The organism is Moraxella bovoculi 237 (genome assembly GCF_000696305.2).
Taxonomy (GTDB): domain Bacteria; phylum Pseudomonadota; class Gammaproteobacteria; order Pseudomonadales; family Moraxellaceae; genus Moraxella; species Moraxella bovoculi.
Genome location: NZ_AOMT01000005.1, coordinates 461,372 through 502,816 on the forward strand (window position 1 = coordinate 461,372; position 41,445 = coordinate 502,816).

Annotated in this window: 36 protein-coding genes, 3 tRNA genes, 1 other RNA gene and 1 pseudogene (1 of these 41 running past the window's edge); 18 read left to right on the forward strand and 23 right to left on the reverse strand. The window is 45.2% G+C overall.

Going from position 1 to position 41,445, the window contains the following annotated elements:
• Nucleotides 1-775, forward strand: partial view of a cytochrome C assembly family protein gene (locus tag MBO_RS02515; RefSeq protein ID WP_036362924.1) — the 3' portion only. The gene continues 17 nt to the left of window position 1, outside the view; 775 of the gene's 792 nt are visible here — the last part of the coding sequence; its start codon lies beyond the left edge, outside the window; it ends in the stop codon at nucleotides 773-775.
• A gap of 101 nt (nucleotides 776-876) precedes the next feature.
• Here the strand turns inward: MBO_RS02515 and folD are convergent, their stop codons facing one another.
• The 7 genes and pseudogenes from folD to argC form a co-directional block, all read right to left on the reverse strand.
• The gene (folD, locus tag MBO_RS02520) at nucleotides 877-1,728 is read right to left on the reverse strand and encodes a bifunctional methylenetetrahydrofolate dehydrogenase/methenyltetrahydrofolate cyclohydrolase FolD (RefSeq protein WP_036362927.1); all 852 of its coding nucleotides are present in this window, start codon (nucleotides 1,726-1,728) and stop codon (nucleotides 877-879) included.
• A 167-nt stretch (nucleotides 1,729-1,895) separates the two neighbouring features.
• Nucleotides 1,896-4,100 (reverse strand): annotated as a pseudogene (clpA, locus tag MBO_RS02525) (ATP-dependent Clp protease ATP-binding subunit ClpA); the annotation flags it as partial.
• A 45-nt stretch (nucleotides 4,101-4,145) separates the two neighbouring features.
• A complete protein-coding gene (locus MBO_RS02530) occupies nucleotides 4,146-4,484 on the reverse strand; it encodes an ATP-dependent Clp protease adaptor ClpS (RefSeq protein ID WP_046698237.1) in 339 nt (112 codons plus the stop codon).
• A gap of 67 nt (nucleotides 4,485-4,551) precedes the next feature.
• Nucleotides 4,552-5,319: a hypothetical protein gene (locus MBO_RS02535; protein WP_036362933.1), complete on the reverse strand. Its 768-nt coding sequence runs from the start codon at nucleotides 5,317-5,319 to the stop codon at nucleotides 4,552-4,554.
• 136 nt (nucleotides 5,320-5,455) lie between these two features.
• Nucleotides 5,456-7,681, reverse strand: coding sequence for a heavy metal translocating P-type ATPase (locus tag MBO_RS02540; protein ID WP_036362936.1), 2,226 nt, complete (start codon nucleotides 7,679-7,681; stop codon nucleotides 5,456-5,458).
• A 151-nt stretch (nucleotides 7,682-7,832) separates the two neighbouring features.
• Entirely contained in the window at nucleotides 7,833-8,045 is a 213-nt protein-coding gene (locus MBO_RS02545; RefSeq protein ID WP_036362939.1) for a heavy-metal-associated domain-containing protein, read from the reverse strand.
• 103 nt (nucleotides 8,046-8,148) lie between these two features.
• On the reverse strand, nucleotides 8,149-9,207 hold the full coding sequence (argC, locus tag MBO_RS02550; RefSeq protein WP_036362940.1) for an N-acetyl-gamma-glutamyl-phosphate reductase: 1,059 nt from the start codon (nucleotides 9,205-9,207) through the stop codon (nucleotides 8,149-8,151).
• A gap of 256 nt (nucleotides 9,208-9,463) precedes the next feature.
• Between argC and folE the strand changes: the two genes are divergently transcribed.
• The 5 genes from folE to ybeY all read left to right on the forward strand — a co-directional run bounded on the left by folE (nucleotide 9,464) and on the right by ybeY (nucleotide 12,369).
• On the forward strand, nucleotides 9,464-10,069 hold the full coding sequence (gene folE, locus MBO_RS02555) for a GTP cyclohydrolase I FolE (RefSeq protein WP_036362943.1): 606 nt from the start codon (nucleotides 9,464-9,466) through the stop codon (nucleotides 10,067-10,069).
• 160 nt (nucleotides 10,070-10,229) lie between these two features.
• Nucleotides 10,230-10,422: non-coding RNA, 6S RNA (gene ssrS, locus MBO_RS02560), on the forward strand.
• A gap of 140 nt (nucleotides 10,423-10,562) precedes the next feature.
• Nucleotides 10,563-10,638, forward strand: a tRNA-Asn gene (locus tag MBO_RS02565).
• Between the two features lie 134 nt (nucleotides 10,639-10,772).
• Entirely contained in the window at nucleotides 10,773-11,852 is a 1,080-nt protein-coding gene (locus MBO_RS02570; RefSeq protein ID WP_036362946.1) for a PhoH family protein, read from the forward strand.
• A complete protein-coding gene (gene ybeY / locus MBO_RS02575; protein ID WP_036362949.1) occupies nucleotides 11,842-12,369 on the forward strand; it encodes an rRNA maturation RNase YbeY in 528 nt (175 codons plus the stop codon). The genes MBO_RS02570 and ybeY overlap by 11 nt, the downstream gene beginning before the upstream one ends.
• Before the next feature lie 48 nt (nucleotides 12,370-12,417).
• Here the strand turns inward: ybeY and pyrF are convergent, their stop codons facing one another.
• The 11 genes from pyrF to ppsA all read right to left on the reverse strand — a co-directional run bounded on the left by pyrF (nucleotide 12,418) and on the right by ppsA (nucleotide 24,028).
• Nucleotides 12,418-13,116, reverse strand: a complete 699-nt coding sequence (gene pyrF, locus MBO_RS02580; RefSeq protein ID WP_036362952.1) for an orotidine-5'-phosphate decarboxylase — start codon at nucleotides 13,114-13,116, stop codon at nucleotides 12,418-12,420.
• Nucleotides 13,116-13,484: a LapA family protein gene (locus MBO_RS02585; protein ID WP_036362955.1), complete on the reverse strand. Its 369-nt coding sequence runs from the start codon at nucleotides 13,482-13,484 to the stop codon at nucleotides 13,116-13,118. Before MBO_RS02585 ends, pyrF begins: the two co-directional genes overlap by 1 nt.
• A 35-nt stretch (nucleotides 13,485-13,519) precedes the next feature.
• A complete protein-coding gene (locus tag MBO_RS02590; protein ID WP_080702153.1) occupies nucleotides 13,520-13,828 on the reverse strand; it encodes an HU family DNA-binding protein in 309 nt (102 codons plus the stop codon).
• Nucleotides 13,829-14,094: 266 nt separating this feature from the next.
• Nucleotides 14,095-15,768 (reverse strand): 30S ribosomal protein S1, encoded by a 1,674-nt coding sequence (gene rpsA / locus MBO_RS02595; protein ID WP_036362958.1) that lies wholly within the window; start codon nucleotides 15,766-15,768, stop codon nucleotides 14,095-14,097.
• A 332-nt stretch (nucleotides 15,769-16,100) separates the two neighbouring features.
• On the reverse strand, nucleotides 16,101-16,307 hold the full coding sequence (locus tag MBO_RS02600) for a hypothetical protein (protein ID WP_036362962.1): 207 nt from the start codon (nucleotides 16,305-16,307) through the stop codon (nucleotides 16,101-16,103).
• A gap of 80 nt (nucleotides 16,308-16,387) precedes the next feature.
• A complete protein-coding gene (cmk, locus tag MBO_RS02605) occupies nucleotides 16,388-17,092 on the reverse strand; it encodes a (d)CMP kinase (protein WP_036362965.1) in 705 nt (234 codons plus the stop codon).
• Nucleotides 17,093-17,449: 357 nt separating this feature from the next.
• The gene (gene tadA / locus MBO_RS02610; protein WP_226997744.1) at nucleotides 17,450-17,932 is read right to left on the reverse strand and encodes a tRNA adenosine(34) deaminase TadA; all 483 of its coding nucleotides are present in this window, start codon (nucleotides 17,930-17,932) and stop codon (nucleotides 17,450-17,452) included.
• A gap of 196 nt (nucleotides 17,933-18,128) precedes the next feature.
• Complete coding sequence (gene ung / locus MBO_RS02615; protein ID WP_036362968.1) at nucleotides 18,129-18,851, reverse strand: uracil-DNA glycosylase; 723 nt, start codon at nucleotides 18,849-18,851, stop codon at nucleotides 18,129-18,131.
• A 62-nt stretch (nucleotides 18,852-18,913) separates the two neighbouring features.
• Nucleotides 18,914-19,834, reverse strand: coding sequence for an RDD family protein (locus tag MBO_RS02620; RefSeq protein ID WP_036362971.1), 921 nt, complete (start codon nucleotides 19,832-19,834; stop codon nucleotides 18,914-18,916).
• A gap of 335 nt (nucleotides 19,835-20,169) precedes the next feature.
• Nucleotides 20,170-21,369: an MFS transporter gene (locus MBO_RS02625; RefSeq protein WP_036362977.1), complete on the reverse strand. Its 1,200-nt coding sequence runs from the start codon at nucleotides 21,367-21,369 to the stop codon at nucleotides 20,170-20,172.
• A gap of 295 nt (nucleotides 21,370-21,664) precedes the next feature.
• Nucleotides 21,665-24,028, reverse strand: coding sequence for a phosphoenolpyruvate synthase (gene ppsA / locus MBO_RS02630; protein WP_036362980.1), 2,364 nt, complete (start codon nucleotides 24,026-24,028; stop codon nucleotides 21,665-21,667).
• A gap of 244 nt (nucleotides 24,029-24,272) precedes the next feature.
• Between ppsA and ppsR the strand changes: the two genes are divergently transcribed.
• The 3 genes from ppsR (at nucleotide 24,273) to sthA (ending at nucleotide 27,164) form a co-directional block, all read left to right on the forward strand.
• Entirely contained in the window at nucleotides 24,273-25,145 is an 873-nt protein-coding gene (gene ppsR, locus MBO_RS02635; RefSeq protein WP_052585251.1) for a posphoenolpyruvate synthetase regulatory kinase/phosphorylase PpsR, read from the forward strand.
• 28 nt (nucleotides 25,146-25,173) lie between these two features.
• The gene (locus tag MBO_RS02640; protein ID WP_036362983.1) at nucleotides 25,174-25,398 is read left to right on the forward strand and encodes a hypothetical protein; all 225 of its coding nucleotides are present in this window, start codon (nucleotides 25,174-25,176) and stop codon (nucleotides 25,396-25,398) included.
• A 254-nt stretch (nucleotides 25,399-25,652) separates the two neighbouring features.
• Complete coding sequence (gene sthA / locus MBO_RS02645; RefSeq protein ID WP_197971982.1) at nucleotides 25,653-27,164, forward strand: Si-specific NAD(P)(+) transhydrogenase; 1,512 nt, start codon at nucleotides 25,653-25,655, stop codon at nucleotides 27,162-27,164.
• A 58-nt stretch (nucleotides 27,165-27,222) separates the two neighbouring features.
• Here sthA and MBO_RS02650 read toward each other — a convergent pair whose 3' ends face one another.
• From MBO_RS02650 to MBO_RS02665, 4 genes are all read right to left on the reverse strand, one after another.
• Nucleotides 27,223-28,242 carry a mechanosensitive ion channel family protein gene (locus MBO_RS02650; RefSeq protein ID WP_080702154.1) on the reverse strand — a complete coding sequence of 340 codons (1,020 nt, stop codon included), beginning with the start codon at nucleotides 28,240-28,242 and terminating at the stop codon, nucleotides 27,223-27,225.
• Between the two features lie 140 nt (nucleotides 28,243-28,382).
• Nucleotides 28,383-29,735 (reverse strand): siroheme synthase CysG, encoded by a 1,353-nt coding sequence (cysG, locus tag MBO_RS02655; protein WP_036362986.1) that lies wholly within the window; start codon nucleotides 29,733-29,735, stop codon nucleotides 28,383-28,385.
• Nucleotides 29,736-29,844: 109 nt separating this feature from the next.
• Nucleotides 29,845-30,363, reverse strand: a complete 519-nt coding sequence (locus tag MBO_RS02660; RefSeq protein WP_052585252.1) for a DUF934 domain-containing protein — start codon at nucleotides 30,361-30,363, stop codon at nucleotides 29,845-29,847.
• A gap of 21 nt (nucleotides 30,364-30,384) precedes the next feature.
• Nucleotides 30,385-32,061 carry a nitrite/sulfite reductase gene (locus tag MBO_RS02665; protein ID WP_036362989.1) on the reverse strand — a complete coding sequence of 559 codons (1,677 nt, stop codon included), beginning with the start codon at nucleotides 32,059-32,061 and terminating at the stop codon, nucleotides 30,385-30,387.
• Between the two features lie 540 nt (nucleotides 32,062-32,601).
• Here MBO_RS02665 and MBO_RS02670 point away from each other — a divergent pair.
• Entirely contained in the window at nucleotides 32,602-33,864 is a 1,263-nt protein-coding gene (locus tag MBO_RS02670) for an NRAMP family divalent metal transporter (RefSeq protein WP_036362993.1), read from the forward strand.
• 61 nt (nucleotides 33,865-33,925) lie between these two features.
• On the opposite strand, the gene MBO_RS02675 is transcribed toward MBO_RS02670, so the two are convergent.
• Nucleotides 33,926-35,497, reverse strand: coding sequence for an aminotransferase class I/II-fold pyridoxal phosphate-dependent enzyme (locus MBO_RS02675; protein WP_036363275.1), 1,572 nt, complete (start codon nucleotides 35,495-35,497; stop codon nucleotides 33,926-33,928).
• 227 nt (nucleotides 35,498-35,724) lie between these two features.
• On the opposite strand from MBO_RS02675, the gene msrB reads away from it, so the two are divergent.
• From msrB to trpC, 8 genes are all read left to right on the forward strand, one after another.
• Entirely contained in the window at nucleotides 35,725-36,150 is a 426-nt protein-coding gene (gene msrB, locus MBO_RS02680) for a peptide-methionine (R)-S-oxide reductase MsrB (protein WP_052585253.1), read from the forward strand.
• 34 nt (nucleotides 36,151-36,184) lie between these two features.
• Nucleotides 36,185-36,664: a glutathione peroxidase gene (locus tag MBO_RS02685; protein ID WP_036362995.1), complete on the forward strand. Its 480-nt coding sequence runs from the start codon at nucleotides 36,185-36,187 to the stop codon at nucleotides 36,662-36,664.
• A gap of 159 nt (nucleotides 36,665-36,823) precedes the next feature.
• A tRNA-Val gene (locus tag MBO_RS02690) sits at nucleotides 36,824-36,899 on the forward strand.
• Between the two features lie 5 nt (nucleotides 36,900-36,904).
• Nucleotides 36,905-36,981 (forward strand) — tRNA-Asp (locus tag MBO_RS02695).
• 248 nt (nucleotides 36,982-37,229) lie between these two features.
• Nucleotides 37,230-38,630, forward strand: a complete 1,401-nt coding sequence (gene rimO, locus MBO_RS02700; RefSeq protein WP_046700637.1) for a 30S ribosomal protein S12 methylthiotransferase RimO — start codon at nucleotides 37,230-37,232, stop codon at nucleotides 38,628-38,630.
• A gap of 174 nt (nucleotides 38,631-38,804) precedes the next feature.
• Nucleotides 38,805-39,428 (forward strand): anthranilate synthase component II, encoded by a 624-nt coding sequence (locus MBO_RS02705; RefSeq protein ID WP_036362998.1) that lies wholly within the window; start codon nucleotides 38,805-38,807, stop codon nucleotides 39,426-39,428.
• A 32-nt stretch (nucleotides 39,429-39,460) separates the two neighbouring features.
• The gene (gene trpD / locus MBO_RS02710) at nucleotides 39,461-40,543 is read left to right on the forward strand and encodes an anthranilate phosphoribosyltransferase (RefSeq protein ID WP_036363000.1); all 1,083 of its coding nucleotides are present in this window, start codon (nucleotides 39,461-39,463) and stop codon (nucleotides 40,541-40,543) included.
• 29 nt (nucleotides 40,544-40,572) lie between these two features.
• The gene (gene trpC, locus MBO_RS02715; RefSeq protein ID WP_036363002.1) at nucleotides 40,573-41,409 is read left to right on the forward strand and encodes an indole-3-glycerol phosphate synthase TrpC; all 837 of its coding nucleotides are present in this window, start codon (nucleotides 40,573-40,575) and stop codon (nucleotides 41,407-41,409) included.
• Nucleotides 41,410-41,445 lie beyond the last annotated feature (36 nt).

Consider the following 41,445-nt stretch of genomic DNA (forward strand, 5'->3'; position numbering starts at 1 on the left):
GTTGACCGCTTTGATTTATGCCGCCACCGGCCTGATCTTGTATCAAAAACTCATCAAGCAACAACCCATCAACAAACTTCCAATCATCACCGCACTCATCATCGGCGCAGTAATGCACGCATTTTTGCTATGTCCAAAAATCGTCACGCTGTATGGGCTTAATTTTAACATCTTTAACACGATTAGCCTAATCAGTTTGTTCTTTTTGGTGTTTTTTGTACTATTTAGTCTATATCGCCCTATATTAAGCCTTGGTGTCCTTGCTGCGCCAGCTGCTTTGATAGGGCTTAGCGCGGGCTACTTTGGGCGCGCCGCTTACGAGCCGCTAACCGACCTTAACCCCCTGCTTCAGGCACACATCTTACTCTCATTCGCCGCTTACTGCGCTCTGCTGATGGCTGCTGTACAAGCGATCATCTTGCGTCTACAGATTCGCGAGCTCAAACACAAGACCATCCACCGCTTTTGGGTAAGTAAACTGCCAAGCCTACAGAGCATGGAAGGCTTGTTGTTTGACATGATTTTGATGGGTTTTGTGATTTTAAGTGTGGCGCTTGGGCTTGGTGTGGTTGCCACTTATGACATCATGGCACAGCACATCGCGCACAAGCTATTCTTTAGCGTGCTGTCATGGACGGTATTTGGTGTGTTTATCGTTGGTCATTATCGCCAAGGCTGGCGCGGTAAACGTGCAGCGAACTTTACCATCTATGGCTTTATTCTACTTGCTATTGGTTTTGTTGGCTCAAAAGCGGTGTTGGATTTGATCGTCTAAAATTATCACAGCTGCCAAAAATACACACATAGGGATTTAGTAATTCCTCGCCAAAAATAAAACCACTCCGAAGAGTGGTTTTATCATTTAAGCGATACAGATTAGATGCCAGCTTCTAGCTCAGCGGCTTCTACTGTCTGGCGGATCAGTGTATTGATCGTCATCGGACCCACACCACCTGGAACTGGCGTGTACGCTGAAGCCACGTTCTCGATGCCTTTTAGCTCGATGTCACCGCATCCACCTTCTGGCGTTGGGTGGAAGCCTGCATCAACCACGATTGCACCTTGCTTGATCCAGTCTTTTTTGATCAGCTCAGGAACACCCACAGCACCCACCACGATGTCCGCTTGACGGATGTGCTCGCTTAGGTTCTGAGTGCGTGAATGGCAGATGGTCACAGTACAGTTAGCATTTAGCAGCATCGCCGCCATTGGCTTACCCAAGATGGCGCTACGACCCACCACCACAGCATGTTTGCCAGACAATTCGACATTGTAGTGATTCAGCAGGTGCATGATGCCTTGTGGCGTGCAAGAACCATAAGCACTCTCACCCATCGCCATACGACCATAACCTAGGCACGTAACGCCATCCACGTCTTTTAATAGACTAATGCGATCAAAGCAAGCACGCTCATCGATCTGAGCAGGCACAGGGTGCTGCAGTAGGATGCCGTGCACGTCAGGGTTAGCATTAAGTTCATCGATCTTTGCCAATAATTCATCGGTCGTGGTGGTCTCAGGCATCTCAACGCGAATGCTGTCCATGCCGATACGCTTACAAGCATTGCCTTTCATGCGCACATAAGTGGCAGATGCAGGGTCATCACCCACCAAAATGGTCGCAAGAATTGGCGTGCGTCCAGTTTTCTCTTTTAATGTTGCCACGCGTGCTGACAGTTCATTTTCGATAGAACTTGCCAATGCTTTACCGTCTAAAATCTGTGCCATAAAAAATCCTTCATCGGTTCAAATTATGCTCATAACAAGCCGCCACAAGGCTTAAATCATCGCATTTAAGCAGGCGAATTTTGCAATGTGGATTGTATCACATTAAAGCTTAATTTTGCTAAGTTTTGTTGATTGTTATTTGTCTGAGATTCTTTGGTATTCATGGATTTATCAACAGAAATCTGCACCACACCACCATCAACCAACTCCCCAAAGAGAATCATCTCAGCGAGGACTTTTTTGATTTCATTTTGGATCAGCCTGCCCATTGGGCGCGCACCCATGAGCTTGTCATAACCTTTTTTGGCAAGATATGCTCTGGCCTCGTCATCGATCTCAATCACGACATTCTTATCATCAAGCTGAGCCTGTAGCTCGATGATGAATTTATCAACAACCGATGTGATGACACTCTCATCAAGCGGTGCAAAATTTACAATCGCATCTAGGCGGTTACGAAATTCCGGCGTGAACGTGCGTTTAAGTGCGTCAGCGTTGTCCGCCGAATGATCTTGGTGGGTAAAGCCCATGGATGCGCGACTGATGCTCTCTGCGCCCACGTTCGTCGTCATGATTAAGATAACCTGCCTGAACGACACCGAGCGTCCGTTATTATCAGTCAGCGTGCCATGATCCATGACTTGCAATAATAGGTTAAAGACATCAGGATGCGCCTTTTCAATCTCATCTAGTAGCAGTACAGAATGTGGGTGTTTATGGATCTTTTCGGTCAAGAGCCCACCTTGGTCAAAGCCCACATAACCCGGCGGAGAACCGATCAAACGCGATGCGGTATGCGCCTCCATGTATTCACTCATGTCAAAACGCACGAACTCCACACCCAGCGCAAAGGCAAGCTGCTTACATACTTCAGTCTTACCCACCCCTGTCGGGCCTGCGAACATGAACGCACCAATGGGCTTATCGGTAGGCTTTAGACCCGCGCGAGCAAGCTTAATCGCATCAGACAATGCCTCAATGGCCTCATCCTGCCCAAAGATGACGTGTTTTAGATTGCGCTCAAGGTTTTTTAGGGTGTCTTTATCGTCTTTTGAGACTGACTTAGGCGGAATGCGTGCAATCTTCGCCACCACCTCTTCGATCGCTGGCACATCAATCACGGTCGCAGCTTCATCGTCTTTGGCGGCTTGAACTAGCCTCGTTCGTGCACCAGCCTCATCCATTACGTCGATCGCCTTATCGGGCAATAATTTGTCTTGAATGTAGCGCGCTGACAATGCTGCCGCAGCCTCTAGCGCTTCATCTGTGTACTGCACATGATGGTGTTTCTCATAACGCTCTTTTAGTCCTTTAAGAATGCCCACTGTATCAGTCACGCTCGGCTCAACCACGTCGATTTTTTGGAATCGGCGTGACAAAGCATGGTCTTTTTCAAAGATCTGACGATATTCATTAAAAGTCGTCGAGCCAATACAACGAAGCTCGCCATTAGACAGTGCTGGCTTAATCAGATTAGACATGTCCATTGAGCTGTTCATGGTAGAACCTGCGCCGATCATCGTATGAATTTCATCAATGAACAATACGGCATTTGGTTGTTCTTTTAAAGCTTCTAATAGTGCCTTCATGCGATTCTCAAAGTCGCCGCGAAACTTAGTACCGGCAACCAAAGAACCCACTTCAAGGCTATAAATCACCGTGTCAGCCAAAGGTTTTGGCGCTCTACCGTTGACAATCAACCAAGCCAAACCTTCTGCAATCGCCGTCTTACCTACGCCGGCTTCACCGACCAACAAAGGGTTATTTTTACGGCGGCGGCACAGAACTTGAGCCGTACGCTCAATCTCAGCATCACGCCCGATGAGTGGGTCGATGCGACCTTTTTTGGCTCGCTCGTTTAGATTGGTGGCGAATTCTTCAAGCGGATTTTTGGATTTGGCAGACTCTTTATTCTCACTTGGTGTCTGAGAGGATTCAACTTCGTCTTTTTTATTGTGTGATATGTAGCGAAGGACGCGCAATTTACTCACTTCACGCGCCTGCAGTAGATACAATGCCTGAGAGTCTTTTTCGCTGAATATCCCAACCAGTACATCCATGCAATCAATCGGTCGCTCAACGCCGCCAGATTGATGATGCCATATCGCACGCTGCAAGACGCGCTCGCAGCTCTTAGTGGGCTTGACACGTGCATTATCGTCGGCGGTTTTTGGTACATAATCCGACAGGTATATTTTTAGGGCATCACTTAATTCACCGACATCCACCCCAAAATCATCCAACATGTCTTTGACAGCCTGATCATTAATCAATCCTAAGAGCAGATGCTCGACCGTGATAAATTCATGGCGATTTTTTTTGGTAAAAGTTTCTATGCGTTTACGTACTATTTCAAAATCTGGACTAAACATCTCCACCCCGTTTATTTAATCATTATCTTAATAATGTTATCCATGTCATTGTTTTTCAAGCGTGGTCAAAAGCGGATATTCCATTTGCTCTGCCAATTCATTCACCTGTAGGATTTTCATCTCACCAATCTCAAATGGTAGTATCGCCACCACCGCCCGCCCTGATTCATGGATCTGATACATGAGCTCAACCGCCCGATCAATACCATGATCGAAGATCTCAACGAGCACATACACCACAAAATCCATCGTCGTGTAATTATCATTATGCATGACAACCGCATACATGGGCGCACGAACAGATTCCGACACTGTCTCAAGCGCGACGTCTGATTCTGCCTCATGTTCCTTAGTATTATAGATAGACAACTTATTCTGATTCATGATATTCATATCTTAACTGGCTCATCATAACAATAAAAAAGCCGAGCGCGCGCCCAGCTTTTGGTGATTAATTACTGCTGATGGGTCGATTATCCGCACCATCCACCTCTGACAAGGAAGCTGGTGCATCACTGATGGTCTTACCCACCTGCCAATCGTATAGCTGCTGGATTTTTTGATCGCCTGCGACCAGCTCCAGCTTCATCTGACGAGGAGAGAAGCCTTCAGGCATCACAAAGCGACCACGAATATTCGCCACGCCATTAATGTCATAGCTAGATGGCTCAAGCGGGATCTCAACCATGCTTGTCGCGTTTAATAGAGTCAATCTTGGCACCATGCGTACCGATCTGCCCGACACATCGATCATCGCCACATCAAAGCGATATTCAAAAGTGTTTTCAGGCAAAGAAACGATCTCCGAACCGATTACCTTTAGGGCAACACCGCCTTGCTCCGCCACCGATGATTTTAATAGATCATTAACTTGGGCGAGTTGTAGATTTTTTGTTTCTAATGCTTTTTGTTCTTCGGTCAGTCTTTCAAGATTGCCCATGCTGATGTCGCGCTCTTTGGTTAGTGCATCCACATCTTCTTTGAGCTTGGTATTCTCAGCCGCCAAGGTACTCACATCTGCCGAGGCCACCTGATCGGACTTTAGATCTTTGGCAGCATAGACGCCTTGGCGATGACCAACTTGATAACCAATAAACGCCACAACGAGCGACGTAAAAATAATCGCTGCAAGAAATAGCGCTAAAATCTGTGCCGTCGCGCCCGCTTGTTGATTAAGCGAACGGCGCGACGGCACGGTTTTTGAGGGTGTTATTGACATGATACTCAAAATTCATCAAACTAAATTTGTGTATTATATCAAATATCTGAGGATATTAATGATAATTTTTTTCAAAAGCTACCAAAAAATTACACTAGCAGAACATACCGATTTTTCGGCGAATTCTTATGCTTTGTTAAATTTTCAATCGCTTTAATCGCAAGGCATTCATCAGCACTGAGATTGAGCTTAGTGCCATGGCAGCTGCCGCAATGATCGGATTAAGCAACCCAAAAGCAGCAGCCACGATACCAATGCAGTTATACACGAATGCAAAAAATAAGTTTTGCTTGATGTTATTTAACGTCGCCAATGCGATATGCTGAGCATGCCGTGCGTGCGTAACAGAATCACCCACCAGCTCCGCCGATGAAGTATGCTTGGCGATGCTGGATGCGTCATGTACCGAGAAGCTGACCTGCGCCTCTGCCATGGCTGGCGCATCATTTACACCATCACCGACCATGGCGACAGTTTTACCCTCTTGTTTAAGCTTACTGATTTTTTGTGCTTTGTCACGTGGTGAGAGCTTACCATAGGCGGACGTAATGCCCAGTCGCGCCGCCACATCATCAACCACACCTTGATGGTCGCCACTCATGATGATCACGTCGATACCATCTTGTTTTAATTGATCGATGGTGTCTTTGGCGTTCTTCTTAATCTCATCCATGAGCGCATAAGCTGCCACAGGCACATCATTCACCGATACCGCAACAATACTGGCAATCTGCCAAATATTATCATCATAAGCACCGACGTATCGTACGTTCTTAGCATTGGCCGGATTGATGACAGTCTCATCAAAGTGATCAAAGCCGGCAAATTGCGGCGTCCCTACCTTAACCATGCCAACACCTGCCACCTCGCCCATCAGACCTTGACCGACAACGGTGGTGGGATTTTTAACATCGGTGAGATTAAGCCCTTGGGTTAAGGCACTTTTGACCAATGCGTTCGCCAATGGATGCGATGCGTGCTGCTCTAGGCTCGCTGTGATGCCAAGTGCATCATTCTCATCCATGCCATCAGACAGATAGGTAGCACGAATACTTGGCTGACCCATGGTGAGCGTGCCTGTCTTATCAAATACCATGGTGTCAATACGTCCCGCCATCTCAAGGCTGGGCGCATCTTTAAATCGCACACCATATCGCGCCGCCGTACCCATACCTGCCATGATGGCAGCGGGCGTCGCTAATCCAAGCGCGCACGGACAGGCAATGACAAGCACCGACACAGCTCTCATTAACGCCTCATCAAAGCTGCCCAATATCACCCAATTTCCAAAGAACACCACAAGCGCAATGCCAACCACCACAGGTACAAAGACACCGGCAACTTTATCAGCCAAGCGCGCGATGTCTGCTTTTGTGCCTTGCGCCTCATCAAGTGCACGCACCATATCGCCAAGTGCAGTCTCACCACCCGTGGCAGTCGCACGATATTCAAACCCACCATCAACCACGGCACTGCCAGCTAGAACCCCATCTCCAGCTGTCTTGGCAAGTGCAGTACTCTCTCCTGTTAGATGCGCCTCATCAGTAAAGCCCGCCCCCATGGTGACCACACCGTCCACGCCGATGCGATCGCCCACACGAGCCAGCAGAACATCACCAACTTTGATGTCTTTGACGCTAACCGCGCTCCAGCCATCGCCTGCTTTACGCTGAACCGTATCAGGTACCAGATCCATCAGCATCGATAAGCTGTTTAGGCTTTGCTGCTTTGTGCGCGCCTCAAGATATTTACCAAGACTTACGAAAGCTATTACCATCACCGACGCTTCAAAGTACACAAGCCCGTGCCCACCATGATCCGAAGTGAGCCACATATAGGTTGAGTAAGCCCAGATCGCGCTCGTGCCCAATGCCACAAGTACATCCATGTTAGCAAGACCGCCAAGAATAGATGCCCATGCACCCTTATAAAATGCCCAACCAAAACAAAACTGAACCACGCTAGCAAGCACAAACTGCATCCACACAGGTGGCATTAGCGCATGACTACCGACCATCATACCGACCATCCCCACCCAAAATGGCAATGACAACACCCATAATACAATCAATCGCCAAGGCATGCTTGGTGCTTGTCTTAGTTTTGGTGCATCATCGATCAGCTGCCCCTCGAAGCCTGTTTTTTTGATCCAGGCTTGGATGTCCTGAGCGTCAGCATCATGATATCGGATGTTTAGGGTTTCGGTTGCAAAATTCACCTGCGCAAGATCTACCGATGGGTTTTTATTTAAGACCTTCTCTAGGCGATTGGCGCACACTTGGCATGTCATGCCTGTGATGGCATAACGCGCTTCTTGGGTCTTGGATAAAGGGGTGGTATTGTTATTTTGATTGTCACTCATGGCGGTCTCGTCGTTTTAGTTATTGGTCATTTTTATTATGCGCCCTTATCATCATTTATCAATCCCAATTTACCAAAATAATTGAATAAATCCAACAAAAAACCGAACGCATTTAGCATTCGGTTTTTTTGATGATTCACCAAGCAAAGAATTAAGTCGTACTAAATCCCGCACTCTCAACAGCATCGATGATCTGAATCTTATCAAGCACCTCATCATCATAAGTGATCACGGCTTGTTCAAGTGGGCGATTCACTTCAACATCCTGCACGCCCGCCAGTTCACTCACCGCATTAATAACGCTCGTCTCACAGCCCCCGCAGGTCATGCCATATACTTTCAAAGTTAAGGTTTCAACACTCATGATTTTCTCCATTTGGTTAATTGTTAATCATATAAGCACTTTAGCACAGCCGTTCGCCTGCCACAAGCACCATTTACAAAAACACTACCCAGCCACCTGCCAATTAAGGCACTACAGGCACGATGTCCAGCCCGACCTTCTCATCTAGGCCGAACATGATATTCATGTTCTGCACCGCTTGCCCTGCCGCGCCTTTCACCAAATTATCCTGCACCACGAGTATCGTTAATGTCTCGCCATCTTGGTGGACAGCCATTCTAAGGAAATTTGAAGCGCGGGTCTGACGCGTCTGCGGCAGCTGCCCCTTAGAAAGAACATCCACAAAATACTCATCTTGGAATCGACGCTCAAACACACTCTGCCAATCGACCGCACCACCTGCCTCAGTCAAGGTCAGATGAATCGTGCTGAACATGCCTCGAATCATCGGCACCAGATGCGGGACAAAGCGGATTTTGTGTTTAAAATTGGAACCCAAGAGCGCATGCACACCCTGCTCAATCTCCGGCAGGTGGCGATGCCCTGCCACGCCGTACGCGCTAAAGTTATCCGCCGTCTCACTAAAAATCATCTCCATCTTCGCGCTGCGGCCTGCACCTGAGATACCTGATTTGGCATCAATGATGATGTGATCGCCGATAAGCTGAGTGTTTTGGCGGTTTTGCTCATCGATGATGGCGGACAAGCCCAAGATCGCTGTCGTCGGATAACAGCCAGGGTTACCCACGACTTTGGCGTCTTTGATGACATCGCGATTCACCTCAGGCAGACCGTATGCAGACTGTTTAAGGACATCAGGGCATTCATGCGCCATGCCGTACCATTTACTAAAAGCATCCAAATCCTGCAGACGAAAATCCGCCGCCAAGTCGATCACCTTAACGCCCTTTTCGGTAAGATACGGCGCTGACTTCATGGCAACCCCATGCGGCGTGGCAAAGAACACCACATCACATTCGGTTAATTTCTCATCATCAGCATCACTAAACACCACATCTGACAGACCACGAAGACTGGGGAAAATATCACTGGCTTTCTTGCCCGCTTCCGAGCGAGATGTTAGCATGATTATCTGAGCTTGCGGATGATTCACCATCAGGCGAATCAGCTCCACACCTGTGTAACCTGTACCACCAACAATACCTACCTTAATCTTTGACATAACGCACACACCATGAGATATTTAAAAATTTCCAACAATATACCAAATTTTAACTGCCTTGCCAAAACTTTTACAAATATTCAAACATTAGAACCAAACCAATCAAAATCCACCCCGAAGCACTTTTAAGATGCGTGATGCAAAATTCATCATGATTTTGTGATTTTTTGGGCAATTTTTGCGATTTTTACTTGATAAAATTTGATTTTAAGTTAAGCTATACCGTTTATATTTTACCTTTTTATAGCTTATTGCCATGTCGAATTCTGATAACTCTAATTTCACCCCCGATTATGATAAAATTGCAAGCCATTACGCCAGCATCATTGAAGGCTGCGGCGAAGACCTAAGCCGCGAAGGACTGCTTGACACCCCAATGCGTGCCGCAAAGGCGTTTGGCTATCTGACGCGCGGCTACCATCAGTCGCTTGAAGTCGTGGCGAACGATGCGATTTTTCCCTCGGATAACCCCGAGCTGGTACTGGTGCAGAACATTGAGTTTTATTCACTGTGCGAACATCACCTTCTGCCTTTTTATGGTGTGGCACACGTGGGCTATCTGCCAGAAGGTAAGGTTTTGGGTCTATCCAAAGTAGCGCGCATCGTTGATATGTACGCGCGCCGTCTACAAATCCAAGAAAACCTCACCAAGCAAATCGCCACCGCCATCGAAGAGCTGACCGGCTGCCGCGGCGTTGCTGTCGTGATGGATGCCAGCCACATGTGTATGATGATGCGCGGCGTGGGCAAACAACAATCCACCACCAGAACCATGAGCATGCTTGGCGAACTCACCACCAATAATACAGCACGCGCTGAATTCTTAGATGCCATTCCTAGACGTACGCCTGCGTTTGGTTAATACATTGATAAAATTCTTAAGCCATCCCTACCAATGTAAAAGCTGGTAGGGATTTTGTTATCCTTTGCTTGCTAGATTTTATAAAAATATTAAAAATCAAATATTTATCACTGCAAAGACAAAGTATTACCTTGATAACTGACGAAATTTTGTTATAATAAACATACTGAAGTGTTCGCCAGTAGAGCGTATTCCTGAGCCGATAATCTTATCTTAGGGACTCATTTCTACTATTTTGTTGAGCAGGCCTGCATCTTTTAGATGTTTCAGGAAGCCATAATAAATAGTGATGAATCCCGCCTTGAACTTCACGGTTCATGGTAACCCCTCTACAGCGGCACTTTGGTTTTTTGTTGCCTAAATTTCTTGGTTGTGTTGTTTTTGGTCTTTTTTTACAGTTTTTTTGAAATTTTAAAAATTTTTTTTAAAAAATGATTGACACGCGAAAAATACTTGCTATAATACGCACCATCTTAAGCGACTTGCTTAATATTCCCCAATAGCTCAGTTGGTAGAGCATCGGACTGTTAATCCGTGTGTCCCTGGTTCGAGCCCAGGTTGGGGAGCCATATTTTGCTAGAAATAGCAACTTAAAAGCCTTTTCATATCGAGAAGGCTTTTTTATTGCTAAAATCTCTTGAAAATCTTTGCATTTATCCTTATTATGAACGCGTGATTCATTCAACCATATAAGGATAACTTCTTGAGCATCACTCGCACTCTTGTTTTAGAACTTGACAGCCACGCCCTGCGCAACTTAGCAGGTGAATATAATAAACACATCAAATACCTACAAGAACGCCTAGAAATTCAAATCACTCAGCGCCAAAATAACTTTATACTAACAGGCGATTTAGACGCTGTTGAACGAGGCGAATTCATCCTAAATAAACTCTCAGAAATCGCCGATGATGACATCCCTAGCGAGGAGTTGCACCTCATCATCCAATCAAGCCTTGCCCGCAGCAATGATAGCGACATCATTCAAAATACTCAAGCCACCTCAGCCAATAAGACTAGCAACACTTATGCCGACATTAGCCTAAGAACACGCAAAGGCAAAATCACACCGCGCGGTTACAATCAACAAGAATACGTCAAAAAAATCCTAATCTCTGACGTGTCTTTTGGCGTGGGTCCTGCTGGTACAGGTAAGACCTATCTTGCGGTTGCCTGCGCCGTTGATATGCTAGAGCGCGGCGAGATTGAACGCATCTTGCTTGTACGCCCCGCGGTTGAAGCAGGTGAAAAATTGGGCTTCCTACCAGGCGACCTAACCCAAAAGATTGACCCCTATTTACGTCCTCTATACGATGCCTTGTACGAGATGCTTGGCTTTGAGAAAGTGGGTAAGCTGCTAGAGCGTCAAGTTATTGAGGTCGCACCACTTGCCTACATGCGTGGACGCACGCTAAATAACAGCTTTGTCATTCTTGATGAAGCCCAGAACACTACGCCAGAGCAGATGAAAATGTTCTTGACGCGTCTTGGCTTTGGCTCACGCGCGGTCATCACGGGCGACATGACACAGGTGGATTTACCTCGCGGTCACAAATCAGGACTGTCCCAAGCCCTGCAAATATTATCAAAAATCGACGAGATTCACATCACGCGATTTGATAGCAAGGATGTGGTGCGCCACCATCTGGTTCAAAAGATCGTCCAAGCCTATGACGCGTTCGATGATGAACAAGAAAAAATAACCGCCAAACGAAAAGCCGCCCGTCTGGCTGAGGAATTAGCAAAAGCAAGCTTAGATAAGGCAGAATCGCATGACGATTAGTCTATACATCGATCATCATCCTGACATTGATGGTACTGTCTATGACGAAGCGGCTCTAACCAAAGTTGCTCATCATGCCATCAATGTCATGACCGATAAACTAAAAAACGGCTTAGAATTTTCCTATTTTGACAACGTCGAAGATTATTGGCATAAAAACAAAACCTTGGACATCTATCTCACTAATACCACCGAAGGACGACAGCTTAACTTAGATGCACGCGGCAAAGACTATGCCACAAACATCTTATCCTATCCAAGTGAGCTGCCCAGCGATGTACTTGCTCTGATGGATGACATACCATTAGGCGAGCTCATCATCTGCCATGAGGTACTTGTGCGTGAGGCAGATGAACAAGACAAGCAGTTTGAAGATCATCTGCATCATTTATTGGTGCATGGCATCTTGCATTTGCTTGGATTCGATCATGAGATCAGTGATGCTGATGCCGATGAGATGGAAGGTTTTGAAATCGAAATCCTACAAGGATTAGGAATAAGCAATCCATATCTCTAATTTTAATAGTTAAATAAAAAGCAATCTTTCAAAGATTGCTTTTTAATTTTATAGGTCATTTAAGATTAAGCGAAGCTTATTATTGGGATTATCAGCATTGGTGATGGAGCGTCCAATAACCAGATAATCCGAACCATTAGCCAGTGCGTCTTTTGGGGTGCAGATACGCTGCTGATCATCGCTACCGTCTGTCGCCAAACGAATGCCTGGTGTAACAAGCTTAAAATCACTGCCAAACGCTGATTTTAATGCGCTTGCTTCTTGTGCAGAGCATACAACACCATCAAGACCAGCATTTTTAGTTAATGCAGCAAGTCTAAGTACGTGCTCTTGAGCATTGCCGCTAATACCAAGCTCCAATAGATCGCTGTCCGCCATCGAGGTTAATACCGTTACCGCGATCAATAGCGTATTATAACCACCAGTGGACAGACGCGATTTGGCCAATGCCATCGCTTTGGACCCTGCCGATGCATGGACATTCACCATCCATACACCCATATCAGCAGCAGACAATACAGCCTGTGCTGTGGTATTTGGAATGTCATGAAACTTCAAATCCAAAAATACATCAAAGCCACGTCGATGGAATTCTTGAACAACCTGAGGACCGCAGATGGTGAAGAGCTCCTTACCAACTTTAAGGCGGCAAAGCGACGGATCTAAAGCATCTGCCAACGCAAGTGCGCCATTCAAATCATGCTTGTCCACCGCAACGATTACAGGGGTGTTTAACTTGCTCATGATTATAGGTGTGGGTCGTTAGTTGCATTTACCGGCGCTGCATTCTCAACGATCACCCTTTCGGCAGGACGAACCTCAGATTGCTGAGCCAGCTTGATGTTTGCTTCTGTTAGCTGAGACTGGGTTAGTTTCAGCTCTTTTTTTAGACGGCTGATTTCCCATTTGTTCTGGAAGACGCGGAATACCAACAGCGCAAGTAGCATCCCTAGGATGACACCAAGAACAATCGTCACCACAAGCAGCAAGCCCAAATTCATGGTAGGCACGCTCGAGAACATCAGGTTCACTGCCACTTCACTGTTGTTCATCAGCACCAAACCAATGGCATAGGCGCATACCGCCACTAATAATACGATCAAAATAATATGCATGTTTATACTCTCATTTATCAGTCATCAAGGATAAATTAGTCATTAATGGCATTTACTGCTTCTTTTAGCGCTTTGCCAGGTTTAAAGTATGGCACAGCTTTGGCTTTTACTGCCACCTTCTCACCTGTTCTTGGATTTCTGGCATGGCGTGCATCGCGATGGTGCAAACAAAAACTACCAAAACCTCGAACTTCCACCCTGCCATCATGCGACAAACTGCCTACCATTAAACCAATAATCTCACGCACCGCCTCATCAACGACCGTCTCTTCGATACCGTCACATGCCGATGCCAAATTAGTAATAAGATCAGATTTATTAATGACTTTTTGTGCTTGCTGCATATATCCCGCCTATCAATTCGCCATCATACCATAAGGACGAATCAGCTCATATTAACAAAAATGCAATCTTTGGTAAGATTTTGTTCAAGTTACAATGATAACGGAAAAATGGCAAAATGTGAATGAATTTTTTGTTAATTTTCATCACTTTGCAAATCTTTACTATTTTAACATGCTTGTTAATTTTGCAATGTAGTAAATCAGTAAATATATGTTCAATATAATAAAAAAGAGCAGCCTAAGCCGCTCTTTTTTGTTTGCTTTGATTAGCCTTTTAGCTGATCAGCAAAGATATCACCTAGAGTTTTAGGTTGGTTCTCTGCAGCTGTATTTGACAGCTCTTTGATCGCTTGACGCTCATCAGCCTCGTCTTTGGCTTTCACAGATAGTGTGATGCCACGAGATTTACGGTCAACACGAACGATCTTAGCTTCAACTTCGTCACCAACATTTAGTACTTTAGAAGCATCTTCAGTACGCTCGCGAGCGATGTCAGCAGCAGCTAGGTAGCCTTCTACTTCGTCAGCCAGTGTGATAACAGCACCTTTAGCGTCAACTTCTTTTACTGAACCTTTTACGATAGCGCCACGGTCATTTGCCAGTAGGTATTCGTTGAATGGGTCAGAGTTAAGTTGCTTGATACCTAGGCTGATACGGTTGGCTTCTGCATCAACTTGTAGAACAACAGCTTCTACAGTGTCGCCTTTAGAGTAGTTGCGGATCGCTTCTTCGCCAGACTCAGTCCAAGAGATGTCAGATAGGTGAACCAGACCATCGATGCCACCTTCTAGACCAATGAATAGACCGAAGTCAGTGATTGACTTGATGGTACCAGAGATTTTGTCGCCTTTAGCGTGGTTTTTGTCAAACTCTGCCCATGGGTTTGGCATGGTTTGCTTGATGCCCAAGCTGATACGACGACGCTCGCCATCAATTTCAAGAACCATTACATCAACTTCATCGCCCACTTGAACAACTTTAGATGGGTGGATGTTCTTGTTGGTGTGATCCATCTCAGAAACGTGTACCAAACCTTCGATGCCTTCTGCGATTTCAGCGAAGCAACCATAATCTGTTAGGTTGGTTACGCGAGCCTTAGTAATGGTACCCACTGGGTAAGTCTTCTCAACTTCGCCCCATGGATCAGAACCAAGCTGCTTAAGACCTAGGCTAACACGGTTACGCTCACGGTCGAATTTCAACACTTTAACTTTAAGGTCTTGACCAACTTCTACCGCTTCTGATGGGTGCTTGATACGCTTCCAAGCCATGTCAGTGATGTGTAGTAGACCATCGATGCCACCTAGATCAACGAATGCACCGTAGTCAGTTAGGTTCTTAACGATACCATTAACTTCCATGCCTTCTTCTAGCTTAGCAAGTAGTTCGTCACGCTCAGCACTGTTCTCAGCTTCCATTACCGCACGGCGAGATACAACGATGTTATTGCGTTGCTTGTCGATCTTGATAACTTTAAATTCTAGCTCTTTGCCTTCTAGGTGAGTGGTTTCGCGTACTGGGCGAACGTCAACCAGTGAACCAGGTAGGAAAGCACGTACAGAACCGATCTCAACAGTAAAGCCGCCTTTAACTTTAGAAGAGATAAGACCAGTAACGATTTCGTCATTTTCATGAAGCTGTTCAAGCGCACGCCAGCTTTCTTCACGTTTTGCTTTTTCACGAGAAAGAACAGTTTCGCCCATGCCGTTGTCAACTTTCTCAACAACTACGTCTACTTTGTCGCCGATAGCAACTTCAAGCTCGCCAGCTTCGTTCAGGAACTCTGAACGCGCGATGAAGCCTTCTGATTTTAGGCCAGTATCAACAGTGATACGCTCGTTGTCGATGGCAACAACAGTACCAGAAATAACGGCACCGATTTCAACTTTGATTTCGTTGGCGTTGCTTTGTTCAAACAGTTCAGCAAATGATAAACTCATTAGTAATACCTTAAAATTAGCCGTAGCCTGTCCAGCACAGTACGGTTCAAGTGATGTGCGCCATTGAGAGATGCTGGTTTTGACTCAAATAGCAACACAAAAATATGATAAACCCGACAATTATATCAGATAATTATTAAAATAGATAGCGATTTATTTTAAGACAATACACCCACTGCTCGCCTTTTTGCCCCATAACGGTTCGTGCCAGTCTTATAAAACCTATCTTTTCATAAAGTCTTTGGGCGGAGACATTGGCGCGATTTACTCCAAGCAAAATCTCATCACAAAGGGCAGTGCGGCTTTGGCAGAAATTTTTTAAACGATTAACTCTAAGGCTCTTTTAGCGTAGCCCTTACCTTGAAAAGCAGGATTTCTGGACATAGAGCGAAGTAGGATGGCATGGGAATTTCGGTGTAGCGGTATTTTTGCTGTCCAATATCCACCACAAAAAACCCCACCACCTGATGCAAATCATCATCCAAAATCACTATCCTATAAGCATCCGCACGCTCATCATCAAGCCAGTCTTTTGGCAAGGCAGTAAACTAAATTTGCTCATCGCCTGACTCATAAGACAGCTCATTTTGACGTGTGCTGCTAAGTGAGGCAAGTGTTATCACAGCTTACCCTGTGTAAATGCCAAAATCTCATCAAACACCACATCTGCTGATTTGTCGGAGCTGTCAATGACAAGGGCATCCACAGCGGGGCGACTTGGGGCGACAGCACGGTTTTCATCTCGCTCGTCTCGCTCGATGATGTCCACCAAAATCGCTTCATAATCCGCCACTTTGCCTGCCGTTTGTAATTGTAGCACCCGTCTGTCGGCACGAGCCTTGGCACTTGCGGTCAAAAATACCTTAACGGGAGCATCGGGGAAAATCACCGTCCCCATGTCTCGCCCGTCCGCCACAAGTCCTGCTCTGCCCTTTGCCATGTTTTTTTGTAAATCAAATAACGCCGTCCGCACGCTTGGCAACACAGCGACACGGGACGCATATCCGCCCACGATTTCGTTGCGAATGTCGTCCGTTAGGGGGGTGTTATCCACTAGGATTTCCACCGTTTTTGTGGCGGTATTGGGGCGAAAAGATAGGTTTAAAGACTTAGTTAATTTGGCAACTTCTTGCTCGTCAATGTCGGTACCGTCAAGCAAGCCGTTTTTAAATGCCATTAGCCCAACAATGCGATACAACGCACCGCTATCTAATAGTTCAAAACCAAAATGCTCGGCAAGGCGGTATGCTACCGTGCCTTTACCTGCACCCGAAGGACCGTCAATGGTGATGATTTTTGGGATAATGGATTTTGGGGTTGTCATGAGGTTCTCTTTTTATAAAATAAATTAAAATTGGGTGATAATTGCGTTTTATCATAGAGCGAATGTAATTCGACCCTATAAAAACATAATTATAAATAAATTTTTGTTAAATAAACTTTCTGTAAAACCCCAAATTAAAGGAAACCGTTCGTGATGAGCTTGGGAAACCTAACGATTTTCCGCCACCTTTCGACAGGCTCAGGGCGAACGGAAAACCAGTTTTGCAGGAAGTCCAATAATGGTTTTTAAAATATCATAGTAAATTTATGATTAAAAAACACATCTTAGGCGAATAAATTATTTATAAAATTTTATGTTTTTCATAAATTAAAATTTCATAAAAAATAGAATTAAAAATCAATGCCCGTCACTTAACCGGCTTTCAATTTTCGCCTTTTTCTTATCGGCTCGTCTTTGTTTAAAAAATTGGCTCAGCATCATTGAACTTTCATTTGCCAACAGTCCGCCTTGAATATTGATGACATGATTATAAAACGACTCTTTGGCGAGGGTTAGCTGGCTTGTCACCGCCCCTGCCTTTGGTTCATACGCCCCAAACACCACACGGCTGACACGGGCATGAATAAGCGAACCAAAACACATGGTACACGGCTCTAACGTAACATACAGCGTACTGCCAATCGGCAAGCGGTAATTTTGCACCCGCTCACACGCCTGACGCAAGGCGACAATCTCGGCATGGTGCGTGGGGTCGTGCGTGCTAATCGGGCAATTAAAACCTTCGCCCAAAATCTGTCCGTCATGCACCACCACCGCCCCCACAGGTATCTCGCCACGCTCCGCCCCACGTCTGGCAAGAGCTAGGGCATGGTTCATCATGGAGACATCGGTAGGCGACCAAAATGTTAAGGAGCTAAAATTTGTTGGTTTAGCTTTGTTATTTTGATAAAAATTTTGATAGCACTTTAAACACATTAAACAAATTTTACGCACGAATCGTTTTTAGAATTTCCCACAGTTTTCAACAGCCTAGATGTGTCGGTTCGAGTCCGACCACTGGTACCAAATCCAATGATTACTGTGGCAACGCCCAATCAATCGCCTCTTTGCCATGTCTAATGAGATAATCATTGGTCTGCGAAAACGGACGAGAACCAAAAAATCCGCCACGGTTCGCCGACAAAGGGGATGGATGATTGGCGGTTAAAATCAAATGGCGAGACGTGTCAATAAACCGCCCCTTTTTCTTGGCATAACTGCCCCACAAAATAAAAACCGTGCGGTCGGTTTGGCGGTTGATAACGTCTATCACAGTGTCCGTAAATTCTTCCCAGCCTTTGCCTTGGTGCGAGCCTGCTTGTCCATTTTCTACCGTCAATGTGGCGTTAAGCAGTAGCACGCCTTGATTTGCCCAATGGGTCAAATCGCCATGAGCTGATACAGCAATGCCCAAATCAGACGCCAGTTCCTTTAAAATATTGGCAAGGCTTGGCGGTTTGGGAATGATTCTTGGCACACTAAACGACAAACCCATTGCCTGCCCTGCCCCATGATAGGGGTCTTGCCCGAGTATCACAACCTTGACCGCTGATAAGGGCGTGGTATTTAGAGCATTGAAAATTTGTGATTTTGGCGGATAAATGGTTTTGCCTTGGGCGTATTCGTTTTGCAAAAAAGCACGTAAATTATCCATAACAGGCGATAATAATATATCCGCTAAGGCAAATTTCCAATCATCGGGTAATTGTACTTTGTTTAAGGCGGTTAATTGGTCGGGGGTGAGTTCTTGGCTGTGCATAGGCATATTGGGATATTTTCAATAGAATCAGACAGATTGATCACAACCTGTCCGAACGGTTGTTATTTTTTAGTTTTATCCAGCTGGCTTGGGTGCGCCTTAACCACAATGGTATTGGCAAGTCTGTCATGCCAGCCCTGCTTTTTATCATTCGTCGACGCCATAAAATAATTCACACCCACCAGTACCAACGCCAGGTTAAATGGCATCGCAGATGCTATCCAATAAATCACCACGAGCAGAAGCGTGCGCACACCCACTAATGACGTAAAAGGCGGAATTTTTTTTGTGCTTTGACTGACCGCTCGGATGCCCATGACTAATTTACCAAATGATTGACCGCGCATCACAATCAAGATCAACTGTATCAATATGAATCCACCCACCATCATCAGCGTCATCATCGCCACTTGGCTTGGTATCTGCTCAGCGAGGGTTTGGGCATATGTCATGCGTGATTCAAAGCTTCCCGTGGTCATCTTCTGCTGATCAGGTTTTAGCTTAACCATCGCTGATAAGAATGGCAAAAATGCAATGATGAATAGCACAAGATTAATCGCCAATGCCAAGAATCGACTGCCAATCGAAGCATAAACCACTTCATTGGCATTAGTTGTCGATGACACCTTAGAAAATGCTGGTGTAGACTTAGGTGGCAGCATGGTCGATGGCTCGACAGGCTTACGACCGTAGAGTTCAGCAACGCTAACTCGCTGATCTTTTTCTGATCTAAAATCAACATTATCGCCAAAGCCACGCTGACTTGATGGCTGGGCTGACTGATTGGCTGACTGCAAATTGGTGGTGTTTGGCTGGTAACTTAGTCGACCACCAGTAACATCGCCAATTTTTTGCCAACCATTCATTCCTGCATGCCACATCAAATCATCAAGAACCACCGCTCCTGATGAAAGCATGATATTGACCTCTTCGAGAGTGTATGGACCTGCTTGAACTTTATTTCTAGCTAAAAAAATTTTCATTTTACTATCATCATGATGAAATTTTTTTATTTTAAACGAAAATGTGGCAAGTTACAATAATTGAATGTGAATTTTCTCAATGAACAAATTTCGTCTGATGCTAATTTATTTTCTTAGTTTTTCATTTAATGTCATGAGTACAGGATTAATGAAACATAACAAGTTAAATTGATTGCTGATATGACTTGAATGATGTGTTGCGCCCCTATCCATCATGACATATTTAAACAACGTTGATGCCGTTTTATCACACATTGATTTGGTGATGACAATCCAAAAAAAACAGTTGAAATGACCTTCCGTCATGACGGTGCATCACACGCCTTACACCAATACTATCTTTTTATCAATAACTTTAACAAAAAAATAATCACCATATGAACAGCTGCCAATACTGCACAATATAAACAAATCTGGGCATAATCTGCTATGTTTTTTGGTACAATCCATAAACTTGTAACCAATGAACCAGCAGCATCTCCTGCCAAAAAAGCAGTTTGGGTAAAACCCAAAGCCATCGCCAAAGTTGCTTTATCAAGAAATTCATATTCTAATACTTCTTCAAAAGATGAAGATAATCCAGTAAATGCACTTCTCGCCAAAGTTGCTAACACCAGCACCCAAAGAGCCAAACCATAATACAAGCCAAAAGACATTAGCAAAAAAGACAAAATATAGCCTATCATTGCAACAAAAAATCCAATAAAAGGCGTATTTTTAAATTTGTTATTATATTTCAATAATAGCATATTTACCAAAATAGACATAACGGTCGTCATCAGATAAATAAATACCGACTTAGATTCGGAAACACCATACTCCACAAACATCAAAATCAAGTAAGGCTTAAATAAACCAACATAAAAACCAACAACAAAATTAGATAAAATAAACAAAATAGTAGATAAGGTTAAAATATTTTTTATGGATATTTTTTCTTTCGGTTTAATTGCTACCTTTTTCAATTTATCGAACTTAATATTCTGATAGGCAAACACACTTGACATAAAAACAAAACCGCCTGCCATTAACAATAACCAAAAATAAATAGAACCAAATACATACACCGCCAACGATACAAGACCCGTCCCAACCAACATAGCAATATTGACAATCATAGAACGCATTGCGGTTAATTTGGTGGTATTCTGGGTACTGTCTTCAGAAATTTGTAGAACCCAAGAGCGATTGGCGAGAATGGCAGTAGATGCACCAACACCTGCGATTATTGCCGTCATAACCGCAATGACTGGGTGCGTAAATACCCGCATAGATAAAGCAAGGGCGTATAATAATAAAGCAAATAACAAGGCTTTGGCAAAACCAATTTTATCTACAAACATTCCATAAACAAAAGAAAACGCCCCTGTTACCGCCATAACCGAATATGCCATTCCGTAGGCGGAGATGGCGTTTTCATTTTTAAAATAAATTGGCATAGAAGCCAGTGATATTGCCATACCCATCTGAAAAAAGAGCATAAAAAAAGCATACCGCTTTACATTTGGGTTAGCAAAAAAAATTTCTTTAATCATAAAAAACTCTTGTTTAAAACAAATGAGATGCTGTTACTAGAAAGTCCAATCAATACTAATGAGAGATCATCATTCATCAGATGAGATCAAATTAAAATTCTGCTTACCCAAGCCCAATTTTTAACAAAGTCCCTTATAAAATAAAAAAGCAATAAGAATTTTGACATCATGATTAATGACAAATTCCAGTTTTTTAATTTTTATCGTCAAATTGATTAGTTATTGCATAAAAAATCCTGCAAATCCTATTGAGTTAGTAGAAAATAGGATTTGCAGGAAGTTAGTAAAGCCTGAACTATTTATTCTGCCCTAAAAACAACCAAGTATCCAGCACTGTATCTGGATTTAGTGATACTGAGCTGATGCCCTGCTCCATGAGCCATTTGGCAAGGTCTGGGTGATCTGAAGGTCCTTGACCACAGATGCCCACATACTTACCCTCCTTACGACAAGCATCAATCGCCATGCTAAGCAGTTTTTTGACCGCAGGGTCTCGCTCATCAAACAAGTGCGACACAATGCCACTATCACGGTCAAGCCCTAGCGTAAGCTGAGTTAGGTCGTTTGAACCGATTGAAAAACCGTCAAAATATTGTAAGAATTCATCAGCAAGCAAGGCATTAGTTGGCAATTCGCACATCATGATGATTTCAAGAGAATTCTCGCCACGTTTTAGCCCATTTTTTTCAAGTAATTCAATGACTTGGCGGGCTTCACCTGTGGTACGCACAAACGGAATCATGATTTTTACGTTGGTTAGCCCCATGTCATCACGGACGTACTTCAACGCACGGCATTCAAGCTCAAAGCAATCACGGAAATTATCCGAAATATAACGGCTCGCCCCACGGAAACCTAGCATGGGGTTTTCTTCGTGTGGTTCGTATAGCTTACCGCCGATTAGGTTGGCGTATTCGTTGGATTTAAAATCGCTCATACGCACAATGACAGGCTTGTCTTTAAATGCCACGGCAAGCGTTGAGATGCCTTCGATGAGTTTGTTGATATAAAACTCCACAGGCGAGTTGTACCCTGCGATACGCTCAAACACTTGGACTTGGGTCTCTTGGGGCAAGGTGTCCACGTTAAGCAAGGCTTTTGGATGTACGCCAATCATACGGTTGATGATAAATTCTAAGCGAGCCAAGCCCACGCCTTCGTTCGGGATTTGGGCAAAGTCGAAGGCACGGTCGGGGTTGCCCACGTTCATCATAACCTTAAAGCTAAGCTTGGGCATACTGGAGACAGAATTTTTTTGCACCTCAAAATCCAAAACACCTTCATAAATAAAGCCTGTATCCCCTTCGGCACACGATACCGTTACCGCTTGTCCGTCCGTCAAAAGCTCGGTGGCATTACCACAACCGACAATGGCAGGTACGCCAAGCTCACGAGCGATAATCGCCGCATGGCAGGTACGTCCGCCACGGTTGGTGATAATCGCACTGGCACGCTTCATCACAGGTTCCCAATCGGGGTCGGTCATATCAGACACCAGCACATCGCCGTCTTGAACTTTACTCATCTCGTTCAAATTCGTTACGATACGCACCTTGCCTGCACCAACACGCTGACCAATAGAACGCCCTTCGCATAGCACTTTTGCCCCCTTGCTATTGATGACATAACGCTCCATGCTGGTTTTGTCTTGGCGAGATTTGACGGTCTCGGGGCGGGCTTGCACGATGAAAAGCTCATTAGTATCGCCGTCTTTTGCCCACTCAATGTCCATAGGACAGCCGTAGTGTTTTTCAATGATAAGGGCTTGTTTGGCAAGGCGAGTTAGCTCATCGGTATTTAGGGCAAACTGCTGACGGTCGGCTTTTTCTACGTCCACAATTTTGGTTGAGCGTTTGGTCGTGCCTTCATCGCCATAGACCATTTTAATCTGCTTAGCACCAAGATTGCGACGAATCACCGCAGGGCGATCTGCTGCCAGGAGTTTTTTTGATAAATAAAACTCATCAGGGTTTACCGCCCCTTGCACCACCATTTCGCCCAAGCCATAGCTTGCCGTGATAAATACCACGTCATTAAATCCGCTTTCGGTGTCAAGCGTAAACATCACGCCAGACGTACCCGTCTCCGAGCGTACCATACGCTGAACGCCTGCCGACAACGCCACGCCTGCGTGTTCAAAGCCTTTGTGTACACGATAGGCAATCGCACGGTCGTTATAAAGGCTTGCAAACACTTCCTTGATGGCAATCAGCACGTTGTCAATGCCACGAATGTTAAGGAATGTCTCTTGCTGACCTGCAAAAGACGCATCGGGCAAATCCTCGGCAGTCGCTGACGAACGCACCGCCACCGCCACATCTTGACCGCCTGTAAGCGTATCAAATGCCGTGCGAATCTCGTCTTCTAAGTCTTTTGGCAATGCTTGGGCGATGACCCAACCACGCACTTTTGCCCCCACTTCGGCAAGTTTTTCGACATCATCAACGTCCAAGCCTTTTAGTTCAGCATTGATTTTGTCAAGCAAACCTGTTTCGTTCAAAAAGCGGTTAAACGCCTCTGCGGTCGTGGCAAAGCCGTTTGGCACGGACACGCCAACATTGGCAAGATTGCTAATCATCTCGCCCAAAGACGCATTTTTACCACCGACAATCTCAACATCATCTTTACCAAGTTTGTTAAAGGGGATAACTTGTGCCATAAGAATACCTTTTAATCCATAAAAATTTGTCAAATTATAACGATAAATTGCTTAATACTCAATGATATTTAATATAAAAATAAGCATATTTATTAAAATAATACTATCTAATAAAAATATAATTTTAAGAATGTTTAATTGATTTAAATTTATGGGATAACAATTTATTCAGCAGTCGCATGATGAGCGTATTTTATGATATACTGCTGTGTGATTTTATTAATTATATTCTTAAGGAGCTGACATGTACGTCCACACTCCCAATAATGACACAACCCCTCAAAATACCAAGTTCGAACCCATGCGAAGCGCGTTCTTCATCTCAGATGGTACTGCGATCACTGCCGAGACTTTGGGTCGCTCTCTACTAAGTCAGTTTGGCAATGTCAAATTTGACATCAAAATCATTCCCTATGTCGATGACGCTGAACTTGCCCAAGAAGCAGTGAAGCGTATCAATGAGGCGAATCGCCTATCAGGACTCAAGCCTTTAGTGTTTGACACCATCGTCAGCGATGAGATTCGCACCATCATTAATGACGCCGAAGCTACCAACCTAGACATCTATGAAGGCCTCATTAATCGCATCGCCAATGAGATCGGCGAGAAGCCCGACCCGCATTCAGGCATTGCACACGGCCATGTCGATAGTGACGACTATAAGGCACGTATTGATGCTGTTCACTTCGCCCTAGATAATGATGATGGCGCGCGCACGACGCACTATGATGGTGCTGACATTATCCTGGTGGGATTATCACGCTCAGGCAAGACGCCAACAAGTCTTTACCTAGCTTTACAGTTCGGCATTCGCGCCGCTAATTACCCTTTGACCGAAGACGATCTAGACAGCAGCAACCTACCTAAAGTGCTGCAGCCCTACCGTCACAAGCTATTTGGTCTAACCATTGACACCGAACGCCTGGTGCGTATCCGTCAAGAACGCAAGGCGGGCTCTCGCTATGCCTCCCTTGCCCAGTGCCAAGAAGAACAGCGCGCCATCCAAGCCATCTATACCGCCCAAAAAATACCAAATCTTAATGTCTCTGAGATGAGTGTAGAAGAAATCGCCACGCGCATCCTGCAGATGACTGGACTTGCGCGCCGTATTGGTTAATATAGTAATAAAAAATTCAAGATAGTTTATGAAAAAATCAATCAAGCCACTTTATCTACTAACCTTATTGTCTGGCGCCCTACTTATGAGCGCCTGTCAAAAATCAGCGCCAGCACCTGAGCCACTTTACATTCCTAGCATCGCCCTTGGTGAAGCTGTGGTATTAGATGTGCTACCCAATCGCGCACCCTGCCAATCCACCACGCCAATGCAATGCCTAAGAGTAAAAAAAAGTAGGCGCACCGACAAGTGAAGTGTTTGGCATCGGCTATAACGACATTCACGGATTCGAGCCGCGTCAAGGCGTCAGTTACAAGATTCGCGTACATGAAGAAATCGATGAAACACCGGCAAGCCAACAGGTGCTTGGCAGTTGAATGAAATTTTATCCCAACAAATCTCACGCTAACCATTACCAATAAATAAAGGAATAGGACATCATCCATGTCAAAAAAACCAATAGCAAATACAGAACAAAGCAGTATGAAAACCACTGAGAATAACGAAATGCCAATCTTAACCCCTGTGCCTGATGTTGATCACGATCCAATCCATCAAAATCTCATCAGCCCGCTAGATGGTCAGCGCATTGAATTAAACAGCGAAAATAACACCAAATCAAGAAAAAAACACGGCTATGAGTATGACGCTATCGTACTAGGTGCAGGCCCTGCCGGTGAAGCTGCTGCGATGAAACTTGCCAAGTCAGGCATGAAAGTTGCCGTGATTGACCCGCGTGATCAAGTTGGTGGTAACTGTGCTCACGTCGGCACCATCCCAAGTAAGGCCTTGCGTCAGTCGGTGTTTAACATCATTGGCATGCGCCGTGATCCGATTTTTAGCTCATTTACGGATAACTTTCAGATTCCACTAAATAAAGTGCTCAGCAAGGCGCGCCGTGTCATCCTAAGTCAAGTGAACACTCACCGACTGTTCTACGAGCGCAACCGCATTGAAGTCATTCACGGCTGGGGCAGCTTTCTAGATAAACACACCTTGCAAATTGAAGAACCCACAGAAGAAGGTACCAAAAAAACCTTAACCTTCAACCAAGCAGTGATTGCAGTTGGTTCTCGCCCTTATCGTCCTGATTTTCTAGACTTCGGTCATCCGCGCGTGTTCGATTCTGATAAAATCCTACAAATGGATTATGTCGCGCGCAAAATCATCATTTATGGCGCCGGCGTAATCGGCTGTGAATACGCATCCATCTTTACCGGTCTAGGCTATGTTGTTGATCTGATTAACAATAAAGATCAGCTACTTAGCTATCTGGACGATGAGATCTCCGACGCGCTATCCCACGACTTCCGTCAGTTCGGTGTACGCATTCGTAACAACGAAGAAATCGACCATCTAGAGACGCATGATGATTGTGTTGTTCTACACCTAAAAAGTGGTAAAAAAATTAAATCTGACGCCATTCTTTGGTGTAATGGCCGCTCGGGTAATACCGACAGTCTAAACCTTGAAGCGGTCGGTTTAACCGCCAACAGTCGTGGTCAGCTTGAAGTTGACAAGACTTATCGTACTGCCGCACCGCACATCTATGCCGTCGGTGATGTGATTGGTTGGCCATCACTAGCATCAGCCGCCTACGATCAAGGTAGGAATGCTGCGGGCTTTATGGTGGGTGACAAGCACGCAGAATTCATCACAAGTGTGCCAACAGGGATCTACACCATCCCTGAAATCTCAAGCATCGGCGCCACCGAAGAAGACCTAACTCGTGATCAGATTCCTTATGAAGTGGGTCAAGCCTTCTTTAAACATCTGGCTCGCGCTCAAATCATCGGTGAACGCTCTGGCGTATTGAAGATTCTATTCCACCGTGAAACCCTTGAAATCCTAGGCATTCACTGCTACGGTAACCATGCATCTGAGATCATCCACATCGGTCAAGCTGTGATGAAATGCGGGCATACCTTGGAGTATTTCGTTACTACGACATTTAACTATCCTACCATGGCTGAAGCCTACCGTGTGGCAGCCTTGAATGGATTAAACAGAATCTTTTAAGGTTCATCATAAAAAAGCCCTAATTTAAATTTAGGGCTTTTTGTTAATTCTATATAAATCAGCTATTTGATGCTGCACTTTTTTGTTCTTGTAATAGCTTAGACAGCCCTTCAACGCCTTGAATATGAACCGTACGGTTCGGAAATGGAATGTCCACACCGGATTCATCAAAGGCATATTTCACTTTCTCAAGCAAATCGCACTGCACATCAAACCAATCATCATTCTCTGTCCATACATATAAGGTTAAATCAACCGAGCTTTCAGAAAGTGCCGTCACGCGCACATTTGGCGCCGGATGCTTTAAAATTTTATCATGGCACGACGCCACCGACAGCATCGCCTCGCGCGCCTTTTGGATATCGCTGTGATAGCCAATACCCACCAACACATCAACACGGCGCTTCGGCAATGAGGTGTAGTTAGTGCTTGAATTCGTCATGATGTCGCCATTTGGGATGATGATCTCATGATTGGCAGGCGTTCTGATGCGTGTATTAACCAGAGTGATGTCGATCACCGTACCCGTCTGACCTCCTACCTCTACATAATCTCCGCGTCCAAAAGGTCGAAAAATAACAATCATCACACCCGCTGCTAGGTTTGACAACTGATCCTTTAAGGACATACCAATCGCTACCGCTGCCGCACCCAGCACCGCGACGAACGAGTTGGTATTAATACCAAGCTTATTCAGTGCCGCCAATAGCACCGCAACGATCATCAGTCCATACAGAAGGTTATTAAGAAAATTCACCACCGTCTGATCAAGTCGGCTACGCTCCAGCATGCGGTTAATCACCGTCAGCACTCGTTTACCCACCCATTTACCCACAAAGAAGATAAGTAGCGCCAACAAGATATTAATGCCAAGCTCAACCCCATCATGAATCAATGTATGTATATCAATGGGCACACCCAAGAATTCAAGGGCGTGATTGGTGGTACCCTCCAGTCCCTCAACCGTTGCAGTGGTAACTTCCTTGGCAACTTCTTTGGTGTTTTTGGTGGCTAGTTTTACCCCTTCTGCAGCCTTAATCACCGCCTCCGGTGTGACTGGTTCTTTTAGTGTTGTCATGATTAATTATTGATCCAATACAGTTATTATCAAAAGTCGTATTTTACCCCAATCCACACAAAAAATCATCTCAATCATCGCCCATCCAATAAAAAAACCGCCTCCACTTTGGCAGCTTTGTATTAATCAGTTCCAAATAATCATGGTCTATATAATTTCACTACATTGCCCACGATAACGATGGCTGGCGCTGACAGTCCTGCCTGCTCATTTTTGATGATAATGTCATCCAGCTTCCCCGTCAGAACTTGCTGTGTTGGTAGGCTTGCATTTGAGACGATGGCAACGGGCGTATCAGCCGACAGCCCTGAGACGAGCAGACTATCTACAATCTTACCCAGCGCATGCAGACCCATATAGAACACCAAGGTTTCATCACTTTGATAGGCGCTTTTTAGACCATCAAAGGACTCACTGGTCTGATAGCACCCCGTCAAGAATCTTACCGACGTCGCCACCCCTCGATGCGTGAGCGGGATGCCTGCATAGCTGCCCACCGCCAACGCTGCCGTGATGCCACTCACCACCTGATACGGCACACCCGCTTCTTGACAAGCGATCATCTCTTCGCCTCCACGACCAAAAACAAAAGGATCGCCACCCTTTAGGCGCAGCACTCGCTTGCCTTGCTTGGCGTATTCTACGATTAGCTCATTGATTTGATCTTGAGTTTTGGCGTGGTCAGCGCGCTTCTTACCGACGAATATCTTATCACTGTCACGGCGACATAGATCCAAAATCTCATCAGACACCAATGCATCATACAGCACCACATCCGCCTGTTGCATGAGTCGTAGCGCCTTAAAGGTCAAAAGATCAGGATCGCCCGCACCTGCACCCACAATGTACACCTCACCCGCTTTGTCGTTATTTTTGACAAAATCATCCAATTCATCAGCCAGATGACCGACAATCTTATCCGCTAAGACTCTGTTAAACACCCCCTCCCAGAAATGACGACGCTCGGTGACTGTTGGTAGTTTATCCTTAACCGCCTGACGAAAATCCCCAGCAAGCTTGGCGATTCTACCGATACTAGATGGTATCTGACTTTCTATCTTAGCACGGATTAGTCTTGCCAAGACGGGTGCCTTACCATTACTAGACACGCCGATGACGATGGGATCTCTATCCACGATAGCTGGAAAAATAAAATCGCACAAATCCGGCATATCCACCACATTGATGGCGATGCCGCGCACCTTAGCATCTGCATGCACCTGCACATTCAGCGCATGATCATCAGTGGCGCAGATGATAAAGGCAGGCTTACCAATTCCATCCAAATCACTGCTCTCATAAGGCTTATGTATGATGGCATGATTATTATCCTGTAGGAATTTCAAAAACCCCTCATTAAAGCGCTTCGACAGTACCACAAGACTCGCCCCTGCTTTATGCAAAAGACTGGCTTTTCTTTGGGCAACTTCACCGCCACCTATGATAAGAACTCTTTGATGGCTTAAATTAAAAAACAAAGGCAGTGTATTCATGACATTTCCACATTGATCATTGAATTATTGTAATTTTAGAAACAAAAATCCTCTCAAGCACGCCGATCATCATCAGCGCGCCTGTCTTTATTGAAGTTTGGATTATTAATTAACGGAACATTGGCAGCGCATCAGAAGCCGTGCCTGCATGCGCGGTTTTTAGGTCGTGTAGTGTGGTTTTTAGGGTGGTTACAAGCTCTGGTCGCACCGCAAAAGCATTCGCACCTGACTTATAAAAATATGACGCCTGATCAAGCCCGAACTCGCCTGCGATGATGATCTCAGCATGTTCTCTTAGCTGTCGAAGCTGACGCACCAGGCTGAAAACTCTTCCATCCTTAAAGTCCGCCACATACACTACGAACAGGTTAATCAATGCCTCATCAAGTACAGATTCGATCTCTTTGATGGTATTATCCGCTGTAACGAGCAGTCCGCGCGTATCACGAAAGTCTGTTGGCGTACTAAGCAGTGTGCTATTACCATCACCGCGCTCATTGATCTTCCCTAGATCAAGACCTGCATAGTTTGGCTCATCCGCACTGCTTGAAATCAAGAAAAATTTAGCCGTGCTTTCATGAACATTGGCATGGCTATCTACACCGATGATCGTTGTCAAGACACTCATTTCAATCTCCTTTTGACTAAATTAAGCGTAAACTGCCGCCTTAAATGGCGCAATACCTACGCGTTCCACCACCTGAGCAAAGCTCTCTACATGTTCATCGGTGGTGATACGCTCATTTTGATACACCTTAGCAATGATGTCAATGGTATTCGCCACCTCATCTGCCGCCACCGCACGCCCAAGAATCTGACCCAGTTTGGCATCCTCTGATGAGCTACCTCCAAGGCTGATCTGATACCAGTGTTCGCCTTTTTTGTCCACGCCCAGAATGCCAATATCGCCCACATGATGGTGCGCGCAGGCGTTCATGCAGCCTGACATGTTTAGGCGAATACCCCCAAGATCGTACAGATAGTCTAGGTCTTGGAATTGCTCTTCGATGCTCTGAGCAATATTATGCGTGGTGGCATTTGCCAATGCGCAATAATCAAATCCTGGGCAGACCGTCATGTCAGTCAATGTGCCGATATTGGCGCGGGCCAGATGCAACTTGGACAGCTCTTGCCAAAGCGCATACAAATCAGCAATCTTAACATCGCCCAGCACCAGATTCTGATGGTGTGTGGCACGAATCTCACCCAAACTATAAGCATCCGCCAGATCCGCCAAAGCAAACATTTGATCATCCGTCATGTCGCCTGATGGAACGTACTTACCATTGATGATACCCGACTTTAACGAGATCACCACCGCACGGTAGCCAGCCACTTTATGAGCCACGGTATTGTGCTCATACCAATTTTTAAAATTATCATCAACCAGATATTCTTGAAGCTGATTTTGCGCTGCCAGCGGGTCAATTTTCTCATATGACGGTGCGGTAAAATAACTCTCCGCCTTGGTAAAGTGCGCATCCGTCAAGGTAAGGTCGCCATCTTTTAGGTGCTGCCATTCATCAGCGACTTTTTGGGCGAATACTTCTTTACCTAGACTCTCCACCAAGATTTTGATGCGCGCTTTATATTTATTATCGCGACGACCTTCTAAATTGTAGACTCTCAAGATCGCATCAAGATAGCTTAGCAGATGCTCGCGCGGCAAGAACTCATTAATTACCTTACCAATAATAGGTGTACGCCCAAGACCGCCGCCCACGATGACCTCAAAGCCAATTTGACCGTCTTTTTTGATGACGTGCAGACCAATGTCATGCACCTGCGTCGCAGCGCGGTCAGCCTTAGTGCCGATGACTGCAATTTTAAATTTGCGCGGCAAATAAGCAAACTCAGGGTGAAACGTACTCCACTGTCTAATGATTTCACAATACGGTCTTGGATCGACCACTTCTTCGCTGTGAATGCCAGCGTACGGATCGGTTGTGGTATTGCGGATACAGTTGCCTGATGTTTGAATGGCATGCATCTGATGACTGGCAAGCTTCGCCAGAATGTCGGGCACTTCTTCAAGCTTTACCCAATTTAACTGCAAATTGGTACGCGTGGTAAAGTGCGCATACCCTCTGTCAAAGTCACGCGCAATCTCAGCCAAAACACGCAGCTGATGGCTTGCCATCAGGCCATAAGGGATGGCGATGCGCAGCATGGGCGCATGACGCTGAATATAAAGTCCGTTTTGCAAGCGCAAGGGCAAAAACTGCTCTTCTGGCAACTCTCCTGCCAAAAAACGCTGCGTCTGATCTCGAAACTGCTCAACTCGTTCATTAACGATTTTTTGATCGGTGTAAGAATATTGATACATGATAATTTCCTTTGGCGGTCGGCTTAGGCGTCATGGCGACTTTAGGATTGTCATGTTAAGCATTTCACGCCAAAATTTAAAATTCAAAAACGGCATATAGATAGCAAATATGAGCATAATCAACCATCCTTATATCAAACTTTTCATTAAATCCAAGCATCAGCCATTCTATCACTCAACAAATAAAACCCAGAAAACAAACTTTTAAAGGAAATCAAAGAAAAAATACATACTCATTATAGGCATTGTATGTAATTTTTATATACATCTTCAGCCTGTGTGAATACCTTACCAGCTTTAAAATAATTTTAAGTAATGACTTCATTCCACCTGACAAACCAAAAGTTAAGTAAAATTTTATTAGTATTCAAAATGATGGATAAACACATTATTTGATTTGTGGTTTTGTTAGTTTGTGGTAGAATAAGCGCATTTTCTCACGCCCAAAAATATTAGGGAAAATACACGTTTTATATGGAAAAATAATCAAATTTATTTTTCCATATAAACCGTCTTTTTATCTACTTTCGATAATCTGCTATGACAACTTCACAAACCTCACAAACCTCTGATAAACCCCAAAAACTCACCTGGAAAGCCTTCGGTCCCGGTATTCTTATGGCGTCCGCCGCCATTGGCGGGTCGCACCTTGTATCCTCCACCCAAGCTGGGGCGTTGTATGGTTGGCAACTTGCCATTATGATCGTGCTTGCCAACTTTTTTAAATACCCTTTTTACCGCTTTGGCACAGAATACGCCTACAAAACAGGCGATAGTCTCGTGGCAGGTTACGCCAAAAAATCCAAAGCCTACCTTTGGGCATTTTTTGGCTTATCTGTCGTGTCAGGCGTGATTACCACGGGGGCAGTCGCTCTGCTCTGTGCGACCATTTTGGGCTTTATTCTGCCTTTTGAGCTAAATCCACTTATCCTGTCCATCATTGTGATGACCATCTCATGGGGACTACTCATTGCAGGGCATTATAAGGTTTTGGACAATATCTCAAAGTGGATTATTCTGGCATTGACGGTTGCCACCATTTTGGCGGTTATCATCGCAGGTATGTCGCCAAAAGAAGTCGCTCCTGATTTTGTACCGATGTCGCCTTGGAACTTGGCATCTTTGGGCTTTATCATCGCTCTTATGGGTTGGATGCCTGCTCCGCTTGAATTTTCGGTCATTACATCTGTGTGGACTGCCAAGAAAATCCGCACCGACCGCACAAGCCATTTTCAAGGCGTGGTAGATTTTAACGTGGGCTATTTTACATCGGCGATTTTGGCATTATTTTTCTTGACGCTTGGCGTGTTTGTACAGTACGGCACGGGCGAAGAGATTGCCACCAAAGGCGGCGCTTACATCGGTCAGCTTGTAGAGATGTACACAGAGACCATTGGCAATTGGTCAAAAATTCTCGTGGCATTCATCGCTTTTTTGTGTATGTTTGGCACGGTCATCACGAGTGCGGACGGCTATGGGCGTACCAATGCCGAGAGTCTGTCGCTCATCAAAACAGGCACAACCGAGCTTACCGAAAAATACGTCATGCGTTGGACGACCGCTATGGTCATTGGTGGATTTATCTTAATCAATGTGTTTGCAGGACAAATGGCAAGCCTACTCAAATTTGCGATGATTAGTTCCTTTGTCTCCGCTCCGATTTTTGCCTACCTTAATTACTCGTTGGCAAAATCTGAAAACCTACTCACCCCAAAAATGAATATTTATGCCCTACTTGGCATTGCCTTTTTGGCAGGATTTGCAGGCGCGTTTTTATTGCAGTTTTTTGGGATTATTGGATAAAAACAAAAACATCAAAAAAAGGGCGACAACAATCGCCCTTTATTTTTGCAAATACCCCACTCTATTCCGTGCCAAACTCTTTACGCTTATTGGCAAAAAATCTATCCAACCTATCCATCGCATCTTCCAAATCTATCAAATTGGGCAGAAATACGACCCTAAAATGGTCTGGCTTATCCCAATTAAAGCCCGTACCCTGCACCATTAAGACTTTTTCTTGAATCAATAAATCCATCATGAATTTCATGTCATTTTGGATGGGATAGACATCAAGGTCAATCTTGGCAAAACAGTAAAACGCCCCTTGCGGCTTGGTGCAGCTAATGCCCTTAATAGCATTTAGGCGAGAGACCGCCATCTCACGCTGTTTGTACAGTCGTCCTGTCGGTGCGGTCAGAGCTTGCATGGACTGATAACCACCCATTGCCGTCTGTATGGCGTACTGAGCAGGCACGTTGGCACACAGTCGCATACTGGCGAGCATGGTCAAGCCTTCTATAAAGTCGCCAGCATGGTCTTTTTTACCCGACAACATGACCCAGCCTGAGCGATAGCCTGCAATGCGGTGCGATTTTGACAAGCCATTAAAGGTCAAAACCAGCGTCTTATCAGTAATCGTACACATGGGCGTATGCACAGCATCATCATACAAAATACGGTCATAAATCTCGTCTGCCATAATAACCAAGCCATGTTTTACCGCCAAATCAGCAATTTTTTGCAAGATTTCCTTGCTATATAATGCTCCTGTGGGGTTGTTGGGGTTGATGATGACAATGGCTTTGGTTTTGTCGGTGATTTTACTCTCAATATCCGCCAAATCAGGGTGCCAGTTGTCTTCTTCCACACAGCGATAATGCACCGCCCTGCCCCCTGCTAGGTTGGCGGACGCTGTCCACAGCGGATAATCAGGCATGGGAATAAGCACTTCATCGCCGTCATCAAGCAGGGATTGCAAGGTCATGACGATAAGCTCCGACACGCCATTGCCGATATACACATCATTGACATCAGTCGCTGACAGCAGTCCTTTGGCTTGATAATATTGCAAAATCGCCTTACGAGCCGAAAAAATCCCCTTAGAATCGGAGTATCCAGACGCATTTTGCAAGTTCATCGCCACGTCTTGCACAATCTCATCAGGGGGCAGCAGTCTAAACGGTTCAGGATTGCCAATATTGAGCTTGATGATACGCTGACCTTCGGCTTCCATGCGGTTGGCGGTTTGCAAAAGTTCGCCACGAATGTCATAGCAGACGTTGGAAAGTTTGGCAGATTTTTTTAAAGGCTTCATGAGGGATACCTTGTGAGAATGATTGTGTGAATTTGGTAAATTATCTTGTAAATCAATCTCTTGACTGGCATTATTGACGGTTGGATTCGTCGATACATTGCCTGTCAAAAGATAGTTTTCGGTCGTGCCTAGCACTTGGGCGACTATGGGGAGCTTGCTACTTGTGATACCATTTTTGTCGCATTCCCAATTGGCAATCGCTCCACGACTGACGGAAGCACCGTGGGCGTTTAGCTTATCGGCTAGGGCTTGAGCGGATAATCCTAAGGATTTGCGGAGCTGTTTTAGGCGTTCGCCTTGCGTGGTGGGCGTATTTGGTGGATGGGTGTCTTTGGTCATCGCGGTCATTGCAAGTAAAAGTTGCAATTATCATACAAGGCTTCGAATGGTTTTGCAAGAGAATTTTAAAGGCGTGAATTTAACAAGCGCTATTCTGATTGAACTTCACCCCACCCACACAAATTTAGATAAATTAGATTTGCCTCATGCTTGTATTTGTACCAAACCCACCCCATTCAATATTAAGATTAAAAACTCAAACTCTGACCTACTTATAAGGAAAATCCATGCTCTTACCCGACCATAGCCTTAGCCCCGATGAAATTGCCCAATTAACTGAACAAGATTGGCAAAATCGCCTAACCGCTGACGAATATTATGTCTTACGCCAAAAAGGCACCGAGCGACCTTTTACAGGCTTATATACCGATGTGTTTGAAACTGGTGTGTATCGTTGTAAGGGCTGTAATACCAAGCTCTTTGACAGCGATAGCAAATACCACTCAGGCTGTGGCTGGCCCAGCTTTGATAAGACAATTAACGACACCGTGCTGACTGAGACGCTGGATTTATCTCACGGCATGAGACGTATTGAAGTTACTTGCAGCAACTGCGGTGGGCATTTGGGACACGTTTTTCCTGATGGTCCAAGAGAGACGACAGGCATGAGATATTGCATCAACTCCATCGCCATTGATTTTGAACCCAATTAACCCCAGTCACTTGCAATCAGCTTGGAGATTTTTTATGTCTAGCATCTATGAATTTAGCGCCAATGATTTGACTGGCAATGTCGTACATTTTAAGGGTTTTGAAGGTAAGGTTTTGCTTATCGTCAATACCGCAAGCAAATGCGGCTTTACACCGCAATTTGCAGGCTTGCAAGAATTGCACACCAAATACCACGATAAGGGCTTAGTCGTGATCGGCTTTCCTTGCAATCAATTCGGCGCACAGGAGCCTCACGAAGGCGCGGAGATTGGCGAGTTCTGTCAAAAGAACTACGGCGTGGACTTTTTAATGATGGATAAAGTAGATGTGAACGGCGATCACGCCCATCCAATTTTTGATTTTCTAAAGCATGAGCAAGGTGGTATCTTAACCGATGCGATCAAGTGGAATTTTACCAAATTCTTGGTTGGTCGTGACGGTAAAGTGCTGAATCGTTACGCACCGACCACCAAGCCACAAGACTTAGAAAAAGACATCGAGGCAGCTTTGGCGTAGTTGTATTTTTTAAAATTATTTTAAAATCAATATTTTACATAAAATTTTAAAATTTTTTGAAAAAAGTATTTGACACCCTGTCAAAAATCTATATAATACGCACCACAACGAACGAACACGGTAACGGCAAGTTACTTAGTTCGAAAGTTAAAAGAACATGGGCGGTTAGCTCAGTTGGTAGAGCGTCTGCCTTACAAGCAGAGGGTCAGCGGTTCGAATCCGTTACCGCCCACCATGTTCGCAGCGGTAGTTCAGTTGGTTAGAATACCGGCCTGTCACGCCGGGGGTCGCGGGTTCGAGTCCCGTCCGCTGCGCCATTATTCAAGAAACTCCAAATCTTCGGATTTGGGGTTTTTTATTATTTAACGCCTCCTTTTGCTCGTTATTGAGCTTACCAATTATGCTATAATACCATTTTTTTCAGCCATCTATTAAGACAGCTAACATGAGTGTTCAAACCTTTAATCCCAAAAACCCCAATCTCAATCTTAGTCCTGGCGAAGCTGGCTATCATCATAAAGCCAACCACAACCAAAACCGCACCCTAGAAGAGTCGGCAAGTCTGATGCAGATTGCCAAGCCTAGTGGCGGTTTATCCAGTGAAATTGTCAAAACGCCCAAAGTCGGGTTTGTATCCTTAGGTTGCCCCAAGGCACTGGTGGACAGTGAGCGGATTATTACCGAACTTACTCGTGAGGGCTACCAAGTCGCCAAGGATTATGACGGGGCGGATCTTGTGGTGGTAAACACCTGCGGATTTATTGAATCTGCCGTCCAAGAAAGCCTTGATGCCATTGGCGAGGCAATCGCCAAAAACGGCAAGGTCATCGTAACAGGCTGTTTGGGTAAAGATGCCGAACGCATTCGCACCATGCACCCTGCCGTATTGGCGGTAACAGGGGCTCATGCCTATGATGAAGTGGTCAAAGCGGTAACGCACCATGTGCCAAAACCTGACAAATCCAAGACTTATGACCCCAAAATAGATCTTATCAATGACGCAGGCGTGAAGCTGACTCCTGCCCATTATGCGTATGTCAAAATCAGTGAAGGCTGTAATCATCGCTGTACTTTTTGTATCATTCCGTCCTTGCGTGGCGACTTGGTGTCTCGCACCATTGACAGCGTGATGAATGAAGCTGTTGCCCTAAAAAAAGCAGGGGTCAAAGAGCTACTTATCATCAGCCAAGACACATCCGCTTATGGCGTGGATTTAAAATATAAAATGGCGTTTTGGCAAGGCGAACCGATAAAGACCAAGTTTTTTGATATGTGTCAAGCCTTAGCAAGGCTTGGCATTTGGGTGCGTTTGCATTATGTGTACCCTTATCCGCACGTAGATAATGTGGTACAAATCATGGCGGACAGCATGAAAGCCAGTGGTGGTAAGGGTGGGCTTTTGCCATATCTTGACATTCCCTTTCAGCACGCAAGCACCAGTGTATTAAAGGCGATGAAACGCCCTGCCATGAGCGAAAATACCTTGGAGCGACTTGCCAAATGGCGGGAGATTTGCCCCGAGATTGTCATTCGCTCTACCTTTGTGGTGGGCTTTCCAGGGGAGACCGAAGAAGATTTTGAGTACCTGCTTGACTGGTTAAAACAAGCACGCCTTGACCGTGTGGGCTGTTTTACTTATTCAGAGGTTGACGGGGCGGTGGCGAATGATTTGCCAAACCCTGTGCCAGAGTCTGTTAAGCAAGAGCGTTACGAGCGGTTTATGGCGGTCGCCCAACAAATCAGCGAAGAAAAATTGCAAGAAAAAGTCGGGCAAACGTTGGTGGTATTGGTAGATGAAATTGATACAGAAGAAAATATCGCCATTTGCCGTAGCTATGCTGATGCCCCAGAGATTGACGGTCATGTCTATGTGGATAATATTGATGGGCGTGTTAAAGTGGGCGAATTTTTAACCGTTACCATTGATGAAGCCAGTGAGTATGATTTGTTTGCCAGTTTTAAATAATAAAATAAGCCCTAAATACTATTTTAGGGCTTATTTTTATTGCTTGTATTTATCAAAATATGCAAGCAAAGACTTTGGGTGTATCAACTCAATTTAAATCAAAAATCCTGCACCACATAAATAAAAAATGGTAAAATAATTCAATTTATCGATATATTAGCAAGGAACACTCTCATGGTACTCATGATTGACAATTTTTGCAGTTTTACTTATAACATCGTACAGTATTTTGGAGAATTACAACAAGACATCAAGGTATTTCGTAACAACGAAATTACCCTGGATGAGATTCGCGCACTGTCACCCAAGGCCATTATCTTAGGTCCTGGTCCTTGTAGCCCAACCGAGGCAGGTGTGACATTGCCGATTTTGGCTGAATTTAGCGGTCAGATCCCGATCCTAGGTGTCTGCCTAGGTCATCAAGCGATCGGGCAGGCTTTTGGCGGTGATGTGGTTCGCGCAGGCGAGGTCATGCATGGCAGATTATCACCCATTCATCATCATGATCAGGGAGTGTTTAGCGATCTACCAAGCCCATTTGATGCCACGCGCTACCACTCACTTGTCATCGACAGAAACACCCTGCCCGACTGCCTAGAGATCACCGCGTGGACTCAGAATCCTGATGGCTCAATGGAAGAGATCATGGGTGTTCGTCATAAGACATTGGATGTAGAGGGTGTTCAATTCCACCCAGAATCTATCCTAAGCGAGCACGGTTATCAGCTGTTTAATAATTTTTTGGTACGCTGCGGCCTTGCCAAGCTAAGCAACGACAACTTACCACAAGTCGCGTAAGCCATAGATAATGAATACAGTAAGGACGGATAATGATTAACTTAAATAATATTAATACGCTTAGCGATGATGAGATCGGTCAATTTTTAAGTCGAACGTTAAATACATTATTACAGGGTGAAAATCTAGACAGCGACACCATGCAGGGCGTAATGCTTGCCATCATGCATGGACGTTGCCCAGATGCACTGATGGGTGCCATCTTGGTGGCGCTACGCACCAAGGGCGAGAGCATTGATGAGATTACCGCTGCCGCCTCCGTGATGAGGCAACTGGCACATAACATCACATTAGATGATCTGACAAATGTGGTCGATATCGTGGGAACAGGTGGCGATGGCGCCAATCTATTTAACGTATCAACAGCAGCCGCGTTCGTGGTATCCGCCAGTGGCGCTAAGGTCGCCAAGCACGGCAATCGCGGCGTCTCCACCAAGTCAGGCTCATCAGACCTACTACAAACGCTTGGCGTACGTCTCGACCTGACCAATGACGAGGTCATTCGCTGCATTCAAGAACAGCAATTAGGATTCTTATTCGCGCCCAACCATCATAAAGCCATGCGTCATGCCGTTGGTGTCCGCCAGCAGCTAAAAGCTCGTACGATCTTCAACGTCTTAGGCCCATTAACCAACCCTGCTGGTGTGGTTAATTCGGTCATCGGTGTATTTGATCAGTCTCTATGCGAACCGCTTGCCCACGTTCTAAAGAACCTTGGTTCAAAGCACGCAATTGTTGTGCATTCAGCCGATGGATTAGACGAATTTAGCTTGGCGGACGATAGTTTTGTGAGCGAACTAAAAGATGGCGTGGTTAGTAGCAATACCATCAGCCCTAGAGATGTTGGCATTGAACCACAAGGCCTTGACGGGCTAGGCGTATCATCTTCCAAAGACAGCCTAGAGCTCATCACCGCCGCCCTATCAGGGGCAAGCGATGATCAGCGCATCAAAAAAGCCCAAGATATCATTGCACTAAATGCAGGCGCAGCCATCTATGTCTCAGGCAAGGCAGACACCCTACAATCAGGCGTACAGATTGCCAAAGATACCATCGGCAGCGGCGCAGCATTAACCAAAATGCGTGAATTTGCCAAGCTTACCCAATCTTTATAACCTTATAAACCCATACATCAGGAATAATCATGACAAGTTCGAGTACGCCAAGCATCCTCCAAAAAATCGTTACCACCAAGCATGAAGAAATCGCCGCTGCCAAGGCTTTGGTGAGCCAAGATGAACTCATCAGGCTTATTCGCCTTAATAACGACAAGCCAAGAGGCTTTGCCAATGCCCTACGCGCTGTCAATACTACAGAAGGCAAGATTGGCGTCATCAGCGAAATCAAACAAGCCAGCCCATCAAAGGGCATCATCTGTCAGAATTTCAATGCTGTCGATGCCGCCAAAGGCTATGAACAAGCAGGTGCAACATGCCTATCTGTACTGACCGATCGACAGTATTTTAAAGGTCATGATCACTACATGATCAAAGCCAGAAATGTCACAAACTTACCCGTCCTGCGTAAAGATTTTATGGTGGATGAATACCACATCTACGAAAGCCGCGCCTTAGGCGCTGACTGCATTCTGCTGATCATGGCATGCCTAGATGACAAGACGGTTGCTCATCTACACAAGATCGCCATTGATCTGGGTATGGATGTACTGATTGAGATTCACACCCAGCAAGAGCTAGAACGCGCACTTAAATTGCCCAAATCTACCCACAACATTTATGGTATCAACAACCGCGATCTGAATACTTTTAAGGTGGATTTGGCGCATAGCATTCGTCTGTGCGAGCAGCTTTTTGCTACATTAGGTGGTGATGCTCTCGTGGTCAGCGAAAGCGGCATCAATGATGCCAATGACATTCATCTGATGCAAAAGAACAACATCCATCATTTCTTGATTGGTGAACAGTTCATGAAGACAGATGATGCTGGCGCAGCATTGGCAGAGCTACTAAAAAGCATTTAACGCATTAATGATTTAACCCGACCAACAAAAAAGNGA

What these genes read in the sequence shown, in the direction of transcription:
- folD (WP_036362927.1), bottom strand. Translation starts at nt 1,728, where the DNA reads ATGGCACAGATTTTAGACGGTAAAGCATTGGCAAGTTCTATCGAAAAT.
- MBO_RS02530 (WP_046698237.1), bottom strand. Translation starts at nt 4,484, where the DNA reads ATGAATCAGAATAAGTTGTCTATCTATAATACTAAGGAACATGAGGCA.
- MBO_RS02535 (WP_036362933.1), bottom strand. Translation starts at nt 5,319, where the DNA reads ATGTCAATAACACCCTCAAAAACCGTGCCGTCGCGCCGTTCGCTTAAT.
- MBO_RS02540 (WP_036362936.1), bottom strand. Translation starts at nt 7,681, where the DNA reads ATGAGTGACAATCAAAATAACAATACCACCCCTTTATCCAAGACCCAA.
- MBO_RS02545 (WP_036362939.1), bottom strand. Translation starts at nt 8,045, where the DNA reads ATGAGTGTTGAAACCTTAACTTTGAAAGTATATGGCATGACCTGCGGG.
- argC (WP_036362940.1), bottom strand. Translation starts at nt 9,207, where the DNA reads ATGTCAAAGATTAAGGTAGGTATTGTTGGTGGTACAGGTTACACAGGT.
- folE (WP_036362943.1), top strand. Translation starts at nt 9,464, where the DNA reads ATGTCGAATTCTGATAACTCTAATTTCACCCCCGATTATGATAAAATT.
- ybeY (WP_036362949.1), top strand. Translation starts at nt 11,842, where the DNA reads ATGACGATTAGTCTATACATCGATCATCATCCTGACATTGATGGTACT.
- MBO_RS02585 (WP_036362955.1), bottom strand. Translation starts at nt 13,484, where the DNA reads ATGCATATTATTTTGATCGTATTATTAGTGGCGGTATGCGCCTATGCC.
- MBO_RS02590 (WP_080702153.1), bottom strand. Translation starts at nt 13,828, where the DNA reads ATGCAGCAAGCACAAAAAGTCATTAATAAATCTGATCTTATTACTAAT.
- rpsA (WP_036362958.1), bottom strand. Translation starts at nt 15,768, where the DNA reads ATGAGTTTATCATTTGCTGAACTGTTTGAACAAAGCAACGCCAACGAA.
- cmk (WP_036362965.1), bottom strand. Translation starts at nt 17,092, where the DNA reads ATGACAACCCCAAAATCCATTATCCCAAAAATCATCACCATTGACGGT.
- tadA (WP_226997744.1), bottom strand. Translation starts at nt 17,932, where the DNA reads ATGATGAACCATGCCCTAGCTCTTGCCAGACGTGGGGCGGAGCGTGGC.
- ung (WP_036362968.1), bottom strand. Translation starts at nt 18,851, where the DNA reads ATGCACAGCCAAGAACTCACCCCCGACCAATTAACCGCCTTAAACAAA.
- MBO_RS02620 (WP_036362971.1), bottom strand. Translation starts at nt 19,834, where the DNA reads ATGAAAATTTTTTTAGCTAGAAATAAAGTTCAAGCAGGTCCATACACT.
- MBO_RS02625 (WP_036362977.1), bottom strand. Translation starts at nt 21,369, where the DNA reads ATGATTAAAGAAATTTTTTTTGCTAACCCAAATGTAAAGCGGTATGCT.
- ppsA (WP_036362980.1), bottom strand. Translation starts at nt 24,028, where the DNA reads ATGGCACAAGTTATCCCCTTTAACAAACTTGGTAAAGATGATGTTGAG.
- ppsR (WP_052585251.1), top strand. Translation starts at nt 24,273, where the DNA reads ATGTACGTCCACACTCCCAATAATGACACAACCCCTCAAAATACCAAG.
- MBO_RS02640 (WP_036362983.1), top strand. Translation starts at nt 25,174, where the DNA reads ATGAAAAAATCAATCAAGCCACTTTATCTACTAACCTTATTGTCTGGC.
- sthA (WP_197971982.1), top strand. Translation starts at nt 25,653, where the DNA reads ATGCCAATCTTAACCCCTGTGCCTGATGTTGATCACGATCCAATCCAT.
- MBO_RS02650 (WP_080702154.1), bottom strand. Translation starts at nt 28,242, where the DNA reads ATGACAACACTAAAAGAACCAGTCACACCGGAGGCGGTGATTAAGGCT.
- cysG (WP_036362986.1), bottom strand. Translation starts at nt 29,735, where the DNA reads ATGAATACACTGCCTTTGTTTTTTAATTTAAGCCATCAAAGAGTTCTT.
- MBO_RS02660 (WP_052585252.1), bottom strand. Translation starts at nt 30,363, where the DNA reads ATGAGTGTCTTGACAACGATCATCGGTGTAGATAGCCATGCCAATGTT.
- MBO_RS02665 (WP_036362989.1), bottom strand. Translation starts at nt 32,061, where the DNA reads ATGTATCAATATTCTTACACCGATCAAAAAATCGTTAATGAACGAGTT.
- MBO_RS02670 (WP_036362993.1), top strand. Translation starts at nt 32,602, where the DNA reads ATGACAACTTCACAAACCTCACAAACCTCTGATAAACCCCAAAAACTC.
- MBO_RS02675 (WP_036363275.1), bottom strand. Translation starts at nt 35,497, where the DNA reads ATGACCAAAGACACCCATCCACCAAATACGCCCACCACGCAAGGCGAA.
- msrB (WP_052585253.1), top strand. Translation starts at nt 35,725, where the DNA reads ATGCTCTTACCCGACCATAGCCTTAGCCCCGATGAAATTGCCCAATTA.
- MBO_RS02685 (WP_036362995.1), top strand. Translation starts at nt 36,185, where the DNA reads ATGTCTAGCATCTATGAATTTAGCGCCAATGATTTGACTGGCAATGTC.
- rimO (WP_046700637.1), top strand. Translation starts at nt 37,230, where the DNA reads ATGCAGATTGCCAAGCCTAGTGGCGGTTTATCCAGTGAAATTGTCAAA.
- MBO_RS02705 (WP_036362998.1), top strand. Translation starts at nt 38,805, where the DNA reads ATGGTACTCATGATTGACAATTTTTGCAGTTTTACTTATAACATCGTA.
- trpD (WP_036363000.1), top strand. Translation starts at nt 39,461, where the DNA reads ATGATTAACTTAAATAATATTAATACGCTTAGCGATGATGAGATCGGT.
- trpC (WP_036363002.1), top strand. Translation starts at nt 40,573, where the DNA reads ATGACAAGTTCGAGTACGCCAAGCATCCTCCAAAAAATCGTTACCACC.